Annotated in this window: 54 protein-coding genes, 1 tRNA gene, 1 pseudogene and 1 CRISPR repeat array (1 of these 57 running past the window's edge); of the genes and pseudogenes, 40 read left to right on the forward strand and 16 right to left on the reverse strand. The window is 39.8% G+C overall.

The genetic code is table 11. From position 1 onward, the window contains the following. The first annotated feature begins 249 nt into the window (after positions 1-249). From FHK89_RS08695 to FHK89_RS08710, 4 genes are all read left to right on the forward strand, one after another. The gene (locus FHK89_RS08695; protein ID WP_268992949.1) at positions 250-870 is read left to right on the forward strand and encodes a pseudouridine synthase; all 621 of its coding nucleotides are present in this window, start codon (positions 250-252) and stop codon (positions 868-870) included. 133 nt (positions 871-1,003) lie between these two features. Continuing rightward, positions 1,004-1,771: a sulfite exporter TauE/SafE family protein gene (locus tag FHK89_RS08700; RefSeq protein WP_230659104.1), complete on the forward strand. Its 768-nt coding sequence runs from the start codon at positions 1,004-1,006 to the stop codon at positions 1,769-1,771. An 88-nt stretch (positions 1,772-1,859) separates the two neighbouring features. Beyond that, positions 1,860-2,300, forward strand: coding sequence for a hypothetical protein (locus FHK89_RS08705; RefSeq protein WP_230659106.1), 441 nt, complete (start codon positions 1,860-1,862; stop codon positions 2,298-2,300). Position 2,301: 1 nt separating this feature from the next. Next, complete coding sequence (locus FHK89_RS08710) at positions 2,302-2,715, forward strand: Imm44 family immunity protein (protein ID WP_230659107.1); 414 nt, start codon at positions 2,302-2,304, stop codon at positions 2,713-2,715. A 110-nt stretch (positions 2,716-2,825) separates the two neighbouring features. Here the strand turns inward: FHK89_RS08710 and FHK89_RS08715 are convergent. The 3 genes and pseudogenes from FHK89_RS08715 to FHK89_RS08720 form a co-directional block, all read right to left on the reverse strand. After that, positions 2,826-3,779, reverse strand: a pseudogene (locus FHK89_RS08715) (IS30 family transposase). A 165-nt stretch (positions 3,780-3,944) separates the two neighbouring features. Then, on the reverse strand, positions 3,945-4,127 hold the full coding sequence (locus FHK89_RS15015; protein WP_442966574.1) for an ISAs1 family transposase: 183 nt from the start codon (positions 4,125-4,127) through the stop codon (positions 3,945-3,947). Further along, positions 4,117-4,398: a transposase family protein gene (locus FHK89_RS08720; RefSeq protein WP_230659109.1), complete on the reverse strand. Its 282-nt coding sequence runs from the start codon at positions 4,396-4,398 to the stop codon at positions 4,117-4,119. Before FHK89_RS08720 ends, FHK89_RS15015 begins: the two co-directional genes overlap by 11 nt. Before the next feature lie 309 nt (positions 4,399-4,707). On the opposite strand from FHK89_RS08720, the gene FHK89_RS08725 reads away from it, so the two are divergent. Then, positions 4,708-4,911: a hypothetical protein gene (locus tag FHK89_RS08725; RefSeq protein ID WP_230659111.1), complete on the forward strand. Its 204-nt coding sequence runs from the start codon at positions 4,708-4,710 to the stop codon at positions 4,909-4,911. Positions 4,912-5,219: 308 nt separating this feature from the next. Here the strand turns inward: FHK89_RS08725 and FHK89_RS08730 are convergent, their stop codons facing one another. Further along, a complete protein-coding gene (locus tag FHK89_RS08730) occupies positions 5,220-7,163 on the reverse strand; it encodes a M61 family metallopeptidase (protein ID WP_230659113.1) in 1,944 nt (647 codons plus the stop codon). A 525-nt stretch (positions 7,164-7,688) separates the two neighbouring features. Between FHK89_RS08730 and FHK89_RS08735 the strand changes: the two genes are divergently transcribed. From FHK89_RS08735 to FHK89_RS08765, 7 genes are all read left to right on the forward strand, one after another. After that, a complete protein-coding gene (locus FHK89_RS08735) occupies positions 7,689-8,171 on the forward strand; it encodes an FKBP-type peptidyl-prolyl cis-trans isomerase (protein WP_230659115.1) in 483 nt (160 codons plus the stop codon). 315 nt (positions 8,172-8,486) lie between these two features. After that, positions 8,487-9,296, forward strand: a complete 810-nt coding sequence (locus FHK89_RS08740) for an ABC transporter ATP-binding protein (protein WP_230659117.1) — start codon at positions 8,487-8,489, stop codon at positions 9,294-9,296. Positions 9,297-9,613: 317 nt separating this feature from the next. Then, entirely contained in the window at positions 9,614-10,405 is a 792-nt protein-coding gene (locus tag FHK89_RS08745; protein WP_230659119.1) for a transporter substrate-binding domain-containing protein, read from the forward strand. 116 nt (positions 10,406-10,521) lie between these two features. Then, on the forward strand, positions 10,522-11,358 hold the full coding sequence (locus FHK89_RS08750) for a transporter substrate-binding domain-containing protein (RefSeq protein ID WP_230659121.1): 837 nt from the start codon (positions 10,522-10,524) through the stop codon (positions 11,356-11,358). Between the two features lie 451 nt (positions 11,359-11,809). Next, on the forward strand, positions 11,810-12,553 hold the full coding sequence (locus FHK89_RS08755) for an ABC transporter permease (protein WP_230659123.1): 744 nt from the start codon (positions 11,810-11,812) through the stop codon (positions 12,551-12,553). Between the two features lie 11 nt (positions 12,554-12,564). Beyond that, on the forward strand, positions 12,565-13,290 hold the full coding sequence (locus tag FHK89_RS08760) for an ABC transporter permease (protein WP_230659125.1): 726 nt from the start codon (positions 12,565-12,567) through the stop codon (positions 13,288-13,290). 210 nt (positions 13,291-13,500) lie between these two features. Then, complete coding sequence (locus tag FHK89_RS08765) at positions 13,501-14,157, forward strand: fumarylacetoacetate hydrolase family protein (RefSeq protein WP_230659127.1); 657 nt, start codon at positions 13,501-13,503, stop codon at positions 14,155-14,157. Positions 14,158-14,259: 102 nt separating this feature from the next. Here FHK89_RS08765 and FHK89_RS08770 read toward each other — a convergent pair whose 3' ends face one another. Together FHK89_RS08770 and hslO are read right to left on the reverse strand one after the other, a co-directional pair. Then, complete coding sequence (locus FHK89_RS08770; protein ID WP_230659129.1) at positions 14,260-14,487, reverse strand: hypothetical protein; 228 nt, start codon at positions 14,485-14,487, stop codon at positions 14,260-14,262. A gap of 130 nt (positions 14,488-14,617) precedes the next feature. Further along, positions 14,618-15,565, reverse strand: coding sequence for an Hsp33 family molecular chaperone HslO (gene hslO / locus FHK89_RS08775; RefSeq protein ID WP_230659131.1), 948 nt, complete (start codon positions 15,563-15,565; stop codon positions 14,618-14,620). Positions 15,566-15,885: 320 nt separating this feature from the next. On the opposite strand from hslO, the gene FHK89_RS08780 reads away from it, so the two are divergent. Next, positions 15,886-17,214: an FAD-dependent oxidoreductase gene (locus tag FHK89_RS08780; RefSeq protein ID WP_230659133.1), complete on the forward strand. Its 1,329-nt coding sequence runs from the start codon at positions 15,886-15,888 to the stop codon at positions 17,212-17,214. Positions 17,215-17,374: 160 nt separating this feature from the next. Next, positions 17,375-18,662: direct repeats of the CRISPR family, unit length 28 nt; unit sequence GTTATCCACCGCATAGGTGGTTTAGAAA. A 162-nt stretch (positions 18,663-18,824) separates the two neighbouring features. Here FHK89_RS08780 and FHK89_RS08785 read toward each other — a convergent pair. Next, a complete protein-coding gene (locus tag FHK89_RS08785; protein ID WP_230659135.1) occupies positions 18,825-19,616 on the reverse strand; it encodes a cytochrome C assembly family protein in 792 nt (263 codons plus the stop codon). Positions 19,617-19,946: 330 nt separating this feature from the next. Here FHK89_RS08785 and ffh point away from each other — a divergent pair, with 330 nt between their 5' ends. Continuing rightward, a complete protein-coding gene (ffh, locus tag FHK89_RS08790) occupies positions 19,947-21,497 on the forward strand; it encodes a signal recognition particle protein (protein WP_230659137.1) in 1,551 nt (516 codons plus the stop codon). A gap of 150 nt (positions 21,498-21,647) precedes the next feature. Here the strand turns inward: ffh and FHK89_RS08795 are convergent, their stop codons facing one another. The 5 genes from FHK89_RS08795 to FHK89_RS08815 form a co-directional block, all read right to left on the reverse strand. Further along, complete coding sequence (locus FHK89_RS08795; protein WP_230659139.1) at positions 21,648-22,502, reverse strand: TIGR02452 family protein; 855 nt, start codon at positions 22,500-22,502, stop codon at positions 21,648-21,650. Between the two features lie 20 nt (positions 22,503-22,522). Further along, positions 22,523-22,918: a type II toxin-antitoxin system VapC family toxin gene (locus FHK89_RS08800; protein ID WP_230659141.1), complete on the reverse strand. Its 396-nt coding sequence runs from the start codon at positions 22,916-22,918 to the stop codon at positions 22,523-22,525. Next, positions 22,915-23,151 carry a hypothetical protein gene (locus FHK89_RS08805; RefSeq protein ID WP_230659143.1) on the reverse strand — a complete coding sequence of 79 codons (237 nt, stop codon included), beginning with the start codon at positions 23,149-23,151 and terminating at the stop codon, positions 22,915-22,917. The genes FHK89_RS08800 and FHK89_RS08805 overlap by 4 nt, the downstream gene beginning before the upstream one ends. 623 nt (positions 23,152-23,774) lie before the next feature. After that, positions 23,775-27,590, reverse strand: coding sequence for a methionine synthase (metH, locus tag FHK89_RS08810; protein WP_230659145.1), 3,816 nt, complete (start codon positions 27,588-27,590; stop codon positions 23,775-23,777). A gap of 146 nt (positions 27,591-27,736) precedes the next feature. Beyond that, entirely contained in the window at positions 27,737-28,639 is a 903-nt protein-coding gene (locus FHK89_RS08815) for a leucine-rich repeat domain-containing protein (RefSeq protein ID WP_230659147.1), read from the reverse strand. Positions 28,640-28,669: 30 nt separating this feature from the next. Here FHK89_RS08815 and FHK89_RS08820 point away from each other — a divergent pair, with 30 nt between their 5' ends. Continuing rightward, on the forward strand, positions 28,670-29,113 hold the full coding sequence (locus FHK89_RS08820) for a hypothetical protein (RefSeq protein ID WP_230659149.1): 444 nt from the start codon (positions 28,670-28,672) through the stop codon (positions 29,111-29,113). Between the two features lie 138 nt (positions 29,114-29,251). Here the strand turns inward: FHK89_RS08820 and FHK89_RS08825 are convergent, their stop codons facing one another. Beyond that, complete coding sequence (locus tag FHK89_RS08825; protein WP_230659151.1) at positions 29,252-30,790, reverse strand: alanine/glycine:cation symporter family protein; 1,539 nt, start codon at positions 30,788-30,790, stop codon at positions 29,252-29,254. Between the two features lie 756 nt (positions 30,791-31,546). Here FHK89_RS08825 and FHK89_RS08830 point away from each other — a divergent pair. From FHK89_RS08830 to FHK89_RS08845, 4 genes are all read left to right on the forward strand, one after another. Then, positions 31,547-32,119, forward strand: a complete 573-nt coding sequence (locus tag FHK89_RS08830) for a LemA family protein (protein ID WP_230659510.1) — start codon at positions 31,547-31,549, stop codon at positions 32,117-32,119. A 63-nt stretch (positions 32,120-32,182) separates the two neighbouring features. Further along, positions 32,183-33,334, forward strand: coding sequence for a TPM domain-containing protein (locus tag FHK89_RS08835; protein ID WP_230659153.1), 1,152 nt, complete (start codon positions 32,183-32,185; stop codon positions 33,332-33,334). A 72-nt stretch (positions 33,335-33,406) separates the two neighbouring features. Next, positions 33,407-33,931, forward strand: coding sequence for a TPM domain-containing protein (locus FHK89_RS08840; protein WP_230659155.1), 525 nt, complete (start codon positions 33,407-33,409; stop codon positions 33,929-33,931). A gap of 93 nt (positions 33,932-34,024) precedes the next feature. Beyond that, the gene (locus FHK89_RS08845) at positions 34,025-35,185 is read left to right on the forward strand and encodes an alginate lyase family protein (protein ID WP_230659157.1); all 1,161 of its coding nucleotides are present in this window, start codon (positions 34,025-34,027) and stop codon (positions 35,183-35,185) included. A gap of 6 nt (positions 35,186-35,191) precedes the next feature. Here the strand turns inward: FHK89_RS08845 and FHK89_RS08850 are convergent, their stop codons facing one another. Then, positions 35,192-35,971 (reverse strand): SIR2 family NAD-dependent protein deacylase, encoded by a 780-nt coding sequence (locus FHK89_RS08850; RefSeq protein ID WP_230659159.1) that lies wholly within the window; start codon positions 35,969-35,971, stop codon positions 35,192-35,194. 188 nt (positions 35,972-36,159) lie between these two features. On the opposite strand from FHK89_RS08850, the gene FHK89_RS08855 reads away from it, so the two are divergent. Then, positions 36,160-36,510 carry a hypothetical protein gene (locus FHK89_RS08855; protein ID WP_230659161.1) on the forward strand — a complete coding sequence of 117 codons (351 nt, stop codon included), beginning with the start codon at positions 36,160-36,162 and terminating at the stop codon, positions 36,508-36,510. Between the two features lie 44 nt (positions 36,511-36,554). On the opposite strand, the gene FHK89_RS08860 is transcribed toward FHK89_RS08855, so the two are convergent. After that, a tRNA-Arg gene (locus FHK89_RS08860) sits at positions 36,555-36,631 on the reverse strand. A gap of 400 nt (positions 36,632-37,031) precedes the next feature. On the opposite strand from FHK89_RS08860, the gene FHK89_RS08865 reads away from it, so the two are divergent. The 8 genes from FHK89_RS08865 to FHK89_RS08900 all read left to right on the forward strand — a co-directional run bounded on the left by FHK89_RS08865 (position 37,032) and on the right by FHK89_RS08900 (position 44,745). Further along, complete coding sequence (locus FHK89_RS08865) at positions 37,032-37,658, forward strand: c-type cytochrome (RefSeq protein WP_230659163.1); 627 nt, start codon at positions 37,032-37,034, stop codon at positions 37,656-37,658. 704 nt (positions 37,659-38,362) lie between these two features. Further along, on the forward strand, positions 38,363-39,352 hold the full coding sequence (locus tag FHK89_RS08870) for an ABC transporter ATP-binding protein (protein WP_230656224.1): 990 nt from the start codon (positions 38,363-38,365) through the stop codon (positions 39,350-39,352). Positions 39,353-39,363: 11 nt separating this feature from the next. Continuing rightward, on the forward strand, positions 39,364-40,137 hold the full coding sequence (locus tag FHK89_RS08875) for an ABC transporter permease (RefSeq protein WP_230656365.1): 774 nt from the start codon (positions 39,364-39,366) through the stop codon (positions 40,135-40,137). 92 nt (positions 40,138-40,229) lie between these two features. Then, positions 40,230-41,141, forward strand: coding sequence for a hypothetical protein (locus FHK89_RS08880; protein ID WP_230656221.1), 912 nt, complete (start codon positions 40,230-40,232; stop codon positions 41,139-41,141). Between the two features lie 45 nt (positions 41,142-41,186). Beyond that, positions 41,187-42,029 (forward strand): hypothetical protein, encoded by an 843-nt coding sequence (locus FHK89_RS08885; RefSeq protein ID WP_230656218.1) that lies wholly within the window; start codon positions 41,187-41,189, stop codon positions 42,027-42,029. Beyond that, the gene (locus tag FHK89_RS08890) at positions 42,026-42,898 is read left to right on the forward strand and encodes a hypothetical protein (RefSeq protein WP_230656215.1); all 873 of its coding nucleotides are present in this window, start codon (positions 42,026-42,028) and stop codon (positions 42,896-42,898) included. The genes FHK89_RS08885 and FHK89_RS08890 overlap by 4 nt, the downstream gene beginning before the upstream one ends. A gap of 70 nt (positions 42,899-42,968) precedes the next feature. Continuing rightward, a complete protein-coding gene (gene queF / locus FHK89_RS08895) occupies positions 42,969-43,829 on the forward strand; it encodes an NADPH-dependent 7-cyano-7-deazaguanine reductase QueF (RefSeq protein ID WP_230656212.1) in 861 nt (286 codons plus the stop codon). Positions 43,830-43,962: 133 nt separating this feature from the next. After that, the gene (locus tag FHK89_RS08900; RefSeq protein ID WP_230659165.1) at positions 43,963-44,745 is read left to right on the forward strand and encodes a lysozyme inhibitor LprI family protein; all 783 of its coding nucleotides are present in this window, start codon (positions 43,963-43,965) and stop codon (positions 44,743-44,745) included. A gap of 326 nt (positions 44,746-45,071) precedes the next feature. On the opposite strand, the gene FHK89_RS08905 is transcribed toward FHK89_RS08900, so the two are convergent. Continuing rightward, positions 45,072-46,790: a proline--tRNA ligase gene (locus tag FHK89_RS08905; protein ID WP_230659167.1), complete on the reverse strand. Its 1,719-nt coding sequence runs from the start codon at positions 46,788-46,790 to the stop codon at positions 45,072-45,074. Between the two features lie 440 nt (positions 46,791-47,230). Here FHK89_RS08905 and FHK89_RS08910 point away from each other — a divergent pair, with 440 nt between their 5' ends. From FHK89_RS08910 to accD, 12 genes are all read left to right on the forward strand, one after another. Next, a complete protein-coding gene (locus FHK89_RS08910; RefSeq protein WP_230659169.1) occupies positions 47,231-47,905 on the forward strand; it encodes a DUF4230 domain-containing protein in 675 nt (224 codons plus the stop codon). A 543-nt stretch (positions 47,906-48,448) separates the two neighbouring features. After that, positions 48,449-49,726: a hypothetical protein gene (locus FHK89_RS08915; protein ID WP_230659171.1), complete on the forward strand. Its 1,278-nt coding sequence runs from the start codon at positions 48,449-48,451 to the stop codon at positions 49,724-49,726. Between the two features lie 246 nt (positions 49,727-49,972). Beyond that, positions 49,973-50,500, forward strand: coding sequence for a GTP-binding protein (locus FHK89_RS08920; protein ID WP_230659173.1), 528 nt, complete (start codon positions 49,973-49,975; stop codon positions 50,498-50,500). 543 nt (positions 50,501-51,043) lie between these two features. Beyond that, positions 51,044-51,484, forward strand: coding sequence for a roadblock/LC7 domain-containing protein (locus tag FHK89_RS08925; protein WP_230659175.1), 441 nt, complete (start codon positions 51,044-51,046; stop codon positions 51,482-51,484). Between the two features lie 368 nt (positions 51,485-51,852). Continuing rightward, positions 51,853-52,497 carry a phosphoribosylanthranilate isomerase gene (locus tag FHK89_RS08930; protein ID WP_329958705.1) on the forward strand — a complete coding sequence of 215 codons (645 nt, stop codon included), beginning with the start codon at positions 51,853-51,855 and terminating at the stop codon, positions 52,495-52,497. Positions 52,498-52,546: 49 nt separating this feature from the next. After that, entirely contained in the window at positions 52,547-52,930 is a 384-nt protein-coding gene (locus tag FHK89_RS14965) for a WG repeat-containing protein (protein ID WP_230659179.1), read from the forward strand. A gap of 64 nt (positions 52,931-52,994) precedes the next feature. Next, positions 52,995-54,251 carry a tryptophan synthase subunit beta gene (gene trpB, locus FHK89_RS08940; protein WP_230659181.1) on the forward strand — a complete coding sequence of 419 codons (1,257 nt, stop codon included), beginning with the start codon at positions 52,995-52,997 and terminating at the stop codon, positions 54,249-54,251. A 32-nt stretch (positions 54,252-54,283) separates the two neighbouring features. Continuing rightward, positions 54,284-54,829: an NADAR family protein gene (locus FHK89_RS08945; protein ID WP_230659183.1), complete on the forward strand. Its 546-nt coding sequence runs from the start codon at positions 54,284-54,286 to the stop codon at positions 54,827-54,829. A 49-nt stretch (positions 54,830-54,878) separates the two neighbouring features. Beyond that, the gene (locus tag FHK89_RS08950; protein ID WP_230659185.1) at positions 54,879-55,241 is read left to right on the forward strand and encodes a hypothetical protein; all 363 of its coding nucleotides are present in this window, start codon (positions 54,879-54,881) and stop codon (positions 55,239-55,241) included. Beyond that, positions 55,234-55,641, forward strand: coding sequence for a PIN domain-containing protein (locus FHK89_RS08955; RefSeq protein WP_230659187.1), 408 nt, complete (start codon positions 55,234-55,236; stop codon positions 55,639-55,641). The genes FHK89_RS08950 and FHK89_RS08955 overlap by 8 nt, the downstream gene beginning before the upstream one ends. A 249-nt stretch (positions 55,642-55,890) precedes the next feature. Then, entirely contained in the window at positions 55,891-56,712 is an 822-nt protein-coding gene (gene trpA, locus FHK89_RS08960; protein WP_230659189.1) for a tryptophan synthase subunit alpha, read from the forward strand. 134 nt (positions 56,713-56,846) lie between these two features. Continuing rightward, positions 56,847-57,671: the 5' portion of an acetyl-CoA carboxylase, carboxyltransferase subunit beta gene (gene accD / locus FHK89_RS08965; RefSeq protein WP_230659191.1), read on the forward strand. Its footprint extends 111 nt past the window's final position; the window shows 825 of its 936 coding nt (coding positions 1-825); it begins with the start codon at positions 56,847-56,849; the stop codon falls past the right edge of the window.

A 57,671-nucleotide genomic window follows, 5' to 3' on the forward strand; every position in this document is an offset into this window, starting at 1 on the left:
ATAATAACCTCGCTCTCAACTTATTTTACTAAATTGATATATGACCCCTCCCATACCCTCCCCTTGAAGTAAGGGGAGGACTTAAAAACCAGTTCCTCCCTCTTTTTTAAGGGAGGGGGTTGAAGTTGAGAGTGAGGTAATAATACTAAAAATATAAAACCTGTCTACTTTTTGCTATGATGATTTATCTTGTTTACCTATGTTAAAAACTATATCGAAAACTATATCAAACCAACCAAGCCAATCACTATGACTCAGCTTATTTTATTTAACAAACCTTATGGCGTATTAAGCCAGTTTCGTAATGACGATAACAACGATTATGGCACCGTGGCAGATTATCTTTATAAAAGTCAATTTAATGACAAATCACTACGCATCGCTGGCAGGCTCGATGCTACCAGTGAAGGGCTGTTATTGTTGACTGATAATGGACGGGTGAACAAAGCCATTACCCACCCACCGACTGCTAATAATGGCAAAAAGCAAGGCAAAACTTATCTGGTACAAGTTGAAGGCATTGCCACCCCTGAGCAGCTCTCTCAGCTTATTAATGGCGTGATGCTCAAAGATGGCATGACTTTACCTGCCAACGTGCAAGCCCTTAGCGAAGATAATCTACCCATGCCATTATGGCAACGCAATCCGCCAATACGTGAGCGCAAAACTGTACCAACTTCATGGCTGATGATGACCATTTATGAGGGCAGAAACCGCCAAGTTCGGCGTATGACTGCACATGTGGGCTTGCCTTGTCTGCGTCTTATTCGTTGGTCGGTGGCAGGGTTTGAATTGGGGGATTTGGGTGTGGGTGAGTTTGTACGAGTGCATCTTAATAAAGCACGACTTAAGCAATTGGGGGTAAATTAACAGTTAGTATGACTGCCAATTAGCTAATAAAAAGATTTTTATAATCAGTGGGTTGGTCTATTATGGCTGTTATATATGGAGGATATCACACCACCATTGTGGATTGTGAAAACAGGTTGTAAGGTAGCTAGAGATGAGTTTGATTAGCCAAAATCTTTTTTTATTGTTTATTTTTATCATAGCCGCCTTATTACATGGCATTAGTGGTATTGGATTTCCTTTAGTTACCACTACCGCCGTTGCCAGTAGTCACCCATTATCTTATGCCATTATTTTGGTGCTATTTCCTGCCTTGATTATGAATGGCATGTCATGGTTAATTGGTGGTGATAAAGGGGTATGGCAAAACTTAGTCTATTACGGCAAAAAATACTGGCTATTGGCATTAACCAGCCTTGTTGGTAGCCTTGTGGGGGCTAAGCTATTAATTTGGGTTAATTCTGCCTATTTACTATTACTACTGGCGGTTGCCATTGCTTTTTATGTGTTAACCAGTATCCGAGGTAAGTCTATTCGTTTACCAAATACGCAGCCAGTACTGATTGGTGTCGGTTTAATGGCAGGGATTATTGGTGGCGCAACCAATGCCATGTCACCGATTTTACTGATGTATTTATTATCAGCCAGTGATGACAAACATACCATCACCAAAGTGGGCAATATGTGTTATTTTTTGGGTAAAGTGGCACAAATCATCATTTTACGTGAGCCAATCATGGCGTTATCTAGTAGTGATTGGGGGCTGATTATATTATTAACTGTGTTGTCTATTGTTGGGCTGTTGGTTGGGATTCGCTTGCGTCATCATCTGCCCCAAGCTCGTTTTCGGCAGTTAATTTTAGTCATTTTGGCAGTGTTGGGATTGCGAGTGGGCTGGCAAGGAATCATGGGGGTGATGTAGTCATCACTGATTTTTGGCTGTAGTGTTTATTTTATGTACCTTTGACCTTGTAGCTTGATGAATAATGGAGTGAGATAAGCCAATGTATATGATTGAGTTCAGTGGTCAGTCAGGAGGGAGTAAAGCTGGGAAAGCTACTAGACCTTACCACGTTTTGCTAAACCAAATATTCTATCAAAAGCAAGATAGTAGTGATTATTTTAAGACCTTACTGTTTTTATCGATAGTATTACGAGTCAGTGGCAAACATAGAGACTTTGGTTCTGAAGGGGCGGAGTTTCTGCAAAAATCGGACAGTCGAAATGTTTATACCATTGACTTTGCCATACCTGAAGAGCGTTGGCAAAACAAAACCGATGAGCAATTGCGTACATATATTGCTGAGGGCGTTAGAGTCTACTATCAGTTGCTAAAAGAAAAAGTTATGACTCTTGATGAAGTAATTGATGAAGACAAACTAGACCATGATTTTGAATATGGTATGGAGCAGTTTATGACCTTACCTTTGCCCAAGCTAGAAGGTAGATAATATGAAATTATGGATGAGTGCAGAGTACAGTGGAAACATAAGCGATGAACTTAGAATCTCACAAAACTTCGTAGAAGATGAAATCAACTCAATAATTGATGGAAAAAACTATGATATTGATTTAAAAGGTTGGGATTGTATAGCTGTTTTAATGAAAGATAAAGAAGACCAAGAGCGGTATTGTGAAATCATCAAATATTCACCAAAGACTAAAGACATGGATTTTAGACTGCAAATTGATTATCCTGAGTTTGTTAATGGTGATGCCAAGCGACAGCAACAGCTCATTTATGGGATGCTGATGCGTAGTTTAGACTTATTAATAGAAAAAGGCTTAAACGAAGCAGGAATAGAAAACTTACGTCAAGACACTCAAAGCGTTGCCTTAAAAAATGGTTGGATAACTATTCATTAAAAAGTGTAGTAGTAATGATTGTATTTGATGAATGATGTAACTCACTAAGTTAACTACTTAATATGGTGGTTATGTATTTGGCGGATGCACATCAAAAGTGCAACTAAAAATTAAGCAGATAATAAATCTACAGTTTTATCAAAGAATAACTCATTAGGAGTTTTAAACCCACGAGATTTTCTTGGACGATTATTGAGTCTATCTTGTATAAACTGTATCTGGTTATCAGATAACTTATTAAAATCAGTGTCCTTAGGGAAGTACTGTCTAATAAGCCCATTAGTGTTTTCATTAATACCACGTTGCCAAGAAGCATAAGGGTCAGCAAAGTAAGTATTTATGTCTAGAGCATTAGCAATATCTTCATGTTTAGCAAACTCTAAGCCGTTATCTAAAGTTAAGCTGTGTAACCTATCCTTGATGGGCTCAAAGCACTGTATTGTAGCTTTTGCCAGTTTATCAGCCTGTTTACCATCTAGCTTAACAATTTTGGTGTAAAGTGTCTTTCTATCTACCAGTGTTAGTAAAGCACTTTGTCTGTTCTTACCAATGATGGTATCACCCTCAATGTCACCGATACGAGATTTCTCATCAACTATGCTAGGTCTATCATGTATGCTGACCTTGTTAGGTATCTTGCCATGTTGGCTGTAATTGCTACCACGACGTTTGCGATAAGATTTACTGGCAATTCGTAAGTGCTAGTATAACTCACCACCTGCTTTTTTATCCTCATATATAAAACGACAGATGGTTTCATGATGTAGCAAAATACTTTTGTGAAGCTTTAGATAACCACATATCTGTTTAAGCAGTGTTGTGATATCTACAATGACTTCATCTGTCAGTTTGATTGCTTTAGGCTTATCTTTATGCCGTTGTATCACTTGACGTCCTGCTTGTTTATGCCTATACCCCCTCTTTCCTGTGTTACGTTTTATTTCTCGTGTGATGAGGCTTGGGTATCTGCCTAGTGATTCGGCTATCTCTTTTTTCGATATACCCTTTTTAAGTTCTAGCTCAATATGGTATCTTTCTTTTTCGGATAGGTGTGTGTAAGTCATGACAATTTCCTTTGTGGTGAAAGAAAACGCTAGTCTTATCATGCCTATCCATCTCCTTTCAACTGAAATTGCACTTATTTTGTGAATCCAAGTTTTTTAACTTCCTCTATGAATACTTAAAAGCTACCTTGTATAAATTTACTAAAATAGCAGTTTTTAGTACAATCAGGGCAATCGCACTATATGGTTACGCTTTAAAGCCAGAACATAATCAGCACCCGCTTTAGTTATTTGTTTGCAGCTATCTTTTTGGCAATACATGGCATCTGCGGTTACAATACTACCCTTTAGGTTAATTATCTCTAGCAATTTAGGTAAAGTCGTTATTTCATTATCTTTACTGTTCACTTGGCTTTGAGCAAGTACGAGCTTTGTTTAGCTTTTTTATAACATTGCCAATGGTATCGTGAGAGGGTATGCCATTTGGCATGTCTAGTATTTTATCAAACCACGTCTGATTTTCTTTGGCAAAGTCTTCTACGCTTACCCAATCGTCATAGTCACAGATAAAGGCTGTCAGTACTATAAAAATGATGTTCTCTAAGGGATGATATAGGTTCTTATTCTGCCGTCTTGGGTCGTTAAGTTTGATAAAGAAATCTCTTGGGTCGCTAAGCATAATATTTGTATCCTGTTTGTATCTTTTGCTTTATTTTATCCCTTTTCTAGCCTTTTGTAGTGCGATTGCCCTGTTAGTACAATTACCTTGATTGATTTTAAAATATGTTTTATAGTAAGATCTGGTCTGTTGGACATTCATGATTCGAAGCCTTTATTTACAAGGGGTAGAATGGTATTTATTGTTTTTGTCAGAATTCCTTCTTAACCCTTATTATAGTAAAGCTTGGAGTATCCAATGTTCAACATGCCCTACATAGTAGGAATAGTAGTTTACATTTAACTAACATAACACTGGGATTATATTATTATGAATAAATTATTATCAACATTAATCATTGCTTCTAGCCTTATCACAACAAGTGCATTTGCAGCAACTTATGAATGCTCTGGTATTAAAGATAACCACTTAGTTACTGATATTAAAGTGACAGCTGACACTAACAAATCTAGCGATGTTGAAGCCGAGTTAAAAAAGCAAGGATATAAGAATATAAGTTGTAAGCGCAAATAAAAAAAATAAAATATGGTCGTGTTTCAAAAAGAAAGTATGCTAACATTGAACATGACCATAGTTAATAGACCTCTTGCAAAAGTCGTTGCTAGTCCTTATAACTTCATTATCTGAGACTAATAAACTGGTACCTTTGCAAGAAGTCTAATATAAAAGAATAGCATATTTATTTTAACAATGATTATTGATCTTTTTAGAGAGGCTACAGATTCTCCTGAAAACTTTTTGAAGTCTTTGCATTATTGGGCAGTTTAGTTCTAATTGTAACTTCATGACCTCAAATATAACATCCCTATCAAACTTACCCCTTACCCAAAAATCCCACTAAGCCACGTCTGCCAACCATCTTTTTGTAGGCTCAAGGTCACTTTATCTAAACTAGGATTGGCGGATTGTCCTGACTTAGTTTTGGCAGGCACATTTAAGGTTAAAAGTTCATCTCGGCGAAAGGCATAGCAAGTGATATTGCCATCTTCATTGCCCGTTTCCAAGTCAGCTTGTTGACGCTCGGCGACTCGTTGTAGTTGTTTTTTATTGGCTTTTAGCCCATCAATGGCAACGATGACATCATTTGCCGATAGCCCTGCTTGGCTTGCAACACTATCACGCAAGACTCGGGCAACTTTTAGCCCTGTTGCCGTTTCTTCAACCCGAATGCCCCACGGCAGTTGATTTGTTTCATCCTCTGTTTTGTCATGATTTAGACTCACGCCATTATTTTGCAATAGTCGCTGTAGGGGCAGTTCACTAACACCATTAATATAATGCTCAACAAAATACCGCCAGTCGGCAGGGTCAATAAATTGATGCATAACCTCAGCAAGATTGCTGTCAGTCATACCAATACGGCGGTTATCTTGCTGTTTGGCTTGGGTATAAAAGGCTTTGACCACATCAAATAAGCGATATTTACCTTCGCTTAGCTCAAGCAAGGTCAAATCCAGACATAAGGCAACCAATGCGCCTTTGTTATAGTAGCTAATACCTGCATTGCCTGTATTTTCATCATTGCGGTAGAGTTTTATCCACGCGTCAAAACTTGAGTCCGCCACACTTTGTTGGGTACGTCCATGCGTTTGTTGATAGCGGTTAATTTGTGCTGCCAGTAGTTTTAGGTAGCTTTTGGGGCTAATAACGCCTGAGGCCTGTAGCATAAAATCATCAATATATGAGGTAAACCCCTCAAATACCCACAGCAAAGGCGTGTAAGCCTCAGCCCGTAAATCTACTGCCATCATCACATCAGGGCGGACGGTTTTTACCCACCATGCATGAAAATATTCATGACTACATAAGCCCAAAAAGCGTTGGTAACTCTCGGACGGCTCGCTCGGCTCATTAGTTTTGGGGAGGTCATCTCGGGGGGTAATTAGGCTGGTGGAATTGATATGTTCAAGCCCACCATAGTCGTTGCCACTGGCATAGGTCAAAAAGGTATAGTCGCTAAATGGTGCGTTACCGAGCCAGTTAAGATAGCTTTGGCAAATTTTGGTGACATCGGTTTGCAGTCGTCCTAAGTCGGCATGGTGTGTGCCTGAGATAAAAAAGCGGTGCGGTAAGGTGCTTTGTTGATTGTCATTGATGATAAAGTGAAACTCATCTTGTTTGGCAATTTCAAAGGGATAATCAATCAGATGCTCATAGCTGTCTGCTTGTAGATGATGATGCTGATGCTCACTGTTATTGTTAGAATCAGAGCTTTGCAGGTGGGTATAAGGTAAACCACAAGCAAATTTTATATCAGCCATATCCGCTTTATCTGCTTGGCTGTTATTAAATTGATAAAAGCTCTTGGGTACGCTTAAGGTGACGTTAATAGGTTGCTGTTCTTGCCCTTCGATGGCGAGTGCTAATGAGGTAAAGTTACCAAATAAGCGAAATTGGTCAACATAAGCGGTACGCACCGATAAATCATAGCTGTACACTTCATAATGCACGCTGACGCTATCGCCTGCTTGTACGTTGGTGAGTAGCCATTCATTTTTGCTGATTTTGGGGGCAAGGTGGGTGGATAGTTCGGTTTTGTCAGAATCAGTATTAAAGTTATGATAATGCACCGCAGTGATATGACGAGAGAACTCTCGCATTAGATAGCTACCGGGAATCCATGAAGGTAGCCACAATACTGGGCTGTCAGTATCAGCAATAAAGGTTAGGGTGATATCAACCAAATGCTGAGTAAATCTCTCAAAGCTGATTTGATAATGGGGCGTTTTATTGTCTGTGCTGGTTTGTTTACTGTTGGTTGTCATAAAATTTTTCCGTTAAATTTGATGTCTATTATGATTATGCTTGGTTATAGTCAATTCAAGATAATACTGTTACGAGGAAAACGAGCGAAGGTGTACAGGTAGTACTGCAAGCGAGTTTGACTTTGTGCCAGTTTTGTATTGAGCCGACTATAAGTTGGTTAAGAAAATAGGGTGTAGTTAGTAAGAGTGTCATAACAGCATCATAATTAGCAATTATCATATTTATTATAAAGCCATACTCAAGTCAGTTATCATACAAGTCATGATGAGTAACGACAACTTTGGTGGTTAAATTTGGTGGTTAAAATACTCAAAAATCAGTCAAAATCACAATTATTTTCATTTTTTCTTACTTTTTTCTCATTTTTTTAGCATTTGACCTTGAAACTGAGCGTGAGTATCGCAATTTAGTCTATCAGGCATCAAATAACTATTAAACATTCTTAATTGACCTTAATTGACATTTGATTACCAACCTTTTTTATTATTTTCTATCATTTTTTATTTCATATATGAGGACAAATTATGTCAACGATTGCAAAAGATTCTGCGGTAAGTTTTAACTATACGCTTAAAGATGCCGAAGGCAATGTTATTGACCAATCACAAGGCGAGCCATTGGCTTATCTACATGGTCATAGCAATATCATTCCTGGTCTAGAAGCTCAGCTTGAAGGCAAAAAAGTAGGTGATAAGCTTGTTGCGGTGGTTGAACCTGCCGATGCCTATGGTGAGTATCATGAGCAAGCCGTACAAGAAATTCCACGTGATAACTTCCAAGGTGTTGATGATATCCAACCTGGTATGCAGTTTCAATCACAGGCTGAAGGTCAGATGATGTTGGTGACGGTTAAAGACGTTAAAGATGATGTCATTGTTGTTGATGCCAATCACCCATTAGCAGGTAAGCAATTGACCTTTGATGTTGAAGTGGTTGATGTACGTGATGCCACTGAAGAAGAGCTAACACATGGTCATGTACACGGTGAAGGTGGTGTTCAGCATTAATATTTCTAGCTTTTTTAGCTAAAAACCCATTTAATGTATTTTTGAAAAAAGTCAGCAATTGCTGACTTTTTTTGTGCACTACTGTGCACTACTGTGTAGTATTGTGCCATATATTGCAGATAGCGTTTAAAAATATACTGGTGCACAGGGTTTGTATTTTAAATATGTATATTTTGTGAGACAATAAACCGTTGTTTTGTTGTGTTTGGCTTATTATTAGCAGACTACTTTGACAAAATTTGACATAAGTAAGATGTCATCACTGCCTAATTGACCTTTAATTAATTCTCTCTTTTTATGGAACCTGTCCCTCCCATGCTCGATACCTCAATCTCACATACTTTATCCAAACGTCCTGTTGCTCTTGATTTACAAAATATTCATAAAAGCTATGGCTCGCTTGAGGTATTAAAAGGCGTGTCATTGACTGCCTATGATGGAGACGTGATTTCAATTTTGGGCTCATCAGGCTCAGGAAAATCCACATTGCTACGCTGTATTAATTTGCTTGAATGTCCAACTCAAGGCGCTATTACGGTGGGCAATGATAGTTTACAATTGGTTGCTGATAAGTCAGGAGAGCTAAAAGCAGTTAATAAGCGTCAACTTGAACAATTGCGTGCTAAGGTGGGGTTTGTATTTCAAAACTTTAACTTATGGCCACACATGACCATTCTAAAAAATATCATCGAAGGCCCAACCCAAGTCTTAAAAATTAGCAAAGACCAAGCGATCAGTGATGCCGAAAAGTTATTAGATAAAGTGGGTTTGCTGGATAAAAAAGATGCCTATCCTGCCAATTTATCAGGTGGTCAGCGTCAGCGTGTTGCCATCGCTCGAGCTTTGGCAATGCAGCCACAAGTGTTGTTATTTGATGAGCCAACATCGGCTTTAGACCCTGAGCTGGTCAATGAAGTATTGGCAGTGATGCGGGAGCTTGCCGAGGAGGGGCGTACCATGCTGATTGTCACCCATGAGATGCGTTTTGCTCGTGAGGTATCTAGTCAGGTCGTCTTTTTGCATCAAGGGCGCATAGAAGAGATGGGCACCCCTGAACAGGTGTTTGATTACCCCAAATCACTGCGAGTAAAAGATTTTATGTCTTCGCATCAGCAAGCTTTGTAAGCTAGCAGTTTAGTAGTTTATTTCGCTTATATTATGATTATTGATATCCTCATTATTTTTAATCTAAGAATTTAAAAATTGTGTATATACTATTTAATAACATCAGGTTATCTAAGAGTGTATGCGCAATTTTTTTTGCCATATAAGACTTTGCTAACTATTATCATTTCCTCCTTTATCAAATATATATGACAGTAGAGTGAATTTAATTTGCTAAATCGTTTGTTTTTGCAACAACGGTCAGGTATTATTTTTGTTTAATGCCTTTTTTATGGGTTTGGCAAACATTGCCTAAGTTTTAATTGGAGATGGATTTTATGTTGAAAGCAAAATTAGTATGGTCATCAATGGCGATGGCAGCGATGGTCAGTTTAGGTGCGTGCAGCCAACAAGCGAATGAGGAAACAGCGACCACAACGGATGGTGATCAGACAGCAGAAACACAGCATTTGCGTATTGCTACCGAAGGTGCATACCCTCCATTTAACTTTACTAATCCTGATGGTACTTTGGGTGGTTTTGATGTTGAAGTTGCCAAAGCTTTATGTACACAAATGCAGGCAGATTGTGAGATTGTGGCACAAGATTGGGACGGTATCATTCCAGGATTATTAGCCAAAAAGTATGATGCAGTGGTGGCGGGTATGTCCATTACTGATGAGCGTCTAGAAAAAGTAGATTTTACTGAGCCGTATTTTGCCAATACTATGGTATGGCTTGCCAAAAAAGACAGCAATTTTGATCCTAATAATATCAGTGGTAAAAGCTTAGGTGGACAGCGTTCGACCACACCAGGTACCTATCTACAAGATAATTATGAAGGCAAAAATGATAACCATGTCAATCTTTATGACAGTTATGATAATGCCTATTTGGACCTAAAGTCAGGTCGTAGTGATGCGGTACTGGCAGAAAAAGTATCTGCCAAAGATTGGTTAAAAACCAATCCAGACTTTATCATTGTGGGTGATGAAATCGACAACAATGATAATATTGCCATTGCTGTACGTAAAGGTGATGGTCTAAAAGCGGAGTTTGATAAAGCTTTGACTGCCATTCGTGAAAATGGTGAGTTAGCAAAACTTGAGCAAGCCAGTTTTGACCAATAATTGGCAATCATAGTTTTTGCTTGTTTTTTACTTAAAAGAGTTAAACAAATTTTTTATCAGCCAGCAGCAAAGCTCATCACTTTTATACTGACTGGCTTGTATTAAGGATTTTTATCATGTTACACAAACTCGCTTTACTCCCCCTTACTTTATCAGCATTGATACTGTCGGGTTGTAATAATAGCCCAAATACAGATGCAGTCGATGCAGGAGGAGTATCTAAAGCGGCTGTCACTGAAGGGCAAGAGATTACCATTGCTACTGAATCTAGCTATAAGCCATTTAGCTATACTGATGCTGATGGTCATTTAATTGGTTATGAAATTGACCTTGCCAATGCGCTGTGTGAGCAAATGAAAGCGAAGTGTGAAATCATTTCACAAGATTGGGATGGGCTGATTCCTGGATTAAAAGCCAAAAAATTTGATGCCATTATTGCAGGTATGTCCATTACACCTGAGCGTCAAGAAGTAGTGGACTTTACTGACCCTTACTTTAAAAATAGCTTGATATTTATTACCAAAAAAGGTGATGATTTAAAAATTGAAGATTTGGCTGATACCGATGGCGTTGCTGTAGGGGCACAGCGCTCTACTATTTCATCACAGTATTTGGAAGAGATGTATCCAAAAGCTGATATTAAACTCTATGATAGCCAAGATAATGCTTATTTAGATTTAACTTCAGGGCGTATCCGTGGTTTGTTATCAGATAAAGTGATTGGTTTGGATTGGTTAAAAGCAGGACCTGGGCTAGATTTTGAAGTCAAAGGCAATGAGATTAATACAGGTGATGACACCATGGGTATCGCTTTACGTAAAGGTGATCCGTTAGTTGCTCAGTTTAATGCAGCTTTGGCAGAGCTTAAAGCCAATGGTCAGTATGATGAGATTGGCAAGCCTTATATGAGTCTAGATAATACAGACATGGCAACAACAGCAGAATCAAACTAATGATATTAGCTAATGATTTTTAGTTTTTGCTTTAGTAATCTGCTTAGTTGCAACTAAAATTTGTTACAACTAAAAATTGCTATGACTAAAATTTGTTTTTTATCATTTTAAGCTGTTGGTAAAAAAGACGTGTTTAGCGGTGGCGGCACGTCTTTTTTATGGAATTTAATGATGATTTTGCCCTGAGTATGACTGATATTATTGCCCTTGCTATTAGTAACAAACTTAACAATTGTGCTAAAATCGCTGCTCTGTTTTATATAGTCAATCTAATATAATTTCACCACAAGGCAACCGAGTGCAGATAGTACAAGTAGTACATCTAGCGAGGTTAACACCGTGGTGGATTTATAGTAGGCAGACTATATCTTAATACTACTACATTAATATTTGTATATGCTGTGTCAGCGCATGTGCATTGATATTCTCTCACTCAAGATAGGTCTCGCCCGTGTTTGATTTACAAGGTTTTGCACATCTTTTACTGAGTGGTTCGGTAATGACCATTGAACTGGCGTTAACCAGCTTGTTCATTGGTCTAATTTTTGGGCTGCTTGGTGCAACGGCTAAGTTATCGAAAATATGGATTTTTCGTAAGCTAGCGACCATTTATACGTCTACGATGCGTGGTATTCCTGAACTGCTGTTGGTGCTGTTTTTATATTATGGCGGCTCTATTATTTTGATGAGTGTGATGGAGCGTTTTGGCTATCATGAATATATTGAAATTAGCCCGTTTATAGCAGGGGTGGCAGCGTTATCGCTTGCGTTTGGTGCTTATGCGACCGAAGTCTTTCGTATGGCAATCCAAGAGATACCCAATGGGCAGTGGGAAGCCGCACAAGCTGTCGGTATGCGTCCAATGCAAATTTATTTTCGCATCATCATTCCACAAGTGTGGCGTTTGGCATTGCCAGGATTGGGTAATTTATTTTTGGTATTGCTCAAAGATACCGCACTGGTATCGGTGGTTGGTTTACATGACATTATGTACTACGCCTCTCGTGGGGCACAGGCGACGCAAGAGCCATTTACTTTTTATATGGCAGCGGCAGTGATTTATTTGGGTTTGACTGTGGTTGTAACGGGTGTGATGCTATGGCTAGAGTGGCGTGCCAATCCTGCTGAGCGTTATGGTAAGCGTCTTAGAAAACAGATGAATAAGGGTGTGCAACCACCCGCTAACACCATTTAGGAGACGCAATAATGGATTGGAATTGGCAAGTTATTATTGATTATCTGCCGACCTTGTTAGGTGGTGTGGGGCTAACAGTACAGTTGGTGTTACTCTCTGGCTTTCTTGGTTTTGGTCTGGGTTTACTGTTAGCCTTACTGCGTATCTCTCCTAGCGCATGGGTTCGCGTGTTTCCCTTTATCTATATTTTCTTTTTTCGTGGTACGCCGCTGTTGGTACAAATTTTCTTAATCTATTATGGATTGGGACAGTTTAATTTTATCAAAGAATCCTTTTTGTGGGAGCCTGTGCTCAAACAGCCTTTTTGGTGTGCCATCATTGCTTTTACTTTAAATACCAGTGCTTATATTGCTGAGATTATCCGTGGTGCGATTCAGTCGATTCCTGTCGGTGAGCTAGAAGCCGCTGATGCCATTGGTATGTCCTATCGTCAAAAGTTGACCCGTATTATATTGCCACGTGCCTTTGGTATCATGCTGCCTGCCTATAGTAATGAAGTGATTTTTATGCTCAAAGGCAGCTCACTAGCAATGACCATTGCCTTGATGGATATCACTGGTTTGGCAAAATATATCAGCTCAAAAACCTATACCGTATTTGAGATATATTTTGCCGCAGGTATGATTTATCTGGTGTTGTCATGGGTAATTTTACTCACTTTCCGTTTCTTAGAAAAACGTATGAATCGTCATACTAACTATGTGCCACCTGATGTAGCAACCAGCACCATTCCATAACTTATAGGACTTACGCAAAAGTACGATATTTGTCTTAATCAAGCGGCTGGAAATTATTTACGAAGCCTCTGGAACTACGTACAGCCAGCGAGTAAATGATTACCAGACGCTAATAATCTATGAAACTGCGTAAGTCCTAACTTAAAAGCAGATAAGATGATGGTTGTGTATTTTGCTGTGTGCTAGGGCTATTAATAAGGGAGATTGATAATGAATAACTTAAGTATCGGAAAAGTGGTGTGTGTGGGGCGTAACTATGCAGCCCATGCAGCCGAGCTTGGTAACGAAGTGCCAACGCAGCCGTTACTATTTATCAAACCTGCCTCCAGTGTGCATTATATTGAGGCTAACAATACGACGTCCATTGCTGCCAGCTTTTATGACATACCACGTGATATTAAATACGATGTGCATTATGAAGCAGAGCTGTGCGTACAATTAGGCAAAGAGTTAATCAATGCCAGTATTGATGAGGTTAAAGATGCCATCAATGCAGTCACGGTGGGGCTGGATTTAACTTTGCGAGACTTGCAAACCAAACTTAAAGACAAAGCGCAGCCGTGGGAGCGGGCAAAATGCTTTGTTGGCTCATGTGTATTAGGTGAGTGGGTTAGCCCTGATAGCTTTGGTGACTTTACTGATGTGCAGTATCAGCTATATATCAATGACACCTTGACTCAAGATGGTGATACAGCATTGATGCTGTTTCCTGTGTATCAGTTATTGGTTGATATTAGCCATGCGTTTGGGCTACAAGTGGGTGATGTGGTGATGACAGGTACACCAGCAGGTGTGGGCAAGCTGATGGCAGGGGATAAGCTAAAGCTCGTACTTGGTGAGCACACATGGCAGGCAAGTGTGGTGTAGTGGCGATATAGATAAAGAATAAAAATGGCTATCAAATATTTGGTAGCCATTTTTTATTTAAATCTAAATTGCTATATAAACCATTGCAATATAAGTGCTGTTTTATCGCTTTTTATGGCGATAATAATTGGCATGTACTCGTATCACAAACATGGTAATAAAACCCAGCGCAATAAAGGTGGAGATATTGTGTGCTTGCAAAGGGTTTTGGCTAAAATAATCACTGGTTAGCAGTAGTGTCCACAGCGCACAGCAGAGCCAAAGTAAGCGTATGATATGTAATGCTTTTCGGTTAGGACGATGCACAAAGTCGTATTTTTTTAATGGCATAATGGCACAGTAGAATTGATTTGGCGGTTTTTGGCAGACAAGATAAAGATATATAGGGTATATAAGATATACCCGACAGAAATGACAACCAAAGACCGCTATCGAGTGATTGTGGTATTGTGGCTAGGAGTTACTCTGCAAAGAGTGACTTAATGTCATCTTCATTAAAGTCATAAATTGAGCCACAAAAGCCACAATCCATCTCAATCTTACCACCATTATCGCTGCATGCTGCCAGCATCTCTTCTATGCCTACTTGCTCAATAGCAGCTTCACACTTTTCTTGCGAGCAGGTGCAACCAAAGCTCAATGCTACTGCAGGTGGTAGCACCACATCTTCCTCATGATACAAGCGATACAGTATCTCACTGGCAGTCTCTTGAGTCAGCTCGCTGTCTTTGACGGTGCGGGTTAGTATGGTCAGACGTGACCATAAATCATCGTCATCAATGCTTGCATCTAGCTCGGCAGCGCGCTGTTCTTCGGCAGTTTGTGGTAGCATTTGCACCAAGATACCACCTGCTTGCAAGCCATCACATGCCAATGAAATCAGGGTTGGGATTTGTGCTGATTGATGTTGATAATGCACTAAACATTCTGCCAGATTGTCATGGCTACGCTCGACAATACCTTGATAGGCTTCGCCTTTTTCGGGCTGAATATTAATAAATAACACTCCTTGCCCTACTGCACCTAGCTCGGCAAAGGCGTCGTTGGCAGTGGTTTTTTGTTGCCATGCCGCCGTTTGCGCCTCAGTGTCGTCTTTCCAACTGGCAAGCGCACGGATAATGCCCGTGTTATCACACTCTGCCATTGCCCAATTAAGCAGGCTATCAGGGTCAGAGGATTGTAGTTGAATGGAGAGTCTGCCATTAATTTTCAGCGTACCAATCAATAGACTGGCAGCGGTTAGCATCTCACCAAGTAAGCGTTTGATGGCTTCAGGATAGTCTTTTTGTGCCACCACACTGGCATAACTGCGCTCGATACGCACAATATCGCCACGCACAGGCGAGTTTTGTATAAAAAAGCGTTGGCGCACGTCATTAGTGGGATTGGTTGTTGCAGATTGGGTCATAATATTAGGTCGTCTTCAAATTTAGAATATTGTTGGTGTTTTTATGTGATGATTGTTTTATGGGGATAACGTAGTAGATTATCAATGCTTGCTAATTTTTAGCCAATGTCACAGTTTTGTATTGAGTAGACTATAAGAAATTAAATATGGTTGTTCACTTGAATATAATGCCACTTTATTAGAAGATAGTTCTTGAATAAAATAGTTGCTGGACAAAAATTGCAGAACAATAGCAACATATAGCAGCATATAAAAAGGTTATCAAAAAAATTATCTCTATTTATTATTTGATAACTATTATAAAAAATTAAGGCAACCTTATGAGTGAACAAAATACAGCGGCAAATAAAGCCACTTTGACCATATCTTCTACACTTTCTGAGCAGCCAATAACAAACCATGACCGTAAGTACGGAGTGGTGGTTGTGGGTGCTGGACTGGCAGGGTGGGGGGTGGTTGATGCCATACGAGCTAAAGACAGTGACATACCCATTACCTTAATTACTACTGATAATGCTGACCGCTATCACAAACCGATGCTGACCATGGCAATCAGCCAAAATAAAACCGCTGCTGATTTGATTCGGGCAACAGGCAGTGATGCGGCAAAAGCTGCCAATATCACTTTACTGGCGCAAACTGAAGTGACCGACATTGATGCTAAAGCACAAACCATCAGTATTAAGTCTGTTCAGGCTAGCAATAGCACAAATGCTGATACAACAACGCTTGATACAGCAGTAAGTGATACAGTCGTAGAGGATAGCATTGGCTATGATTATCTGGTATTGGCGATGGGTGCACAGCCAATATTTCCACAAGCTCTGCCCAAAGATAAAGTATGGCATGTCAATCATATTGAGCGTTTTAGTCAATTGCAAACCGCCCTTGCTCAAGGTCATCAGCATGTGGCGATTGTTGGCGCAGGCATGGTGGGTACGGAAATTGCTGAGGATTTGCTAAAAGCGGGTCATCAAATCACCTTGATGGATTTAAATAGCGCACCACTGGCACAAATGTTGCCAGAAGCGGCAACTTGGCGAATTTTGCAAGCGATTGAATCACAAGGTATCGAGTTTATTGGGCAATGTCTTGTAACTGGAATAGAAGCAAATAACGAGGGTGACAGTGATAGCAATGGGAGTACTGGTAATGGTGGCTATCAAGTGCATTATGAGCAAACGCAAGCAGATGGACAGGTAAGCAGCCACACGTTGCAGGTTGACCATATCATTGCCAGTACGGGACTGTTAGTTGACCCACACTTGCCAACACAAGCTGGTATGGCGTTTGACCGTCGTACAGGTATTGCCGTTGATGCCAGTAGTTTGCGTACCAGTATTGAGCGTATTTATGCCATTGGTGATTGTATGTCTATAGATGGTGTGGCCTGTCGCTATGTTGCGCCACTGCGGGCACAGGCGGCTGCCATTGCCGATGATATTTTGCAAGAAGCGCATGCAGGCTATCAGCATAAACCACCGATGATTCGCCTAAAAAATAAAGCCATTTCGGTGATGGTTACTGGCTCACCTGATGCAAAAAAACCGTGGCAGACTAAGACACAAAGCGATGATGAGCTGGTGCTTGAACAGTTTGATGCAGAAGGTGTGGTAACAGCGACAGCAACCATTAAATCACCAAATTAATAGAGTAGAAATGGTGTTATATGAAAAAACCCTTTATTTTGCTATTTATTTAAAAGCTATTTAAAACAATGGTTTATGATATTACTAAAAAATAAGGGTAAAAGAAGGGTTTTTGCATTGTATGTCCTGTCATCACTAAATCTTTCATGTTATAATTCTAGTTATCCACCGCATAGGTGGTTTAGAAAGTTGCTCCATCACCGAATAAGAATCACCCTCAGTTATCCACCGCATAGGTGGTTTAGAAAATTCTGGAGTGACAGGGCATTTAACAATCATCGTTATCCACCGCATAGGTGGTTTAGAAAATCGCTGCAATGCGTTTATTCATGCGTACTCGGTTATCCACCGCATAGGTGGTTTAGAAAAATACTTTCGCCCCCATAGACGTTATGCCCCTGTTATCCACCGCATAGGTGGTTTAGAAACGGGCGATTATGCAAATACAGCGCGCGAACAAGTTATCCACCGCATAGGTGGTTTAGAAATGCTTTGCTTGCTGCGCTTAGAGTTAGCATTGGTTATCCACCGCATAGGTGGTTTAGAAATCACCCACTAATCTACTAGCTGCGTGATTATTGTTATCCACCGCATAGGTGGTTTAGAAAAACCGATGCCCAGCACACTGCGATACAAACTGGTTATCCACCGCATAGGTGGTTTAGAAACACTTTATATGAGCAAATCGACAATGGCACACGTTATCCACCGCATAGGTGGTTTAGAAACTCATCTGCGTTAGGATAAAGATTCATAATATGTTATCCACCGCATAGGTGGTTTAGAAAGTATTTGTCAGTTACAAATAGGCTGTCTGGTAGTTATCCACCGCATAGGTGGTTTAGAAATTATCCATGTCGCAAGCTGTCCGCCCTCCATTGTTATCCACCGCATAGGTGGTTTAGAAAGTACCACCGTTTAAACTTAGAACGCACCTCGGGTTATCCACCGCATAGGTGGTTTAGAAATGATGATGTCATAGTAAATGCCCATGTCATGGGTTATCCACCGCATAGGTGGTTTAGAAATGTGAATTTACGAAGTTAAATCTTGACCGTTCGTTATCCACCGCATAGGTGGTTTAGAAAGTCTCGGTCTCGGTTCTTACCAAGCAAATAATGTTATCCACCGCATAGGTGGTTTAGAAAATTACCCGCTTTATACAACTTATGTTTGGGAGGTTATCCACCGCATAGGTGGTTTAGAAAATGTCCCATAACCATGATGCTCGTGAACAGCAGTTATCCACCGCATAGGTGGTTTAGAAAGATGTATTGTCAAATCTTGAACAATACCATTTGTTATCCACCGCATAGGTGGTTTAGAAAAATAGCAATAAATGAAACATAAGAGCATCTAAGTTATCCACCGCATAGGTGGTTTAGAAAAGCGATCAACCAAGGCAGCAGTAAACTCTGGGGTTATCCACCGCATAGGTGGTTTATGAGCAGCGTTAAAACTAATTGATAAAAACAGGCATATCAATTTTAGCTGCGCAAGGGAAATCCTTTAAATAGGATTTCCAGAAGGTACATTTCCGAGTGATTTTGGATAATATGAACACCGCATAGGTGGTTTAGGAATTGTAGTAAGTTTTTATCTGCATAACTTTACAATAAAAACTCCAGTACAAACTTACTACCAACAAAGCCGAGTGCCAGTAACACAAACGCAAAAATGGTCAAATCTGCGGCTCTACGCCCGCGCCAACCTGCCCGCCAATGCCCAATAATCATACCACCAAATATCAGCCATGAGATGATACTAAAGACCATCTTATGAGCAATGTGCTGTCCGATGATATCTTTGACATAGACAAAACCAAGCCCTAATGCAAGACTAAGCAACACAAAACCGACCAATATCATATCAAATAATAAGCCTTCCATACTTTGTAATGGGGGCAGTTTATTGACCCAAAAGCGATGTGCAGTTTTGCGTTTTAGCTCCCGTATCTGAAAACGCATAATCACCGCTTGTACTGCTGCCATGAGTAGGACACAATAGGCAGCAAAGGAGAGTAGAATATGTGCTTCAAGTCCACGACTAATGCCAACCAATGGGTGATATGGTGCAATGCCAAAGTAGCCAACGCTGACACCAATAAGGGCAGTGGGTGCGGCAAGTACACCAAGACTTAAAATGGGACGATAAAGACAAAATAGCCCATAAAATATAATAAAAAATAGACTGATAAGGCTAACGGTGTTAAATAGGTTAAAATTTAAGCCGTAGCTGGTAACGATGTGTGGATAAAGTATGCTGGCATGTGCCATTGCGCCAATACTGAGTAGGCTCAATGTGAAGGTTTTGGCAATGGATTTTTTGCGTACCAATGCCCAGTATAGATGAATACTAATAGTTGCATAGCATATGGCGGCGAGAAGATAGACGATGAACACGGTCGCAGTCCTTTAAAAACAATGATGGCAAACGACGAGGGTGTATAGAATATTATGCATTGTATTTTTTGACATGGTGTTTTTGTGCATTGTCTTAAGCATACTTGTATAATGAATTTGAGTGTTTATGGTAAAACATTAGAATAATGTTCTAATTTATCATAGAATGAAGGGTATTTGCGTAATCTAATTACTTATTATAAGTTTTATTGATGGTTTGATACGGGCAGTGTGTTAAATGAAGCCACTATCGGTCATCATTTTAATTTAGTATTTATATGTTTTGTTTTTATTTTTTTATAATTATTTATAGTTAGAAGAGACACTATTATGTTTGATACATTAACCGAACGCCTCTCGACCAGTCTGCGTAATATCTCAGGCTCAGGTCAATTAACTGAGGACAATATTAAAGATACCTTGCGTGAAGTGCGGATGGCGCTGCTTGAAGCAGATGTGGCATTGCCGATTACCCGTGATTTTGTCAAGCGGGTCAAAGAGCAAGCGTTGGGACAAGAGGTGCTAAAAGAGCTGGCACCTGGGCAAGCATTTGTCAAAATTGTCTATGATGAACTGACCGAGATGATGGGTAGTGCCAATCAGCAGCTTGAGATGACTGGCAAGCCGCCTGTGGTTTATTTACTCGCTGGTCTGCAAGGTGCTGGTAAAACTACTACCGCAGGTAAACTTGCCAAATATCTACAAGAGCGTCACAAAAAGAAAGTGATGCTGGTGTCTGCCGATGTGTATCGACCTGCCGCCATTAAGCAGCTTGAGCAAGTGGCAGAGCAGGTGCATGCTAAATTTGTACCCTCAACTGCTGATGAAAATCCGATTGATATTGCCACTCGTGCCATTGAGCAAGCCAAATTGCAGTATCAAGATATTTTAATTATTGATACCGCAGGTCGCTTGCACATTGATGAGGCGATGATGGAGGAAATCAAAGGGTTAACGGCGGCGGTGAATCCATCTGAGACTTTGTTTGTGGTCGATTCTATGACAGGTCAAGATGCTGCCAATACCGCCAAAGCCTTTAATGATGCGCTGCCATTAACGGGCGTTATCTTGACCAAAACTGATGGTGATGCGCGTGGTGGTGCGGCACTGTCTGTACGTGCCATTACTGAAAAACCCATTAAGTTCTTGGGTCGTGGCGAAAAGCTCGATGCGCTTGAGCCATTCCACCCTGACCGTATCGCTCAGCGTATTTTGGGTATGGGTGATGTGCTGAGTTTGGTCGAAGAGGTTGAGCAAAAAATTGACCGTGATAAAGCTGAAAAAATGGCGAATAAAATCCAAAAAGGGGGTGAATTTGACCTTGAGGACTTGTTGACCCAATTCCAGCAAATGAAAAATATGGGTGGCATGGCAGGATTTTTGGATAAAATGCCTGGTATGAGTGGTGCAGGGATTCAAAAGGCAGTCGAAGAGGCGAAGCCTGAAGAAAAAGTGAAAGAAATGGAAGCATTGATTAACTCAATGACACCCTTTGAGCGTAAAAATCCTGATAAGATTAACCCCAGTCGTAAGCGTCGTATCGCCGCAGGTTCGGGTAAACAGATTCAAGATGTCAACCGTCTGCTCAAACAGCACAAGCAGATGGCAAAAATGATGAAAATGCTATCAAAACCAGAAGGCATCAGTAAAATGATGAAGGCGGTACAAGGTCTGGCAGGTGGTATGTCTGGCGGTGGTGGTCCTTTATTTGGAGGTGGTGCAAAAGGTGGGCAAGATGCTGGTCAAGTTGCAACCAACCCAATGGAGATGGCAAAAAATATGGGATTAGACCCCAATAATATGCCAAGTAAAGAAGAGATTGAACGACAAATGAAAGAGGTGGAGCAAAAACTACCACCAACTTTTAAGACACGGTTTTAATGCCCATATTTGCTTGATGTATTGATAATAAATAAAGGCAGTGATTTGTATAAATCGCTACCTTTATTGTTTTGGGTGATACAATAAGTTTAAAAAAAGTGAGTTTAAGTGATTGCAAGGAACAAGGTTGCTTGAGATAAAACAGTGATTTTAGGCGGAAAACTGGTTTGCAAAGGCTTGATAGGTCGCTTGGCTCTGGCTTTTATCATAAATGGCAAACACCACCCTATTAAAGACACTGGCAAACTGTGGCTGCTTTAGCCAATCAGCAAATACTTCTGCCACCATATTGGGGTTATTACGAAAAACGCCACAGCCCCAAGCCCCTAATACCAATGTCTTATGCCCTTGAGCTTTTGCCACAGCCAGTACATAGCCAGTACGTTGACGTAGCGTCTGTTTAATACTAGTCCAGTCATTAGGCTGTTGTCTTAAATGCTGTCCTGCATTGGGCGCAGGGGCAGTAATCACCGATGCCAAAAAATAATTGGGCAGCAACTCACGTATATTGAGCCGAAAAAACGGCACTTTGGGCGAATAAATAATATGGTCGGTATAAAGCAATGAGCTTTGTTTGCGATTTATCTCATAATAATCAGGCTGCGTAAGCTGACACAAGTACAATCCTGAACAACGGCATAAATCTTCCTCTTGCGCCTTTGCCCCATTGATAAATCCACCGCCTGCATTGCGGGCAGAAGCAAAATTGAGCAACACCACATCATCTATCTTTTCATCGACCACCAGCCGATAAGTTGCTTGTTGGGTGGATTCGGTGGTGACTTCAATCTTAGTTGGGGTGTTGGGTAGATTTGTGCGCTCAGATGTATTTGCGCTGCTATCTTGGTTTAACAGAGCTTGTAACTCATCAGGGCGAAATAGTTCGGTATGCGCTTCGGCATATCGTTGCTCAATTGAGAAATCAATGAATGAGCCATCAGCACAAGGCAGTTGCCCTGTTTGGCTAATCTCAAGTGTTTGTTTGGCAATGCCTTTAAGAGACATAGGAGTTCCTTATTTATTTTTTAAAACCAATCTATTATTTGTAAACCCTCAACTCTAGAAAACTCTTTAGTATTATGAGTGACTAAAATTGCATTATGTGTCAGTGTTGTTCCTGCAATTTGTATGTCGTAATGTCCTATTGGTGTTCCATTTTGTTCTAATTGAGCCCTTATCATGGCGGAGATTTTGGCTTCTTGTTGGTTAAAAGGTAATACTTGAACTTGGGTTAAAAGGGTTTCTAGTTGGGTGATACGTTTGTTTGGGTGAGTGGATTTTTCAATACCTACATACAATTCATAAAGAACAATGGCAGGGATAGCAATATCTTGTGGATGACAGTTATAGATATATGAGGCTACTTGTCCCATACCTTTAAAAAAATAAATCAGTGTGTTGGTATCAAGTACATACTTCATAAAGGCTCACGCTGACAATCTAAATTATCTGATTTCCTAATTTCTTCTAAACTAGGAAAGTCCGTCCAACAGCCTGATAATGCTTTTATTTCAGGTGACCAATCTTGGTGAGGTTTAATTTGTTGTTCAATAAACTGGCTCAGCCAAAGGCTTGGTGGTAAATTTTCTGCATGTGCATATTGCTTGATGGTATTTTCCACATCATTATCAATGGTTAAGGTAATTTGTCCCATACTTTATCCTTTTTAAATATGATAATGGTTTTATCTTAGCAAAATAGTAGTAAATGACAACGGATAATTTAGATTTGAGTGAATAGTCTCTATTAGGTGGTGTATATACAATCGTGTTAAAACTTTGGAGTATACTTACTTAAAAGATAGGAAGTGAATTTATGAAAACAGAATATCAGCTTTTTATTTGTGATATATCAGGTCAACATGCCCCTATTTGTGTGTAGTCAAAGAGCTACTAAACAGCTACTGTGTTGCCCTCGTTTGCTGTACAACAGTACTATCTGCACTCGGTCGCCTTGTATCTGTTTTAGTCTTCTTTGACTATATTTATCTCAGACAGTCCGTTTCCTTGTTTTATGGTTGGTGACCGTTTTGACGGCTGTTTATTAATTGGGGTTGGCAACGCTTAGATGGCACAGTCTTAGGATCAGAGCAACGTCCAATTCGTTTTAACATACATTCAATCAAACATATACTAACCGTCAAAAATGGCAAAAATATCGTGCAAACAGGACTAAATTTAGAGCCATTTACAGGCAATAGATCACCCGCCTTTCAAGAGGATGTGGCTATGACTTGGAGTGAAGCGTTGGAGAGGCGAAAATAGGGTATTTTTACCCTCACAAATTCGGATTTAACCACTTCTCCGCCGTTTTCATATCCCAGCCCTTACGTTTGGCGTAATCCTCTAACTGGTCGGTGCTGATTTTGCCGACATTAAAATACACACTGTCAGGGTGTGAATAATAAAAGCCACTCACAGAGGACGCAGGCCACATGGCATAGCTTTCGGTCAATGTCGTACCAATGCTATTTTCAGTATCCAGCCAATCAAACAACTTGCCTTTTTCAGTATGCTCAGGGCAAGCAGGATAACCAGGGGCAGGGCGGATACCGATATATTTTTCTTTGATTAATTCCTCATTACTAAGCTGTTCATCAGGCTGATAGCCCCAATATTGGGTACGAATCAGCAAGTGTAAATGCTCGGCAAATGCTTCGGCTAGACGGTCACATAAGGCTTGTACCATGATGGCGTTATAATCATCGCCATTTTGTTTATACTCGGTTGCCAACTCGTCCGCACCCTCGATAGATACGGTAAAACCACCTAAATAATCAGTATTTTCCGACTCAGGCATAATAAAATCAGCCAAACTATAATTGGGCTTGCCACTGGCTTTGTCCGATTGCTGACGTAGATGCTCAAATTGATGCGTCGGTTGTCCACCCTCACTCGGTAGTTTGTCATACACCGTTACTGTATCAGGGGCAGTACGCTGTGCAGGCATGATTTTAAATACCCCTTTGGCAGTGATTAACTTTTCATCAATTAATTTACGTAGCATATCTTGGGCATTACCATACAAGTCTTTGGCTTCTTCGCCAACCACCTCATCATCAAAGATTTTGGGGTATTTACCCACCAATCCCCACGAGATAAAAAACGGTGTCCAGTCAATAAACGGCAATAGATTGTCGATGGGGAAGTCGTCTAATATTACTTGCCCTAACTGCTTGGGCACAGGTGGAGTATAGCTGTCCCAATCAAACACAAAGCCTTGCTCGATAGCCTCGGCATAGCTTAGTTTGGCAGCTTTGGGTTTACGATTAGCCAACCGTTCGCGTACTTTTTCATATTCAGCACGGGCATCACTAATCAGCTCGATGCGATGCTCAGCAGATAGCAATTTGGTGACCACACCCACCGCTCGTGAAGCATCAGCAACATACAGCACCGCATCGTTTTGATATTGTGGCTCAATTTTTACTGCGGTATGGGCTTTGGAAGTGGTCGCACCGCCAATCATTAACGGCAGGTTCATACCCCGTTCTTGCATTTGCTTGGCGACATACACCATCTCATCAAGGCTTGGGGTAATCAGCCCTGACAGTCCAATAATATCGACTTTTTCGGCAATGGCAGTATCAAGGATTTTTTCGCAAGGCACCATCACCCCGAGGTCAATGATGTCGTAGCCGTTACAGCCGAGTACCACACCGACGATATTTTTACCAATGTCATGCACATCACCTTTGACCGTCGCCATCAGTACCCGACCTTTGGTTTCACCTTCGACTTTTTCTGCCTCGATATAAGGGTTAAGCCACGCCACCGATTGCTTCATCACCCGAGCCGATTTTACCACTTGTGGCAAAAACATCTTACCCGCCCCAAACAAATCACCGACCACATTCATACCGTCCATCAAAGGTCCTTCGATGACCTCTAACGGTTTGGCGTATTTTTGTCTGGCCTCTTCAGTATCTTGGTCGATATAGGTAGTGATGCCTTTGACCAGTGCGTGTTCGATGCGTTTTTCTACCGATTGCTCTCGCCATGACAAATCCACCGTACCATCATTTTTTTTGCCCCCCGCTTGGTAACTTTCGGCAATGGTCATCAGCCGTTCGGTGGCGTCTTGTCCTGTTTCGCCCTGATTACGATTAAGCATCACATCTTCAATGGCTTCTCGCGCTTCTTTGGGGATTTCATCATACACTTCGAGCATCGCAGGGTTAACGATGCCCATAGTCATACCCACATTAATGGCATGGTATAAAAATACCGCATTAATCGCTTCACGAATGGGATTACCACGGAAGCTAAATGACACATTCGACACCCCACCCGATATCATCGCATTGGGTAGATTATCGGTTATCCACTCGGTGGCATTGATAAAATCTGCGCCATAATTATTATGTTCAGGAATACCAGTGGCGACCGCAAACACATTGGGGTCAAAGATAATGTCTTCTGAAGGAAAGCCAATTTCATCGACCAAAATGTCATAACTGCGTTTGCAAATTTCTATTTTGCGCTCATAGGTGTCGGCTTGTCCGTCCTCATCAAACGCCATGACAATCACCGCCGCCCCATAACGCATACACAGTTTTGCCCGCTCGACAAATTCGTTATAGCCTTCTTTTAGCGAGATTGAATTGACAATCGGTTTGCCCTGCGTACGCTTTAGCCCCTCTTCGATAATGTCCCATTTTGAGGAATCAATCATTAAGGGCACTCGGCTAATATCTGGCTCACTGGCGACTAAGTTTAAAAAATGAATCATCGCCTGCTTAGAATCCAGCATGCCCTCGTCCATATTGATATCGACGATTTGCGCCCCACCTTCGACTTGGTTTAATGCCACTTCTAAGGCTTCGCTATATTTTTCTTCTTTAATCAAGCGTAAAAATTTACGAGAGCCTGTGACATTGGTACGCTCACCAACATTCACAAACAAGCTGTCACGGTTAATATTAAATGGTTCAAGACCTGACAAACGGCAGGCAGGGGCAATGTCTGGAATTTGACGGGGTGGATAGTTTGCCATCACTTCGGCAATCGCCTTAATGTGAGCAGGGGTCGTACCACAGCAGCCACCGACAATATTTAAAATACCCGACTTGGCAAAGCCATCGAGTAGGGCTGCGGTCTCATCAGCAGTTTCATCATATTCGCCAAACTCATTGGGCAAACCTGCATTGGGGTGCGCCGATACAAAGGTATCAGCAATGTCAGAGAGGGTTTGAATATGCGGCTTGAGCGCATCAGCTCCGAGGGCACAGTTAAAGCCAACCGATAGCGGCTTGGCATGACGGATTGAATTATAAAACGCTTCCGCTGTTTGCCCTGATAACGTTCGCCCTGAGGCATCGGTAATCGTTCCTGAAATCATAATCGGCAATTCAAAACCAATATCAGTAAATACGCCAGTGACCGCAAATATCGCTGCTTTGGCATTGAGGGTATCAAAGATGGTTTCAATCAATATAAGGTCAACACCGCCTTCAATTAACGCTAAGGTTGCTTCACGGTAGTTGTCAGCAAGCTCATCAAAAGTGACATTGCGGTAAGCAGGGTCATTGACATCAGGAGAAATCGAACAAGTACGAGAGGTCGGCCCTAACACCCCCGCCACAAAGCGAGGCTTATCAGGATTGGCTTGGGTAAATTCATCGGCGACTTCACGTGCAAGGCGTGCCGCTTCACGGTTAATCTCTGGTACTAACGGCTGCATATTATAATCAGCCATTGAGATACGTGTCCCATTAAAGCTGTTGGTCTCTAATATATCCGCACCAGCATTTAGATGGTCACGATGAATCTCTTGAATCATCTGCGGTTGGGTCAATACCAATAAATCATTATTGCCTTTGACATCTTGGCTAATATCAGCAAAGCGTTGTCCACGATAATCCGCCTCTTGCAAGCCATAAGTCTGAATCTGTGTCCCCATTGCCCCATCAAGCATTAAAATCCGCTTGGCTAACTGCTCAGTAATACGCTGGCGTGCCGTTAGCTGTTGCTCTTGGTAAGGGAAAACCTCAGGCGGCGTTAATTCAAACTGGCTCGGGTCATGTGGCGCATGTTGGGTTGGTGTGTTGGCTGGGGCGTGGCTGTGTGTTTGGCTATGCGTATCGTGGCTCATAATAAGATGAATTATTTTCAAAGTGTGGCGATATTATAGCGATTGTTGGGGGTAGGGGGCAGTATAATTTTTAAAAGACAGGATATTTTTGCATCGGTTATTTATTGTACTAAGCACGAGACTATTTGAGTATCGTTAAAAGTTGCCTACTTTATATCACATTGAAGGTTAGGAGTATTATTATGTAAGTTATGGAGTAAATGAGCTGGCTGATGCAGCGGATTATTGGCAATGGCAAGAATTTTTAAGTTTGCTAGATTAGCCATAGTGGTAGGAAGTTGGTGCAGACAATTACTTCTGGCATCAATCATTTTTAAATTGGATAAATACCCCATAGTGTTTGGTAGTGTGGTTAACTGGTTATGACTTATAAACAGTTTTTCTAGTTGCTGCAAGTTTGCTATGGTCTTTGGTAAAAGTTGAAGCTGGTTATTTTGTAGGTTGAGCTTTGTGAGACTTTGTAGATTGTCAATAGATTTAGGTAATTTGCTTATCTGGTTATGATAACAATCAAGATAGTGCAGTTTGGTCAGTTGCGCTATCTCATCAGGTAAATAGGCTAATTGATTAAAGGCAATATTAAGCTGGGTTAAATGGCTAAGCTTAGCAATCCATTTAGGCAGTTGTTTGATACGATTGTTTGCTAAATTTAAAGTTTTAAGGTTGGTTAAATGCTTAATAACGCAGGGTATCTCATGGATTTGATTACCCCAGAGACACAGATTCTCTAATTTGCTAAGATTTTTTATAGAGTTGGGTAGGGTGGTGAGATTGTTATGACTGATATTAATGGTGTTTAATTGTTGTAGATAGCCAATCTCATCAGGAAGATAAGTAATTTTTGGGTGCTCATTAGGGGACTGATTTAGCTGATTGATATTAATTTCTGTGATGGTTAATAAAGCGTTTTCATCTCTTGGGATATTTTTGTCACTAATATCAAACTCATCTGCCCAATCAAAAATACGTCGAGCCCAGTTAGCGTTAGTATTGATATTACTATCTATATTGTCAGCCATATTAGTTGTACCCTCAGCACTATCTGGCATTGTATTATTACTTATTTAATAGGATATCCTATGATTATCAATATTACCCGTGACAGTGTGTGTATGGGTGATGATTGTGATGCCCCGCACACCACCACTTTAGAAATACTTGAAATACTAACAATGACATCAAGCGGTCATCGTAAGATAACACATTTAGGCGAGGTCATAGCATGTTTTGACTATCAGAGTTATTTGCCGAGTATTAGTGGTGGACAAGCGACATGGGTAGCATGGATAGCAGGAGAAACGACACATAGCCAAGCACTACCTAGCAATGAGTATTCATTTATTCCATTAGCAGTGATTGCTGAGCAGTGGCAAGAGCCACGGTATTTGTTAGTAGCCAATCAACCTATTGAACGCTTCTATTGTAGTGATAACAATCAACCATCATTACAGCTTCACTTTGCTTATCAACAACAACAAGATCCAATGCAGGTATATGTTGAATTAATGAATCGTTATAAATGATTTGTAATATTTACTATTATCTTGATTTTTATGCAAAAGTTTTATAAAAAAAGCCCCCAATAAATTGATTATTGAGGGCTTTTACTGTTGTTTAATTTGAGTTGTCTAACTTTTATTTTATAACACTATATCTTCAGATTAACGTAAGTTATCTTGTTTTTCTAACTCAACTAAACGCATACGCTCACGCTCTTCCCAATAGGGTGCGTTTTTGATACCAAACTTAGCAGGGTCAAAGGTATAGTGTTTAACACCAGCTTTCATTTGTGCTTCATAGTCTTTAAGGATATCCATCGCAGGTTTGGCAACAAAGTAGATAACGATGATACCAACAATATTCAGCCATGCCATCAAGCCAACACCCACATCACCTAAGCCCCAGATATAGCCTGCGGTATTAAGACCACCATAAGCAACCATCACCATAATGATGACTTTGACAAAAAAGATGCCTGATTTATGTGCACCACGACCAACAAAACGAGTCAGATAAGTGATGTTCACTTCGGCGATATAGTAGTAAGCCAAAATGGTAGTAAAGGCAAAGAAGAAAACGGCAACTGCAATAAAGTTATCACCATAGTTACCATAGACAGAATTCATTGCTAACTGAGTAAAGGCAGGTGAGTTAATCTCAGTGGTTGCTGCAACATTTTGTACCAAGAACTCACCATCAGGCAGTGTACCTTGAATGTTATACATACCCGTTGATAAAATCATAAAGGCAGTTGCCGAGCAGACCAATAACGTATCGACATAGACTGAGAATGCTTGTACCAAACCTTGCTGTGCAGGGTGTTCAACTTCAGCAGCAGCGGCAGCGTGAGGACCTGTACCTTGTCCTGCTTCGTTAGAGTAAATACCACGTTTCACACCCCAACCGATGGCAGCACCAAAACCAGCTTGAGCAGAGAAAGCATCACCAAAAATTTGACCGAATACTTCTGGCACCAAGCTGATATTACTAAACATGATAATCAGAGCCAAAATGATATAGCCCACTGCCATAAATGGCACGACATATTCAGTAAAGGTAGCGATACGTTTAATACCACCAAAAATGATGATACCCAATATCACTAATACGATGACTAACGCCCCCAGACGATATGAGCCTACTTCCATGCCCATGATATTCATCATGCTGCCATCACCCATGACTTGGGTAACTGCATTGACTACACCATTGGCTTGCACACCAGGTAAAAACACACCACAAGCGATAATAGAAGAAATGGCAAATAAAATACCATACCATTTTTGACCCAATGCTTTTTCAAAGTAGTAAGCAGGGCCACCACGGTATTCACCCGTGATTTCATCTTTTTCTTTATAAATCTGTGCCAAAGTTGATTCAGCATAGGCAGTAGATGCACCTAAGAATGCCACTACCCACATCCAAAATACCGCACCAGGGCCACCAAAGCCGATGGCAGCGGCAACCCCAGCGATGTTACCCATACCAACCCGACCAGAGAGCGAGACGGCTAATGCCTGAAAGGAAGAAATACCATCTTTACTGGATTTACCACCAAATAATAGGCGTATCATTTCGCCAAAAAGACGCACTTGTACAAAGCGCGTTAAGATGGAGTAAAATAAACCTGCACCTAAACACAGGTAAATCAGTGCATTACTCCAAATAATATTGTTTAAACCATTAACTAATGCTTCCATATTCACTGTTCCTAAATTCCTAAAGCATCTTAATATCGTGTTATTAAATTATAAATAACACTGATAATAAGAATCACTTTCATATCATTGTTTTTATTTATTGACATGCTGTATTGAATACAAAAGCAAGTGTTGATCTAGTTTAAAGTCATTACGATCCAACCTAACCAGAAAATACGAATATTGGTGGATATTTTTACCATATTATAGTGCTGGGTGATCTGTTGTACTGAGTTTAAACTGGACAAACTTATGCACTGTTTTCAGACAACAATTTGTCAATATTTAGCATAAAAACCTAGTGTTTATCTTGTGTAAACGATAGACACCCTTACGTGATTTGTTAATTTAACTATCTAAATGTAACAAAAGGGTATGTCTAAGTAACTGCAATTTGCCATAAAAACAACTTAATTACCAGCGCATTTTGTGTATCTGTCAAATTAAATAGATAATTGGAATGGGATAATCTGCACCTTTTGTATTTATTTGTCTTTTTATAATAAGATAGTAAAGACATGGATAAGCGCTTGATGGGAGTTGTTTTTTGGTAACAAAAAATTGTAATTAGCACTAGTAAGCTTCATTATGTCGGTGTTTAATCACATTCACTACATTTAATGGTATGGCGATGTGGCATGCTACCATTTATTTATTTTTTCTCTTTGTTTGAGGTTCGCTATGAAATCAATATCTAAAATGCTTACTTTTCCCAGTGTGACTGCTCACTCTATTGTTAAACCTTTAGCACTAAGCATGATGCTGGTTTTTTCTTCTGCCAGTTTGACAGGGTGTGGTTATAACAACTTGGTTGCTCAAGATGAGCAAGTGACAGCGGCATGGTCTGAAGTAGTTAACCAGTATCAGCGTCGTGATGATTTGGTACCAAACTTAGTTAAAGTAGTGAAGCAATATGCAGATCATGAAGAAGCGGTATTTGCTGAAGTAGCACAGGCTCGCTCGCAAGCAGGCAGTATCCAAGTAACCCCTGAGGTATTAAACGATCCACAAGCGATGCAGCGATATGAAGAGGCACAAGCACAGATGGGTGGTGCGCTAAGTCGTTTGATGGCAGTGTCTGAACGTTATCCTGAGCTAAAAGCTGATGCGTTATTCCAAGATTTAAGTGCTCAGCTAGAAGGTACAGAAAATCGCATTACAGTTGCTCGTAAGCGTTATATTGATGAAGTCCAAGAATACAACACATCAGTGCGTCAATTTCCAACCAATCTTACTGCCAAAGTATTTGGTATGGATACCAAGCCTAACTTCACAGTGGCAAATGAAGATGCTATTTCAAAAGCACCAGAGGTTAATTTTGGTGATTAAAATATCAGCTTAGTTTTGAGTTGATTTTAATTTATTTAAATATTTAACAGAGTCAGATTGATTATGAAAAAAAGGACAGCTCTAGCCCCATTACTGCTAAGTTTGAGTTTGGTATTGCCAATCATGGGGTGGGCTGAGCCAAATGCGCAAGCAAATCAAAATCTTGCCAATCACAGCGTCGATGATATGGTAGCGATTGCTAGTGCAGGGCAGCACAATGAAGCCATTGCTGAGGCACAAGATATTATTGTTGGTGACTTTGCTGATGATTTTGTTAATGGACAAGCGAAAGCTGATAATAATCCTACGCTGAGTAATTCTTCAGCTAATCCCACTCCTAAACGCTCAAATGTACAAAATTTTGATGACAGTCAATTTCATGATTATGTCATGGACGAGGCGCAAATTTTAAGCGCGTCTGAAAGACAAAAGCTGTCGCAAAAGCTCAACAGTTTATACTATCAAGGACTGGGGCAGATTGCGATTTTAACTGTCCCTTCTACCAATGGTAGGGCTATTGATGACTATACCATCGAAAAAGCTCATGAATTTGGTATTGGTGATAAACAAAATGATGATGGGATATTGTTTGTGGTGGCGGTCAATGACAGAAAAATGTGGATTGCCACAGGCTATGGACGAGAAGGAGTGCTGCCCGATGTGGTGGTGAGTCGAATCATTCGTAATGACATTACTCCTTATTTTAAACAAAATGATTATGCAGGTGGCTTAGCCACAGGTATTAATCGTATTGAAGAGCGTCTCACCACCGACCCAGAAATATTGGCACAAGCAGATGCTCAGGCTGAAAAAGTGGCTAATGAGGCATCGCAAGAAGAAGTATCGCCCATTGTTTTATTGATTATGGCATTTATTTTTGGCTCATTTTTGACCACATTATTAGGGCGTATATTAGGGGCAACGGTTACCTCAGGCGTGTTCTTTTTTGCATCATGGGCAACAGGCGGCAGTTTTTTCTTAAGTTTAGTACTTGCCATATTTTTATGGATATTTTTATCTGCTCGTAGCTCAGGTGGTGGTTCAGGACGAGGCGGGCGTGGCGGTCGAGGTGGCGGCGGTGGCGTGGTATTCTTTCCCACAGGTGGCGGCTTTGGCGGTGGTGGTGGCAGTAGCGGCGGCGGCTTTGGTGGTGGTGGCTTCACTGGCGGCGGCGGCGGTGGTTTTGGTGGCGGCGGTGCAGGTGGCTCATGGTAATCATTGCTGAGTTGATTTTAGAGGGTAAGTTGGTTGACATTTAAAGTATAAAAACAAGATGTAGGATAAAATATGCAACAAAAACAGGCTGATAGTAAGCCCAGCTTTGCAAGGTGGTGGCGGCAAGTATTGTATGTACCCATGCTACATAGCAAATGGCTAACCAAAGAGTTACAGCAACGCTTAACCAATAAGGTCACACTAGCTGAGCAAGGGCATCGTGGTGAGGTATTTTTGATTATTGAGCATCAATTACCCATTCAATCGGCATACCATCATGACTGTCGTCATCGTGCCTTAGAACTCTTTAGCCAATATCGAGTTTGGGATACTGAAGAGAATACGGGTGTTTTGGTGTATATTAATATCTGTGAGCATGACTTAGAAATTATTGCTGACCGTGGTATCAGTGCCCATGTCAGTCCGACAGTATGGCAAGCAATGTGTGATAAAGCGTTATCAGGGCTGACACAAGATAAGATAGAAGAGAGTTTGTCGGAGCTGTTAGAAGAAATTGGTCGGCTATTACGGCAATATTATTATCTTGAAAATGACCCTGCGGGTAATGAATTGTCTGATGAGGTGATTGTTATTTAATGGTGGTTATTTAATGGTGTTGTTATTTAACCATAACCATAACTGACATGCCCATATCCATATAAAGCTTATCAATAAAAAGAGCTGATGATTATGAAAATAACACCAATAAAGATGGTGAGCATATTGGGCGGTAGTCTATTAATGAGTGGTTGTGGTTATACCCAAGACCATAATATGCAAAATACAAATATAACCACAAAAAACAGCACTCCCCATTTTTTAACAGAGTCATATAACTTTGCTAATTTCTCAAAACCACTGTTTCAATCCATGCTATTGGATAAGGCAGATTGGCAAGCTTTGCGTCAGCAACCTGAAGCTTATCCACAACAAACACAAGCATTGTTACGCAGTTGTCAGGATAATTTAGATAGAGATGCTCAGCCTGTGGCAATCCTTGATGTACAGCCCCATTACAATAATGAAGGGGTTAACGAGCAGGGGCGAGCAGCGGCAAAACAGCTTGCTAACGATGGCTGGTTAAGTTATCGGGCGGCTTTGTGTTATCAGTTAACAGGTAATAAGCGTTATGCCAAACAGAGTCAGCAAATATTGGACGCATGGGCAACGACCTTAAAGCAAGTCAAAGGCCGGCAAGCAAAAGCAGACATTAACTTTGATTTGCCCAGTTTTATTATGGCAGGTTATTGGGTACAAGGGGTCAATGATTGGGACGATAGCCATTGGCGGACATTTTTGCGTGACATTATTTTGCCGCAGTCTGCTGCTAATGACAGTGATAACAATCATGGCAATTGGGGAGTATTGCTAAACACCAGTATGGCGGTTTATTTACAAGATAAAAATTTACTGGATAAATCATATCAACGCTGGCAGGCATTATTGCAATCACAAATATCAGATAAAGGCGTGTTTACAAAAGAGATTTGTCGTAGTGATAGCAATAATTATTGTGGCGGTGAAACCAAAGGCATTAATGGCATCTCTTATACGCATTATGCTATGTTGCCGACCAGTATTACAGCACAGATTTTTGCTCAGCAAGGCAAGCCAGTTTGGCACTCGCCTGCGGGTAAATTATTAGGTAAAGCCTATCAACAAACGGCAATTTGGACACAAAGCCCCAGTCAGTTTCCCTATTATCAGCGTAATAATGGCAAGCTCAATGGGGTACGTAATGGGGCTTATTTTGTCATTTTGCAGCGACATTATCCCAATGAAGCAGGAGCAAATGCCATTAAGCAAGGTGACCTAAAAATGGACGGTTTCCAACTGTTATCCTTATTCTGATGGCAATTATTCTGACAACAGTTGATTGACCAATTGTGGCAATGCTTCCCCAGCCTTTGCTTGAATTTGAATATCTACCATTGGATTGTCTGTGGGATTGGGATTGATTTCAATGATTTTTGCCTGATATGGGCTATATTTTGCCAAGTCTACCAATCCTGCGGCAGGATAGACAATACTAGAGGTGCCAATGGTGATAAATACCTGACACGTTCTTGCTGATAATTTGGCATGTAGCCATTCATCAACGGGCAAGCCCTCTCCAAACCAGACAATATCAGGGCGAATAAATCCCTGACAGTGTGGGCAATGAATTAATTGCGCATCAGTATAATCAATAGGCATATCATAAATAGCATCACATTTTGAGCAGCGATTTTTCCAAAGGTGACCATGCAAATGGGTTGCTATGCTGCCAGCTTGTTCGTGCAAATCATCGACATTTTGGGTGATTAAGGTCAGCTCTGCTTTGTTCTGCTGCTGCCATGCTTGTTGCCAGCGTGCTAACGCATGATGGGCAGGGTTAGGCTGTTTATCTTTGACCAAATTACGCCGCCATTGATACCATGACCACACCAAATTTGGGTCACGTTCAAATGCACCAGCATTAGCCAAATCCTCAGCACGGTAGTTTTCCCACAGTCCTGTTTGCTTGTCGCGAAAAGTTGGAATACCACTTTCTGCTGAGATGCCAGCGCCTGTTAAAATACAGACCGTATCAGATTGACGTAGGCAATTGACAGCCTTTTCGATGTTTGTGGATAATATAGGTGATAATTGTGTCATCAGAATAGTCCTATAAGATATAAAGTATGAATGATATAAATTAAGCGTAGAGTGTTGAGGATAATATGCAGATTAATAATGTCATTATTGCAGTATAAAAAGTGCAGTATAACAAGATAGTTAGAATAAAATTTTCTATCTAAAGACGAAAGCAAAAATAAAATCAACAAAATGATAGGATAAGGATTATGGTAGAGGGTATTTGGTGGCTTATTATTATTTTGGTGGTAACTATAGGATTGTTTTTGTTAGCATTAAAGAAAAAACCCCTACAATCAAATGTCCTCCAACCCACCAAACCGCCTAAAAAATTAGTCAAGTTGAGTGAGTTTATCCATCGTCAATTTCCTGAATATGAGGTAAATATACGCCCACAGCATTTATTATTAAGCAATCAAGGCAAAAAAGTAGCCATGCTTACCATGGATAATAATCTTGCCACAGGTAGTCGGAAATTGGGAGAGGTGATGGTGATTAATCTACATGATATACCAAATAAGGTACAGCTAAAGGAGTTGCTATCAGACGTATCAGGCTAAAAAAATATCAAATAATTGAGTTATGGGAAGGATAATGATGGGAATGGTGCGCTCGGCGGGAATCGAACCCACGACCCTCGGCTTCGGAGACCGATACTCTATCCAACTGAGCTACGAGCGCATATATAACAAGGCTAAATCTATAGTGATGTTTGCTTATATACATAAAAGTTAAAATTTTATGTAATTTTCAAGACCGCTTAGTCTAACAAATATCGCCAAAAAAGCCAATGCTCAATGCCATAGTTGCGGTGAATAAAACAATAATCCACCAAGTCATCAATCAGGCATAGCAATCCACCTCACTTTTCCCTTATAATATCATGGAAAGGAAAATAATCTTGACGTTTATCATTCACCAGCCAGCTAGGTTCTGACAAATAAGGTGTAACTTAGATATAAACTCAGCATAAGAATATGTCTTAATAGCTGATTAATATAATTATTTAAGTTAACTATTACTATCTATTTATATCTTAACAAACTAAGCTCGCTCGAAACTGTAAAAGAGAACGTGACGAATGAAAAAAGTGCTTATATTAACAGCCGCTGCCATGCTAGGTATGTCTAGTATTGCCATAAGCCAAGCTGAAGAAGTAGAAAATGCGCCTGCTGCCACTGAAGTAAGCGATGCAGAACAACCAGCCGAAGCTGAATCTACTGATGCAGATGCCACCGAAGGGACAGAAGCTGAAACAGAAGTTGATGCTGAGGGCTCAGAAGAGCAAGACGAGACAGCAGCAATTGATGCCGCTGAGGACATCCCACAAGATACGCCACAAGTACAAAAGTTGATAGCACTATATCCTCAGTTGGTAGCACGTATCCAGCCTTATGGTCGTGTGTGTTTTGAAGGTGAAGAGTGTGATGTGACTGTCACTGCTACTGGTCCTTCAGCAGATGGTAAACCTCGTGATGGTGAAGCAGTATATAATGCTGTTTGTCATACTTGTCATGCGACTGGCTTATTAGGTTCTCCTGCCTTTGGTGACGCAGGTGCATGGGGCCCTCGTATTGCAAAGGGTAAAGATACTCTGTATGATCATGCTATCAATGGTTTTAATCAGATGCCTGCCAAAGGTGGTGCTGATATTCCTGATGAAGAAGTACAAAATGCGGTTGATTATATGATATCTGCTGCCAGCTAGCCTACTGGACTTAATTTAGTTAGTATATTTTAGCTGCTAAAACTTGCATATTGTTATACTTATTAAAAACGCTTGCTCAAAATGACAAGCGTTTTTTTAGTTCTTGCGATTTAGTGTCTGCTAATCATTGTCTTTAATACTCTGGACTAGCTGTAATTAGTTCCAGAGGCTTAATATAATTTTCAGTCGCTTTATAAGGCAAATATTGTACTTTTGTGTAAGTTCTAACTCTATTAAAATTTAAACCCCACTCTCAACTTTATTTTATAAAATCATATATGACCCCTCCCATACCCTCCCCTTGAAGTAAGGGGAGGACTTAAAAACCAGTTCCTCTCCCTGAGGAGGAATATAGCGAAACACTGTTTCGCCCCTGAAGAGCGTTAATAAATAGTCCAGTGGACTATTTTAGCGATGCAAGACGAAAAGCTGTGCTTGTAGTACAAGACAAGAGCTATGCTCGCGTAGTAAAGGGGAGGTTAGGAGGGGGTCTTATAAGTTGAGAGTGGCGTAATCTAATAAATCTTTTATTAGCATATTATGTAGATACTGACTTTAGTATAAATGATGCTTTAAATCTCAAACACCATCCCCATAAACTCTGTTTACTATAGAAAAAATCAACAGACTAAAGCCTTACCTATTGATTTAGCACATATTATCTATATTGTATTTTAATCTAGACAACCATCGTAGCCACTATAATGACCAATATGACTGACCTTGATGCCTTATCTAAACCTGCCTTACAGATAAATAACTTATCAAAAACTTATGATAATGGATTTTCTGCACTAAAAAATGTCAGCCTCACAGTACCACAAGGCGGATTTTTTGCTTTACTTGGTCCTAATGGGGCAGGTAAATCGACGATGATTGGTATTATTAGCTCGTTATTTCGTCCAACTTCGGGCAGTGTGCAAATATTTGGTACAGATTTATTGGCGCACCCATCAGTTGCCAAGCAATATCTTGGCGTCGTGCCACAAGAGTTTAACTTTAATCAGTTTGAAAAAGTTGAGGACATTTTAATCACCCAAGCAGGCTATTTTGGCATTGCTGCCAGTGAAGCTAAGCCACGTGCCAAAAAGTTATTAACGGCATTGGGACTGTGGGATAAACGAGATAACAAATCTCGTGAATTATCTGGAGGCATGAAGCGGCGGTTGATGATTGCGCGGGCATTGATTCATAAGCCTAAGTTATTGATATTAGATGAGCCAACGGCGGGAGTAGATATCGAGCTGCGCCGCTCGATGTGGGCATTTATGCAACAAATTAATGCAGAGGAAAATACCACCATTATTTTGACCACCCACTATTTAGAAGAAGCGGAGCAATTGTGTCGCCATATTGCGATTCTTGACCACGGTGAAATACGCATTAATACCGAGATGAAAGAATTATTAACTCAGTTATCGGTTGAAACCTTTGTGCTAGATTTGACCAATGCGCTGACAAATAAACCTGTAATTACTCATGTTACCGAAGTGACACAGCCTGATGAATTAACGCTTGAAATTACCTTAAGTGAGGGTGAGTCACTCAATCAAGTCTTTGAGCAGTTAAGCGCACAAGGCATTGAAGTTGCCAGTATGCGTAATAAAGCTAACCGTTTGGAAGAATTATTTATGCGCTTGGTTGAGAGCAGTGATGATACAGGTGTTAATAGTATGACGGAGGCAAACCGATGAAGCAAGATGGCATGACATGGTCACAAAAATGGATTGCATTTAGCACCATCATGTACAAAGAGTTGCGCCGTATTTTACGTATCTGGCCACAAACTCTATTGCCCCCTGTGATTACCATGACCTTATATTTTATTATCTTTGGTAAGATGATTGGCTCACGGGTAGGCGAGATGGGTGGTGTGCCCTATATGCAATTTATTGTACCGGGGCTGATTATGATGGCAGTGATTACCAATAGCTACTCTAATGTGATGTCGAGCTTTTTTAGTGCAAAATTTCATGCCAGTATTGAAGAGATGTTGGTATCTCCTATCTCAAAACATGCCATCTTGATGGGCTATGTGAGCGGTGGTATCTTCCGTGGACTCATTATTGCCATCATCGTCTCTATTGTGGCGTTATTTTTTACTCAGCTTGGTGTTGTACATCTGTTTGTGACTATATTTACTGTCTTGGGTACATCTATTTTATTTTCATTAGGTGGCTTTATTAATGCCATGTTTGCACGCTCATTTGATGATATTTCTATTGTGCCCAGTTTTGTATTAACCCCATTGACCTATTTGGGTGGGGTGTTTTATTCGATGGAAAACTTATCACCCTTTTGGCAAAAACTATCCTTATTCAATCCCATTGTATATATGGTGAACTCTTTTCGTTATGGTATTTTAGGTCATTCTGATGTCAATGTTTGGTATTCAATGGTGGCAATTTTTGCCTTTTGTGCGGTATTGTATGTGATTGCCTATCGTTTTTTACAGGATGGCTCACGTATCAGGTTATAAAGCTAATTTGTAAGTGGTTAAATCCATCGCTGCTTGTGGTCACACTAAGCATTGGTTATGATAAAAGCTCAATAGGTCTTGGGCTTTTTTTAATGGCAAAAATATTTTTACAATTGGCGATATTATCCTTGGTCGTTACTATCGATAATGGTGTATTGGCAGTAGCTGTAACACCAGCAACACCACTAACAGCCAGCATGAATGACTATGTATGGATTGCCTTAGATAAAAAAAGCGAAGCTGATCATCATCAAGATGACTGTCATAACAATAACAGTAACAATAGCGATAAAGATGATAGTTATTCCACCTTACACCCTGACTTGCATTGTCTTTATCCTACTCATGGGCGTATCGATAATGAACTAAGCAAAAAGTGGGGCATGAGTGATAAGGTGATTAGAGAAAAAGACACCCTTTATGTGACAGTGCCTAATCGCCAATATCCTTTGATATTTAAAGACGATGCTTATATTTATGATGATCCTGAAAACATTTATAAATCATATTATTTTCTAGAGCAGTATGATAAATCTCAGCAGTTACTTTATTTACAAAATCATTCAACTGTGTCAAAAAAAGATGTCATCGTAGACTTAGCCACAGGGTTTTGGCAAGATTTTTATGGTAGCCATTTGCAGTTATCGCCTAATAAACAGTACGCTGCCAATTTTGATAGGGATGCTGAGTTGACGCGGGATATTAATATTTGGGAGCGTCATCAGGATGGATATTACAAAGGTTATTTCCATCCGATAGATAAACTAAAAAACCAAGAACAACTACGACAGTTAGATTATGATTATTATCAGACAGACAGTACCCATGAAGTTGAAAATTTACGGCAGATAACATGGGTCAATAATAATAAGTTTTATGTGGATTATTTTCATAAAATACATGATGAAGATACCGTTGCCTTTCATATTCGACATACCTTTTTGCATGATGCTGTCAGTGGTCAATGGTATATGAAAGTTGCCAGTCAGCCGCATACAAAATGATTCATATAGGGGATAATTTTTGTTTTATCCAAGGCTCATATTGATATGCTAAATATTGCCCCTCTTGTTTATATGATTCTTCTTGATCGTATTGTCATCTCTATCTTGCTTAGCCTAAGAGTATTATCTTTAGCGTCTTTCTTATTTGTTGCCTGTCAGTCTTATGCACAGACAGAAAAAAATAATACAAAATCACTAGCAATAGTAAATACTGAGTATGAGTGTCAGGATTACCTTGAATTTGCAACTTTTAATGAGTATCAGCAGTGTTTGCATCGCACACTTGAGAATCGTGATAATGGATTAAGTCAGCAGTGGGGTTTAAACGATAAAGTCGTCAGAGAAAAAGATACGATTTATATCACTGTAGCAAATCGCAAACATGCGTTGGCATTTAAAGATGAGGTATACCCTTTTGATGAAGAGCATGGTACGACTTATGGTTTACAACACTATGATGCAGAGCAACAAAAATTATATCTTTACCGTATTTGGTACGAATCCGTCTCTACTGTCATTGTTGATATGACCATAGGATATTGGCAGGAATTTGCTGGGGTTCAGTTAGAATTTTCACCTAATGGTCAGTTTGTGGCTGGTTTTTATGGACGATTGGGGCTACCCTCTTATGCCATCGTTGTTTGGCAACGACAAGAGAGTCAAGATGAGCAATATATACATGATTATGGCAGTAATATTTTGTATGAATATGTGGCGGAATTACCCTCATTGCCTGCCGCTTATGAGGATAAAAAGCTCATCTGGATAAATACAAATAAGTTTATTGTCGAGTTTTCCTATCACATACAAGCAGATAGTGATGTTGTTTGGGTACGCTACGCTTTTGTGAGAGATGATAATGGTGATTGGCAGGTGACAAAAATATGACAATAACTCCTAAAAACTTTGATTTAAGACCCATAAATATTATTGTTAACATGATCGTATGGATATTGTTGTCCATATTAACCATGTCATTGCCTATCCATGCACAAGCCGACATACCCAAGGCACGCATGGATGATTATATTTGGGAAGTAGTGGCAGAAGAGGAGGGGTTTGGAGCGATCTATGACTCAAGTAGGTTATGTCAGCCAGATAATTTTGCTTCCTATCAATATTGTCGCCAGCAGATACTAGAAGCACATGATAATAATTTGATTCAGCAGTGGGGGTTGGCTGATCGAATGGTACGTGAGTTAGATACTCTTTATATTAATGTACCCAATCGCCAATATCCCTTGAGTTTTCGTGAAAATCAATCCGCCGTCTATGAAGAAGCCATTGACTATCTGGCATTGAGTGGTTTTGACAAAAATCATCAGCAACTGTTGATAGAAAAGCAAATGTGGGAGACGTCAAATACCATAGTTGTTGATTTAAACACAGGTCGCCACCAAGAATTTTATGGTAGCGATTTGAGTTTTTCACCTGATGGCTCTTATATAGTAACGGTGGAGACTTATCCAGATTTTGAACAAGTAATGCTGTGGAAGAAAGATGCACAAGGCGTGTATCATCTTGGTAATATGGAAGATAATGGCTATGATGTTTTTACCGATCAATTGGCTTTTTATAATGGCACAAATAATACAGTCAATCTGCATAAAGTGAATTTACAGTGGCTTAATAGCAACAGCTTATTGGTAGATTTTTATTATAAAATAAATATTGATGACACAGTGGCTTATCGAGTACGTTTTAATTATATAAAACCTGATGACTCATCAAAATGGCAAGTTATTGCCGTCAGATAGTCGCAGTCGCCGTCATAATTACAATCACAGTTGCAGTCTTGAAAAAATTAATTAAGTATTAGGACTAATTATGAGTATACATGGTGTATTGGGTGAGTCTACCAGCTATCCCAAATCTTATTCTCCTGAGGTGTTATATCCGATTAGCAGAACACTTGGGCGTGGGCATATCAATTATGATACCAATAAGCTATGCGTTGGCGTTGATTGGTGGCATGCCTTTGAAGTGTCATGGCTCAACTCACAAGGTATTTCACAAGTGGCGTTGGCACGTTTTTCTATTCCTGCTACCTCTACTAATATCGTCGAATCCAAATCATTAAAGCTGTATCTTAACAGTCTCAATTTTACAGAATTTGATGACTGGCAAACAGTACAACAGACCATCAGCAAAGACTTATCTGAGGCGGTAGGGGCGTCTGTCACTGTGCAACTTTTTGATTTATCTACTATTAATAGCATTTCTGGACTGCTGATAGATCAGCCACAAGGACAATGTATTGACCAAGCATTGGTACAGACAGCAGAAAAAATCGCATTGACTGAACACCCTGATGCTTGTCTTTTGGGCAAACTTGATATGCAATCAGATACAGCAGAATTACAAGACTATCAGCTTTATTCTAATTTATTGCGTAGTAATTGTCCCGTCACCAATCAACCTGATTGGGGTACAGTAGCGATAGAAATGACCACCGATATAGAGGTAAATCAAGCAAATTTGCTTAAGTATATACTTAGTTTTCGTCAGCATAATGGCTTCCATGAGCAATGCGTTGAACAGATATTTGCTGATTTAAGCCAGTATTTTCATCCTGCGTCGTTGATGGTACGGGCATGGTATACCCGTCGTGGTGGCATTGATATTAATCCTTGTCGGGCTAGTGATATAAGTGTGTTACCAAAGCCAACTCGTCTTGTTCGTCAGTAATATAGTCAAAGAGATACTAAAAACACCGTTACAAACAATACTGTTAACGCTGGTATTTATTGATTACTATAAGATAAAGCTTTACCTCAACTTTACTGCGTTATCAATTTAATACAATAAATAGGACTATTATATGAAGTTACCAAATAGATTATTTGTCATGACTACAGTGTGTTTGACAGCGATGGGTGCTCAAGCAGCATTTGAAGAGCACAATTATGACTGCGAAAAAGCCAATTTAAAAGACTCTTATCAGTGTTCTATTGAAGCTGTAAAGACTGAAAAACAGCGATTAAATGGCGTTTATATGAATATTTATCGCAACTTAACTGCTACTCAAAAACAGCAAATGGATAATAAGCAAATTGCTTGGAATAAAAAACGTGATGAAAATTGTGGTGTAGAAGAAGATAGACAAATTGTTAATAATGATTCGGTCTGGCAAGAAATATCCGCCAATACGTGTGTGGCGTATGCAACCCAAGATATGACCCGATACTATCTTACTGACTTTAACGTAGCGAGTTTAGCAGGAGCTGCTGATTTTAAAAAGATAAAAACTGATGGTACTGTTACCTATTATAAAGGTGAAACAGTGGTGAAAGGGACATTTAATATATCAGCACCAGATGATGATTATTCCCCTTGTGCTGTCTGTTTTAGTGTGAGCAATGCAGACAGTCATAAAATACCCAGAGAAATGGGCGATACTAGAGACGCGTGGTTTGCCTTTGAAAATACGAACAAGGTGAACTCACAATTAAAACTACGCAAAGATAAATGTTATCAACCAATAAACGCAACGATTAAAATTAAAGATTATGCTGCTGATACTGCTGAGACCGAGACTGTAGATATAACTACTTTGGTAAATATCATATCAATGGAAAAACCTAAAATAACATCTTGTTCTTAAAATGATGTTTTGTTTTTAAGCACTTACCTCGCTCTCAACTTATTTTTACTAAATTGATATATGACCCCTCCCATACCCTCCCCTTGAAGTAAGGGGAGGACTTAAAAACCAGTTCCTCTCCCTGAGGAGGAATATAGCGAAACACTGTTTCGCCCCGACGCAAGACAAGAGCTATGCTCGCGTAGTAAGGGGGAGGCTAGGAGGGGGTTGAAGTTGAGAGTGAGGTAGCACTTATTTTTATTACCATAAAAGAGAACCGCTATTGCGGTTCTTTTATTATCTGAACAATCATTGATAAAGGTATAAACAGCAACCGTATAAAGAATCTAGCCACCAGTGATTTTTGCAATCACTTCTTCACGAGTTAGCAACTGTTTTTCACCATCTCGGCGATTCACATACTCATATTTATCTTCTGCTAAATTACGATCTGAGACCACAATACGATGTGGAATACCAATCAATTCCAAATCAGCAAACTTCACCCCAGGACGTTCATTACGATCATCAAGTAGCACATTCAAGCCTTGTGATTTAAGCTCTTCATACAAAGCAGTGGCAGTATTTATAACCGTATCTTCTTTGGATTTCATCGGTACGATGGCAATATCAAAAGGTGCAATAGAATCTGCAATATTAGGAGTTTGGGTCCAAATAATGCCGTTTTCATCATGGCTTTGCTCAATGGCAGCAGCAATAATACGACTCACACCAATACCATAACAACCCATCATCAAGGTGACAGGTTTGCCATTTTCACCCGAGACAGTACAATTTAAGGCTTGTGAGTATTTATCTCCCAATTGAAAGATATGTCCCACTTCAATACCACGTTTGATTTGTAATACACCTTTGCCATCAGGTGAGGGATCACCTTCGACCACATCACGAATATCAACCACACGAGTAATTTGAGCATCACGCTCCCAGTTCATGCCTGTGGTGTGATGATTGGCTTTATTTGCACCACTAACAAAATCAGACAATGCAGCAGCAGATCTGTCTACAAAAACAGGCATGTCTAAATTAACACCAATATAGCCTTTTAGTAGCCCCGCTTTTTTGATGTCTTCATCACTTGCCATTGTAAATGGTACAGCAACTTCAGTAATCTTTTCAGCTTTGATGGTATTTAAAGTATGATCACCACGAATGACCAAAGCAACGAGTTGTGGATTACCCTCGCTGTCTTGCCCATTGACAATAAGACTCTTAACCGTTTGTGATAAAGGAATATTAAGATGTTCTGCTACCTGCTCACAAGTAGGCATATTGATGGTCTCGACATCGGTGCGATTCTCGCTGGCAGGTTGCCGCTCACTGGTACAAATTGCTTCTGCAAGTTCAATATTTGCAGCAAAATCTGAACTATCAGAAAAGACAATGCTGTCTTCACCACTGTCTGCCAATACCTGAAACTCATGTGAAGCAAAGCCCCCAATAGAGCCTGTGTCCGCTTGTACTGCCCGAAAATCCAGACCCAAACGAGTAAAGATACGAGTATAAGCATCATACATATCTTGATAAGTTTGAGCCAGTGACGCTTGATCCACATGAAATGAGTAAGCATCTTTCATGGTAAATTCACGTGCACGCATGATACCAAAACGGGGGCGAATCTCATCACGAAACTTTGTTTGAATTTGGAAGAATGTCATTGGAAGTTGTTTGTAGCTGCGTAGTTCACCACGAGCCAAATCAGTAATCACTTCCTCATGAGTTGGACCTAAGACAAAATCACGTTGATGACGGTCTTTAAAACGCAATAACTCAGGGCCATAGTCATCAAAACGACCTGACTCTTGCCATAGCTCAGCTGGCTGAGTCATCGGCATTACAATCTCTTGAGCACCAATACGCAGCATCTCTTCACGTACAATGCGCTCAACTTTTTGTAAAACTCTTAGCCCCATTGGCAGCCACACATATAATCCTGAAGCAAGTTTACGAATCAAACCAGCGCGAAGCATTAACTGGCTAGACACAATATCGGCATCACTGGGAGTTTCTTTTAATGTAGCAAACAAAAATTGACTGGCTTTCATAAATAACCTGATATTTGGCAAAAAAAATAAGATAAAAATAAATAAGAAACTTACTAATACTCTATATAATATACATCTTGAAGTTATAAATATAGCTCAATCATTAGAATCTATAAAATTTAGTCATGTTGATGAGTAGCAAGTTATTGTATGGCATGAAAAAATAGCATTTTAGTAAGTTTTAAGTTTAATAGTAAAATATGATAGCATGAGTACTCACTTTCATTTTGCTTGTCTATCATGATAGTGTATAAACTTAGCTACAAATAACTGATTTAAATGCTTGTATCGAGCATACTTTATATAATGCAAATATAGTGAATATAGAAGTAGTCTATGTTAGGTAAACTGTACAGCAGACGCAATCGTTTTTTTGCATCAACAAAAAGTGATGATACTGATAATAACATTATGTATTATATTAAAAGGCTAATCGAACAGTGACGAATACTTCAAAAAATCTTAACAATACTCCATTATCAGATACCAAGCCATCTGCTGACCAGCCTATGAGTCTAGGAAAGATGGTTTTATTGCTCTTAGGACTCATGCTGTTACTATTTATTTTTATATCTAAGCAGCCACCAACTGATGAAATAGAAGTTTTGACCAGAGAAGGAGTTGTGACTCAAATACAATCACTCAACCGTTTACAAACCACAGCTTTTAGTGTAGACACAATTATCAGTAGTAAAAAACAAGGTAATTGGTATGCCCTATGGCAAGATGAACAAAAGGGGTTGTTTGTTGCTCATGGGCGAGTTACGGCGGGTATTGATCTAAATAAGCTATCAGCCAGTAATGTGCAAGTATCAGAAGATGGAAAAAACATTGATATTACCTTACCAAGTGCAGAAGTGTTTGAAGTATATTTAGATAATATAGAAGTTTATGACATTGATACCGGTGTGTTTGGTCTGGTGAATATAGACCCAAAAATATTTAATCAAGCTCAGATAGCTGGCAAAAAACAGGTACTTGCTATGGCTTGTCGTGGTGGTATGATGCAGATGGCAAGTGATAATGCAAAAAAGCAAGTACAAGGACTGTTTGAACTCACTGGTGCAACCGTTACCGTTCATGCATTAAGTGATGGACGCTGTATCAAACGCTAAATTTTTAATTTATAATTTAGTGTGGGTTATAGTAAGGAAGGTTGTCCTAGTGGTTATCTTAGGAGAGGTACAAAATAATTAAACATAATTATAGGTACAAAAAAACGTATGAATGCAGCTAATCAGTGATGAAACGGCCACATTCTTCTGCTTATTAGTGAGATATGGTATATTTTGCTAAGCATCATTTTTTCTCAGTTAAAATAGGATAAATCAGTTATAATATTTCAACTGTGATAATGGCATGAAACATGTTGAGCCATTTTTATGTGATATAAGCAGTTTATATTACTTATGAATATATTTTTACTGTTTGTTAATATAATCAATAACTTAATTAGAAATATGGCTTGCTTATCAGGTGGAAGCAAATCTTGGGGTTTGTGTTTTATCTCATACAATTATTTTTCTTAAATAAAAACTGAGTAGCTAATATAGTTCTAAATATCAATTCAAATAAGACGATCTATCTATTACTCATAGGAGAGCAAGTCATGCAAGTTATCTTAAATCAATTTATCACTATGTTTGGAATGTTGCGATATGAGTAACTCTGGTACTGCGGGAAGCAGAGAAATAAAAAAAGTAATGCGTACAGCATTGATTGGTATTAAGCCTGCAGATTTGATAATGCTTAAAGGCTATCTTAGAGTATTATTACGTTTAGAGGCAGATTTGGAGTGGGTGCCTGCCTCCCATCCAAGTATAGATTTATATATCATCAATGATGAGTTTCGTGGATCAACCAGTGTCCATAAAATACTTAGAAATCAATCAAAAGACAAAGTGTTGTATGTACGGCGTAGCGATAATGCCGAAGGTATGATGTCAGATAATTTGATCATTCTGCCACTACAAGATCTTAAAGCATTAAGCAGTTGGCTTTATAGTAACCTGCCTTTTTTGCAGAATGATGTGTCTGCATCCTCATCAGACAGTACACAGACTTTAGCTTCTAATAATTCAAATGTTGCTACAACTGTCAAAGAAAGCCAACCAGAAACTGAGCAGTCAACTCATGTAAGCTCCAATACAACAACGACATATCCAGCAGATGATAATGGGTTGTTTGCTGTTATTGATGCCATACAAACTCGTCCAGATGGACTTTATGAGTTGAGTTGTAGTCAAGGTAAGATTGCCTTAGTCAATTTGGCACGTCAACGGATATGGTTGGTCGGTGAAGGTTCAGTGACACCTAATGCTTCATGGAAATTGCAACCAACCACTCGAGCTGTATCACCTGATATTAGCAAGAGTATTGACTTATTTCAGTGGTTATGGCAACAGGCATGGAGTGCCCCTGATAACTTGTTATCGATGATTTCTGATGAAGAAACTTATCAGCTACGCTATTGGCCAAAACCACGTATGACAGGCAAACGTAAAGAGCTGGCACATCTATTAACTGCAATGGAAGCACAACCAATACTGGTAAGAGACTTAGCCGTCCGTGCAGATACCTCTGTTAATGCTGCCAAAAAAGTGGTTGCCAGTTTGTTGTTTGCAGGTGGACTGCATGCCGAAACTTATGAGAAATTAAAGAAATTTGGTAATAGTGCTGCAAAGTCTAGCTCTAATATAACATCAAATAGTTCAACCACAGGATCAAGTACGGGTAGTACACAAAATACACCCAAACCAAGTGTGGCAGTCAAGCAAAAGCGTTCATTCTTGGATGAAATCTTAGCTCGAAGATCCTCTGGTGACACGTCAGCGGCAGCAACAACTGAATCACAGGCAAATACAGGTGGTAATAACTCTGCTAAAGAAGAGAAACTTGGCTTCCTTGCGAAGATTAGACGTAAGCTGGGATTATAGTTTGGTTTTTGCAAAATCTAGCAGCAATTTAGAACATTCTATATTGCTGCTAAAATGAAGGGTTTGTGGTTGAATTCTATACAGTTTATAACAAAATGTGTTACTCTATTTTTGATAATGAAAAGAAGTACAATATTATCATTGAAATAAAAAAGTAATGGCATACTGTTTAATATATTTTTTATTGTTTTATTAATTAAGTTGTTAAAATATTATTTATAATAATCAGATAGGTGAAGTTGATATATGCAACGTTTAAAAATAGTCTTTAGTGGTCCAATGGGTTCAGGAAAAACACAAGCAATATCTAGTTTGTCTGATGTTCCCGTGGTCTCTACTGAGGTGTTAAATACCGATCTTGATGCACATAGCAAAATACTGACAACTGTTGGTATGGATTATGGTGAGCTTATTATTGAAGGTGATTCTAATATTGGATTGTATGGCACACCAGGACAAGAGCGTTTTAACTTTATTTGGCCGATTTTGGCACAAGGTGCTTTAGGTATTGTGATTTTAATCGATCATTCTGCCAAGGATCCTGTTGCAGACTTGGCTCACTATATAGATACTTTTAGAAACATCTATGATGGACGCATGGTCATCGGTGTGAGCCAAGTTGATAAGAATCCTGAACTGGATATGGCGGTCTATCGAGACTTTCTACAAGAGCAAGAATTGTATTTGCCATTATTTCCTGTTGATATGCGCAAAAAAGAAGATGTATTATTACTGGTCGAAACCATCATCTCTTCATTGGAATTAGAAGACTAATTAACCATCTGATATTTTGTTGATATTAGAACTGAGGCAAAACACGATATTTGCTTATCAAGTGACTGCAACTGGAAGTTATTTATGAAACTTTTGGAGCGATATGGTATAAAGTTAGTCACTTTAGAATATAAAAAATAATTATGACCAACCATATTGTAGTTGTAGCATAGCAAGGAGCTATACCCTTAAAAAGATTTTTAAGTTAAAGTTGCAAAATGCTAGTATAAAGACAGGTTGCAAATCTGTTATAAATAAAGTTGTTATAAATTACGAAAAATAACTACAACTTATGTTTTGCAATAATAACAATATCTTTATACTATTTTGATGGCTGCTTTTCTGATAGTTACCTATTTGAGATAAAATTACTGATATAAAGATTATAAAGTCTTTGCTAGGTTATTCTTAGTTTAGGCTGGGGTGGAAATAATCCTAAATTAAAGATTGTTAAATGATTAAAGATAAGAAAAAATACTTACCTTTATTATTTTATTTGAACTTATTTTGATAATTTAAAAACGGATAATGGATAGAGCTTTTATGAGTAATAAACTTTTTCAATTGGATTCTAAACGTGTCAAGCCCAAAGAGGCTTTTATTGTCGCATCAAAAGAGGTGCTATATAATTTAGTACACTCTACAAGTGGGATTGAAGGTGTGCTTTTAGCCACTACTGATGGCTTTGAAGTCAGCTCTATCTTTCAAAAAGAGTATGATGGCAGCAAATTATCAGCGGTTGGTAGTTCTATACTCGCATTGGTACAAGCATTAACTGCTGAGGCGCACTTAACTGGCTGTCGTTCTGTCATATTAGATGCACAAGATGGTAAGATTATGATTAGCGCGGTTCCAAATGACAATCAGCCAATGATTGTTATGGTGATGACTAAGCAAAAAGTACTATTAGGACAAATCATGCATGGCATGAGTAAAGCAATTCATGGTTTGGTGCATTTAGATAGAGAGCACCATAGCGAATAATCGCTTTTATTTAGCTTGAGTGGTTTTAAAGTTAGGTGATGGTGACTGGTTAGGCGACTCTGTCTGTATTTTTTTCTTCGACATCAATCATAAATCTTAGCTTAATAAAAAACATTCATATCCAAAAGTAAAGATCAGCGTCTGTATATACCGATGCTGATTAATGCTGTCCTCATATTGTTAGACATCAAGTCTGTGGATACAAGATCCTCATCCATAATCTGACTCATAAATAGAGTTTATTCCAATATTCCACTATATAATCAACAAACACTTGTTAAAAAGATTGTTGTTATCATATATAAATAGCTAGCATATACCAAACCAATCCAAATCTAACAGAAAATTTAACAAAGTATGCTAGGATAATACCGATGATGCAAATAAAATTTTGTGGCTTCACCCGTAAGCAGGATGTCAAGCAAGCCGTGGCGTTGGGCGTTGATGCTATTGGCTTGGTATTTTATCCGCCAAGCCCTCGTGCGGTGAGCATAGAGCAAGCAGCGTCTTTGGTGCAAGCGATACCTGCGTTTACCACGGTGGTGGCGTTAGTGGTCAATATGCCACAAATTGAGCTTGAGACACTGGCTCAGACTATACACTTTGATGTGATCCAATTTCATGGAGATGAGACGGCCGAGCAGTGCCAACAGTTGGCAAATACTGTGAATAAACGCTGGATAAAAGCCCTACGTATTAATCAGCAACATGACACCATAGCGAGCATTAGTCAGCAGATAGTTAGGTTTGCTGATGCGGGGGCGAGCAGTATTTTACTCGATGCCTATCATAAAGACGCTTATGGTGGTACAGGTGAGCGATTTGATTGGTCACTCATTCCTAAAAAGTCTGCGTTACCGATTATTTTAGCAGGGGGATTGAGTGCTGATAATGTCGGCAAGACGTTAGATTTGCCCATACAGGCAGTGGATGTGAGCGGTGGTATTGAGTCAGCAAAGGGCATTAAAGATAGGGCGAAGATGCAGGCGTTTATAGAGGCGGTAAAAAGATAAATTTATCATGACAGATGACATGACAGTCAAGTATAAAATAGGATGAATTGTGACTCAAAGTATTTTATCAAGATGGTATGTGCTTGGTTTGCTAATAATTTCAACAAATAGCTTGGCTGAAAGCTATGATATAAGAGAATGGATAAAAACTCAGCCTCAAATAGTGCAGGATAAAATTGATGTATCAAACTGTCGTTACCCTAAAAATATCGAAAAACTTGAAATAGTGAGTGTGACCTGTTTGGGTGAAGAGAGGACATCGTTGGTAATTTATAAGGGTAAGTATGGCATCTTAAATGCTGAAGGTGATTGGGTAATGTTACCTAAATATGATTACATTACTCTTTTTACACAAGGGACAGCCGTTGTCGAAGAGGGTGCACATAAGTTCTTAATTAATCCTAAAGGTGAGTGGATTGCAGATATTGAATAGTTAGATTTTTGATTTTAAGATTTTAAACAGTTTAATTTTGATAATTGATAGAGTGAAATAGATGATGAGCGATAATAAGCAAAGCAATATTAGTGAGTTAGGTAATACCCAGCAGTCGGCTGAGGATTATAATCAGTATCCTGATGCCAGTGGGCATTTTGGGGTGCATGGTGGACGCTTTGTGTCTGAGACGCTGATGGCGGCGTTAGAAGAGCTTGAAACGCTGTATAATCGAGTGAAACAAGACCCTAAGTTTTGGGAAGAGTATCATAATGATTTGATTAATTATGTCGGTCGTCCAACGCCTTTATATCATGCCAAACGCCTCTCTGATGAGATTGGTGGCGCACAGATTTATTTTAAGCGTGAGGATTTAAACCATACTGGCGCGCATAAGGTGAATAATACCATTGGTCAGGCATTGCTGGCGAAGATGTGTGGCAAAAAACGCATCATTGCTGAGACAGGTGCAGGGCAACATGGGGTAGCAACAGCAACGATAGCCGCTCGACTTGGGCTTGAGTGCATTGTGTATATGGGTGCAGACGATGTGGAACGGCAAAAGATGAATGTGTACCGTATGCGTCTGCTCGGCACAAAGGTAGTACCAGTGACTTCTGGCTCACGCACGCTAAAAGATGCGATGAATGAGGCGATGCGTGATTGGGTAACCAATGTGGATACCACGTATTATATCATTGGCACAGTGGCAGGCCCGCATCCGTATCCGCTGTTGGTGCGTGATTTTCAGGCAATTATTGGTAAAGAAGCACGTATTCAGCATTTAGAAAAAACAGGCAAGCTGCCTGATGCCTTAGTAGCGTGTGTTGGTGGTGGCTCAAATGCGATTGGGCTGTTTTTCGACTTTTTAAATGACAGTGAAGTGGCGTTATATGGTGTTGAGGCGACAGGTGATGGTATTGAAACAGGTCGCCATTCTGCGCCATTGGCAGCAGGTCGGGTAGGGGTATTGCATGGCAATCGTACCTATTTGATGGCAGATGATGATGGACAAATTTTGGAAACTCATTCGATTTCTGCAGGTTTGGATTATCCCGGTGTTGGCCCTGAGCATAGCTTTTTAAAAGATGTTAAACGGGTACAATATGTTGGCTGTACCGATGATGAGGCGATGTGGGGCTTTAAAGAGGCGACTTTAAAAGAGGGTATTATTCCTGCTTTAGAGTCCTCTCACGCAGTGGCATATGGGCTAAAACTGGCAAAAACCATGAGTCCAGAGCAATCCATCATTATTAATATGTCAGGGCGTGGTGATAAAGATTTGCATACAGTGATGAAATACGATGGGATAGAGCTGTAAATTAAAGATGGCTGTAATGAAAGATAGCTGTGATGTATGATTTAGATTGGCTTATCAAGCAATATCAAAGTAAACAGAAGTTAAAATATGTCTATTTTTGGGGACATAGCAAACGTGCTGATGGTCAACTAACCCATAGCTGTTTTAGCCAGTGGTGGACAGCCCCATTTGTGGTTGATGGCATTACTTACCCAACTGCTGAACACTATATGATGGCTCAAAAAGCCAAATTATTTGCCGATGAGGATAGCTTTGCCAAAATCATTGCTAGTTCTCACCCCAAGCAAGCCAAAGATTTAGGCAGAAAAGTGTTGGGATTTGATGAAAAAGTATGGAATAAGCACCGCTTTGATATTGTGGTGGCAGGTAATCTGGCAAAATTTGGACAATATCAAGCGTTGCAAAATTACTTGCTAGGTACAGGTCAGCGAGTATTGGTAGAAGCAAGCCCAGTGGATAAAATCTGGGGGGTGGGGCTGGCAAAAGATGATGACAATATTTCCAATCCGCTACAATGGAGGGGACTGAATTTGTTGGGTTTTGCCTTGATGGAAGTGCGGGATAGATTGCAACAGTAGCTTATTAGCAACAGAAAACTACTAAAAGAAGGATTTAAGGGGGAATGTGATGCATGCTTATACAATTTATGTGGAAGACCATGCAACAAACAAATTTTGTGACTTGTTAAGTACTTTTGAACAAGATGAAGTGGTTATCATTAAGCAAACGCGAGTAGATGAATCTTTATTGACTACATTACCAATTCTTACAGATGCTCAGGATAATGTGAGGACTGACTCAACAAATACTGAATCAGAAAATACTACAGAGAGCCAATCTGAAATGGTCAAAGTGGAAAATATGAAGATGGAAGATTTGGCGGGAATCTTTTCAAAGTATGTAACGCATAGGATTAGCGATGAAGAAATAGCCGAGGCGGCGGTTGCAGGTGCTTATCAACAAGGTATGGCAGGCAAAGGTGATGGATAAACCTATTTTTATTATTGATACCAATGTTTTATTACGGTTTATTTTAAATGATGATGCCAAGCAGCATGCCAAAGTTAAAAAGTATTTTATCTCGAATGAGCTTTTTTTGTATTTACCCATTATGACTGTGTGTGAAACAATTTGGGTGATAAAAGATAAAATGAAAATTCCGCGGCAATCAGTTATTCAAATTTTAACAGCACTGGTTGAACAAGATAATATATTGATTGCAACTGAAGCCTTTGATTATGGTATGAATTTTTTAAAAAGTGGCGGTGATTTTGCTGATGGGGTAATTGCTTATCAGGCTCATTGTCATGATAATGCCACATTACTTACCTTTGATAAAAAATCGCAAAAAATTGCCAAACAATTAGCCATTACTTGTATAGAGCCATAAATTGCCCCGATTAGATATAAGAACCTGTATTCACAACCCATAATGGTGGCTTTTTGCCTAAAATAGACGTACTACGGCGTTAAATTTTGGGTTAAATAGAGTGACTATTCGCCCCAAAATTTGCCTTGTATTATGCAATTTTAGTTTAAAACTCCCCTGATTTTGGATTATGAATACAGGTTCTAAAATTAGAAGTGAATTATTCAGCCTAAAAATTTTAAAAGAGATACTTAAAAAAGAGATAATATTATGACCCGAATTGAAACCACCTTTAATACGCTAAAATCACAAAACAAAAAAGCCCTGATTCCTTATGTGATGGCAGGCGATCCAAACCCAACTGTTACTGTCGATTTGCTGCATGAGTTGGTGGCTCATGGGGCAGATATGATTGAAGTGGGCTTACCTTTTTCTGACCCGATGGCAGATGGTCCAACCATCTCTTTGGCAGGGGAGCGTGCATTGGCAGCAGGCACGAGTACCCGTCAAGCGATTGAAATGATTAAAGCATTTCGTCAACAAGATACGCAAACACCGATTATTTTGATGGGTTACCTCAATCCTGTGGAAATCATTGGTTATGACCATTTTATTAGTCTTTGTGAAACGGCAGGTGTGGATGGTATTTTGATGGTAGATTTACCTCCAGCCGAAGCAGGTACGTTTACTCAGCGTCTTGCTGATCATGCGATGAATGAGATATTTTTATTATCACCCACCACTTTACCTGAGCGTCGTCGTCAAGTGATGCGCCATTGTGGCGGTTATATTTATTATGTGTCGCTCAAAGGAGTGACAGGCTCAGCAAGTTTGGATACTGCTGATGTGGGTAAGCAAGTACAAGCGATTAAGTCTGAGACCAATTTGCCCATCTGTGTTGGTTTTGGTATTCGTGATGGTGCGTCAGCAAAAGCAGTTGGACAGTATGCCGATGGGGTAATTGTGGGCAGTGAGTTGGTGAAGCATTTTACTGATATTGCAGCAGATGCCGATGGTAGTCAGATTGATGCTGCCAAAGCCAAAATTATGGCAAAAATGGATGAGTTGCGTACGGCTTTAGATTCCTTATGATGGTTTTTGTGCTCTATTAAATACTTAACTACTTGTTCTATTAAGTATTTAATATTTTGACAATAAAGCCCTTTGCGAAATCAGGTTTACAAGTGTAAACTAAAAGTATTTTATGGTAATAGTGATAGTTAATTATGACCCAAACAACCAATTCTCCCAGTTCCACAGTGGCATCAACAAAGACAAACAATGAGCCAGCCCCCTATCGTACATGGCTAGAGCGTCCTGTTCCCAGTATCAAACAGCAAAATATGGCACCGTTATCAGCGGTTGAAACCGAGCCTTCTACGCAATGCTCACAGTGCCATTCATTGACCACCAATACCGCGTTGATATTTAACTGCTATATCTGTCCGCATTGTGATCATCATTTACCCATGACTGCTCGGGTACGTTTGGGTTGGTTTTTTGACGAGGTGGATACTGAGCTAGGGCAAGAGTTTGTCGCTGGTGATCCACTCAGTTTTATTGACAGCAAACCTTATCCACAGCGAATGCAAGAAGCACAAGAAAAGACGGGGGAGTCTGAAGCTTTGTTGGTGATGTATGGTACGTTACGTAATCTAAAAGTGGTGGCGTGCGCTTTTGATTTCCGCTTTATGGGTGGCTCGATGGGGTCGGTGGTGGGAGATCGTTTTGTTAAAGCGGCTGAATATGCGCTAGAGCATAAAATCCCTTTAGTATGTTTTGCAGCATCTGGTGGGGCTAGAATGCAAGAAGGGTTATTGTCCTTGATGCAGATGGCAAGAACAGGAGCTGCAATTGAGCGTCTAAAATTGGCAGGTGTGCCTTATATTGTGGTGCTCACCAATCCTGTGTATGGTGGTGTGACTGCATCGCTTGCCATGCTGGGTGACATTCACTTGGCAGAACCAAAAGCGATGATTGGCTTTGCAGGTAAGCGGGTGATTGAGCAGACGGTACGTGAAACGCTTGAAGAGCCATTTCAACGTGCAGAG

Origin of the sequence: Psychrobacter sp. I-STPA10 (genome assembly GCF_021012795.1) — a bacterium.
Lineage (GTDB): Bacteria > Pseudomonadota > Gammaproteobacteria > Pseudomonadales > Moraxellaceae > Psychrobacter.

Bases quoted from the DNA above. Each gene is read 5' to 3' on its own strand.
- FHK89_RS08695 (WP_268992949.1), top strand. From the start codon at position 250: ATGACTCAGCTTATTTTATTTAACAAACCTTATGGCGTATTAAGCCAG.
- FHK89_RS08700 (WP_230659104.1), top strand. From the start codon at position 1,004: ATGAGTTTGATTAGCCAAAATCTTTTTTTATTGTTTATTTTTATCATA.
- FHK89_RS08705 (WP_230659106.1), top strand. From the start codon at position 1,860: ATGATTGAGTTCAGTGGTCAGTCAGGAGGGAGTAAAGCTGGGAAAGCT.
- FHK89_RS08710 (WP_230659107.1), top strand. From the start codon at position 2,302: ATGAAATTATGGATGAGTGCAGAGTACAGTGGAAACATAAGCGATGAA.
- FHK89_RS08720 (WP_230659109.1), bottom strand. From the start codon at position 4,398: ATGCTTAGCGACCCAAGAGATTTCTTTATCAAACTTAACGACCCAAGA.
- FHK89_RS08725 (WP_230659111.1), top strand. From the start codon at position 4,708: ATGAATAAATTATTATCAACATTAATCATTGCTTCTAGCCTTATCACA.
- FHK89_RS08730 (WP_230659113.1), bottom strand. From the start codon at position 7,163: ATGACAACCAACAGTAAACAAACCAGCACAGACAATAAAACGCCCCAT.
- FHK89_RS08735 (WP_230659115.1), top strand. From the start codon at position 7,689: ATGTCAACGATTGCAAAAGATTCTGCGGTAAGTTTTAACTATACGCTT.
- FHK89_RS08740 (WP_230659117.1), top strand. From the start codon at position 8,487: ATGCTCGATACCTCAATCTCACATACTTTATCCAAACGTCCTGTTGCT.
- FHK89_RS08745 (WP_230659119.1), top strand. From the start codon at position 9,614: ATGTTGAAAGCAAAATTAGTATGGTCATCAATGGCGATGGCAGCGATG.
- FHK89_RS08750 (WP_230659121.1), top strand. From the start codon at position 10,522: ATGTTACACAAACTCGCTTTACTCCCCCTTACTTTATCAGCATTGATA.
- FHK89_RS08760 (WP_230659125.1), top strand. From the start codon at position 12,565: ATGGATTGGAATTGGCAAGTTATTATTGATTATCTGCCGACCTTGTTA.
- FHK89_RS08765 (WP_230659127.1), top strand. From the start codon at position 13,501: ATGAATAACTTAAGTATCGGAAAAGTGGTGTGTGTGGGGCGTAACTAT.
- FHK89_RS08770 (WP_230659129.1), bottom strand. From the start codon at position 14,487: ATGCCATTAAAAAAATACGACTTTGTGCATCGTCCTAACCGAAAAGCA.
- hslO (WP_230659131.1), bottom strand. From the start codon at position 15,565: ATGACCCAATCTGCAACAACCAATCCCACTAATGACGTGCGCCAACGC.
- FHK89_RS08780 (WP_230659133.1), top strand. From the start codon at position 15,886: ATGAGTGAACAAAATACAGCGGCAAATAAAGCCACTTTGACCATATCT.
- ffh (WP_230659137.1), top strand. From the start codon at position 19,947: ATGTTTGATACATTAACCGAACGCCTCTCGACCAGTCTGCGTAATATC.
- FHK89_RS08795 (WP_230659139.1), bottom strand. From the start codon at position 22,502: ATGTCTCTTAAAGGCATTGCCAAACAAACACTTGAGATTAGCCAAACA.
- FHK89_RS08800 (WP_230659141.1), bottom strand. From the start codon at position 22,918: ATGAAGTATGTACTTGATACCAACACACTGATTTATTTTTTTAAAGGT.
- FHK89_RS08805 (WP_230659143.1), bottom strand. From the start codon at position 23,151: ATGGGACAAATTACCTTAACCATTGATAATGATGTGGAAAATACCATC.
- metH (WP_230659145.1), bottom strand. From the start codon at position 27,590: ATGAGCCACGATACGCATAGCCAAACACACAGCCACGCCCCAGCCAAC.
- FHK89_RS08815 (WP_230659147.1), bottom strand. From the start codon at position 28,639: ATGCCAGATAGTGCTGAGGGTACAACTAATATGGCTGACAATATAGAT.
- FHK89_RS08820 (WP_230659149.1), top strand. From the start codon at position 28,670: ATGATTATCAATATTACCCGTGACAGTGTGTGTATGGGTGATGATTGT.
- FHK89_RS08825 (WP_230659151.1), bottom strand. From the start codon at position 30,790: ATGGAAGCATTAGTTAATGGTTTAAACAATATTATTTGGAGTAATGCA.
- FHK89_RS08830 (WP_230659510.1), top strand. From the start codon at position 31,547: ATGATGCTGGTTTTTTCTTCTGCCAGTTTGACAGGGTGTGGTTATAAC.
- FHK89_RS08835 (WP_230659153.1), top strand. From the start codon at position 32,183: ATGAAAAAAAGGACAGCTCTAGCCCCATTACTGCTAAGTTTGAGTTTG.
- FHK89_RS08840 (WP_230659155.1), top strand. From the start codon at position 33,407: ATGCAACAAAAACAGGCTGATAGTAAGCCCAGCTTTGCAAGGTGGTGG.
- FHK89_RS08845 (WP_230659157.1), top strand. From the start codon at position 34,025: ATGAAAATAACACCAATAAAGATGGTGAGCATATTGGGCGGTAGTCTA.
- FHK89_RS08850 (WP_230659159.1), bottom strand. From the start codon at position 35,971: ATGACACAATTATCACCTATATTATCCACAAACATCGAAAAGGCTGTC.
- FHK89_RS08855 (WP_230659161.1), top strand. From the start codon at position 36,160: ATGGTAGAGGGTATTTGGTGGCTTATTATTATTTTGGTGGTAACTATA.
- FHK89_RS08865 (WP_230659163.1), top strand. From the start codon at position 37,032: ATGAAAAAAGTGCTTATATTAACAGCCGCTGCCATGCTAGGTATGTCT.
- FHK89_RS08870 (WP_230656224.1), top strand. From the start codon at position 38,363: ATGACCAATATGACTGACCTTGATGCCTTATCTAAACCTGCCTTACAG.
- FHK89_RS08875 (WP_230656365.1), top strand. From the start codon at position 39,364: ATGACATGGTCACAAAAATGGATTGCATTTAGCACCATCATGTACAAA.
- FHK89_RS08880 (WP_230656221.1), top strand. From the start codon at position 40,230: ATGGCAAAAATATTTTTACAATTGGCGATATTATCCTTGGTCGTTACT.
- FHK89_RS08885 (WP_230656218.1), top strand. From the start codon at position 41,187: ATGCTAAATATTGCCCCTCTTGTTTATATGATTCTTCTTGATCGTATT.
- FHK89_RS08890 (WP_230656215.1), top strand. From the start codon at position 42,026: ATGACAATAACTCCTAAAAACTTTGATTTAAGACCCATAAATATTATT.
- queF (WP_230656212.1), top strand. From the start codon at position 42,969: ATGAGTATACATGGTGTATTGGGTGAGTCTACCAGCTATCCCAAATCT.
- FHK89_RS08900 (WP_230659165.1), top strand. From the start codon at position 43,963: ATGAAGTTACCAAATAGATTATTTGTCATGACTACAGTGTGTTTGACA.
- FHK89_RS08905 (WP_230659167.1), bottom strand. From the start codon at position 46,790: ATGAAAGCCAGTCAATTTTTGTTTGCTACATTAAAAGAAACTCCCAGT.
- FHK89_RS08915 (WP_230659171.1), top strand. From the start codon at position 48,449: ATGAGTAACTCTGGTACTGCGGGAAGCAGAGAAATAAAAAAAGTAATG.
- FHK89_RS08920 (WP_230659173.1), top strand. From the start codon at position 49,973: ATGCAACGTTTAAAAATAGTCTTTAGTGGTCCAATGGGTTCAGGAAAA.
- FHK89_RS08925 (WP_230659175.1), top strand. From the start codon at position 51,044: ATGAGTAATAAACTTTTTCAATTGGATTCTAAACGTGTCAAGCCCAAA.
- trpB (WP_230659181.1), top strand. From the start codon at position 52,995: ATGAGCGATAATAAGCAAAGCAATATTAGTGAGTTAGGTAATACCCAG.
- FHK89_RS08945 (WP_230659183.1), top strand. From the start codon at position 54,284: ATGTATGATTTAGATTGGCTTATCAAGCAATATCAAAGTAAACAGAAG.
- FHK89_RS08950 (WP_230659185.1), top strand. From the start codon at position 54,879: ATGCATGCTTATACAATTTATGTGGAAGACCATGCAACAAACAAATTT.
- FHK89_RS08955 (WP_230659187.1), top strand. From the start codon at position 55,234: ATGGATAAACCTATTTTTATTATTGATACCAATGTTTTATTACGGTTT.
- trpA (WP_230659189.1), top strand. From the start codon at position 55,891: ATGACCCGAATTGAAACCACCTTTAATACGCTAAAATCACAAAACAAA.